Origin of the sequence: Enterococcus sp. C63 (assembly GCF_040887215.1) — a bacterium.
Classification (GTDB): Bacteria; Bacillota; Bacilli; order Lactobacillales; family Enterococcaceae; genus Enterococcus_B; species Enterococcus_B hirae.
In genome coordinates this window covers 57672-115342 of sequence record NZ_JBFOFI010000004.1, presented here as the reverse complement: position 1 = coordinate 115342, position 57671 = coordinate 57672, and the positions used below count along the sequence as shown (strand labels likewise).

At 37.3% G+C, this 57671-nt stretch carries 52 protein-coding genes, 4 pseudogenes and 1 riboswitch (2 of these 57 cut by a window edge); of the genes and pseudogenes, 16 read left to right on the top strand and 40 right to left on the bottom strand.

Annotated elements, in window-relative coordinates:
• Together AB3H90_RS07805 and AB3H90_RS07800 are read right to left on the bottom strand one after the other, a co-directional pair.
• Nucleotides 1-718, bottom strand: partial view of a YhgE/Pip domain-containing protein gene (locus AB3H90_RS07805; protein WP_034866037.1) — the 5' portion only. Its footprint begins 1988 nt before the window's first position; the window shows 718 of its 2706 coding nt (coding positions 1-718); it begins with the start codon at nt 716-718; its stop codon lies beyond the left edge, outside the window.
• Between the two features lie 258 nt (nt 719-976).
• Nucleotides 977-1920 (bottom strand): annotated as a pseudogene (locus AB3H90_RS07800) (NADP-dependent oxidoreductase).
• Nucleotides 1921-2142: 222 nt separating this feature from the next.
• Here AB3H90_RS07800 and rpsN point away from each other — a divergent pair.
• Nucleotides 2143-2412: a 30S ribosomal protein S14 gene (rpsN, locus tag AB3H90_RS07795; protein ID WP_010736862.1), complete on the top strand. Its 270-nt coding sequence runs from the start codon at nt 2143-2145 to the stop codon at nt 2410-2412.
• Between the two features lie 322 nt (nt 2413-2734).
• Here the strand turns inward: rpsN and AB3H90_RS07790 are convergent, their stop codons facing one another.
• The 14 genes from AB3H90_RS07790 to AB3H90_RS07725 form a co-directional block, all read right to left on the bottom strand.
• Nucleotides 2735-3097 carry a type II toxin-antitoxin system PemK/MazF family toxin gene (locus tag AB3H90_RS07790; RefSeq protein ID WP_010720330.1) on the bottom strand — a complete coding sequence of 121 codons (363 nt, stop codon included), beginning with the start codon at nt 3095-3097 and terminating at the stop codon, nt 2735-2737.
• Between the two features lie 10 nt (nt 3098-3107).
• Nucleotides 3108-4229: an alanine racemase gene (alr, locus tag AB3H90_RS07785; protein ID WP_368016504.1), complete on the bottom strand. Its 1122-nt coding sequence runs from the start codon at nt 4227-4229 to the stop codon at nt 3108-3110.
• A gap of 15 nt (nt 4230-4244) precedes the next feature.
• On the bottom strand, nt 4245-4595 hold the full coding sequence (gene acpS, locus AB3H90_RS07780; protein WP_010720332.1) for a holo-ACP synthase: 351 nt from the start codon (nt 4593-4595) through the stop codon (nt 4245-4247).
• Nucleotides 4596-4724: 129 nt separating this feature from the next.
• Nucleotides 4725-6236 carry a DEAD/DEAH box helicase gene (locus AB3H90_RS07775; protein WP_010720333.1) on the bottom strand — a complete coding sequence of 504 codons (1512 nt, stop codon included), beginning with the start codon at nt 6234-6236 and terminating at the stop codon, nt 4725-4727.
• Between the two features lie 322 nt (nt 6237-6558).
• On the bottom strand, nt 6559-7911 hold the full coding sequence (gene murF / locus AB3H90_RS07770; RefSeq protein ID WP_181914763.1) for a UDP-N-acetylmuramoyl-tripeptide--D-alanyl-D-alanine ligase: 1353 nt from the start codon (nt 7909-7911) through the stop codon (nt 6559-6561).
• A gap of 76 nt (nt 7912-7987) precedes the next feature.
• Complete coding sequence (locus AB3H90_RS07765; protein ID WP_010720335.1) at nt 7988-9064, bottom strand: D-alanine--D-alanine ligase; 1077 nt, start codon at nt 9062-9064, stop codon at nt 7988-7990.
• A 169-nt stretch (nt 9065-9233) separates the two neighbouring features.
• Nucleotides 9234-9599 carry a DUF2512 family protein gene (locus AB3H90_RS07760; RefSeq protein WP_081128310.1) on the bottom strand — a complete coding sequence of 122 codons (366 nt, stop codon included), beginning with the start codon at nt 9597-9599 and terminating at the stop codon, nt 9234-9236.
• Nucleotides 9600-9725: 126 nt separating this feature from the next.
• Nucleotides 9726-10190, bottom strand: coding sequence for a YaiI/YqxD family protein (locus AB3H90_RS07755; protein WP_088745039.1), 465 nt, complete (start codon nt 10188-10190; stop codon nt 9726-9728).
• Entirely contained in the window at nt 10174-11550 is a 1377-nt protein-coding gene (locus AB3H90_RS07750; protein ID WP_094940636.1) for a hypothetical protein, read from the bottom strand. The genes AB3H90_RS07755 and AB3H90_RS07750 overlap by 17 nt, the downstream gene beginning before the upstream one ends.
• Before the next feature lie 428 nt (nt 11551-11978).
• Nucleotides 11979-12470, bottom strand: coding sequence for a GNAT family N-acetyltransferase (locus tag AB3H90_RS07745; protein WP_010736856.1), 492 nt, complete (start codon nt 12468-12470; stop codon nt 11979-11981).
• Between the two features lie 23 nt (nt 12471-12493).
• Nucleotides 12494-13093 (bottom strand): TVP38/TMEM64 family protein, encoded by a 600-nt coding sequence (locus AB3H90_RS07740; RefSeq protein ID WP_368016503.1) that lies wholly within the window; start codon nt 13091-13093, stop codon nt 12494-12496.
• Nucleotides 13094-13237: 144 nt separating this feature from the next.
• A complete protein-coding gene (udk, locus tag AB3H90_RS07735; protein WP_010720341.1) occupies nt 13238-13867 on the bottom strand; it encodes a uridine kinase in 630 nt (209 codons plus the stop codon).
• Between the two features lie 83 nt (nt 13868-13950).
• A complete protein-coding gene (locus tag AB3H90_RS07730) occupies nt 13951-14646 on the bottom strand; it encodes a YjjG family noncanonical pyrimidine nucleotidase (protein WP_010720342.1) in 696 nt (231 codons plus the stop codon).
• Between the two features lie 10 nt (nt 14647-14656).
• Nucleotides 14657-15373: a 16S rRNA pseudouridine(516) synthase gene (locus AB3H90_RS07725; protein WP_368016502.1), complete on the bottom strand. Its 717-nt coding sequence runs from the start codon at nt 15371-15373 to the stop codon at nt 14657-14659.
• 327 nt (nt 15374-15700) lie between these two features.
• Here AB3H90_RS07725 and AB3H90_RS07720 point away from each other — a divergent pair, with 327 nt between their 5' ends.
• The 3 genes from AB3H90_RS07720 to AB3H90_RS07710 all read left to right on the top strand — a co-directional run bounded on the left by AB3H90_RS07720 (nt 15701) and on the right by AB3H90_RS07710 (nt 18502).
• Nucleotides 15701-16309 (top strand): 50S ribosomal protein L25/general stress protein Ctc, encoded by a 609-nt coding sequence (locus AB3H90_RS07720; protein WP_010736853.1) that lies wholly within the window; start codon nt 15701-15703, stop codon nt 16307-16309.
• A gap of 215 nt (nt 16310-16524) precedes the next feature.
• Nucleotides 16525-16848, top strand: coding sequence for a DUF960 domain-containing protein (locus tag AB3H90_RS07715; protein WP_010720345.1), 324 nt, complete (start codon nt 16525-16527; stop codon nt 16846-16848).
• Between the two features lie 268 nt (nt 16849-17116).
• Nucleotides 17117-18502, top strand: coding sequence for an MATE family efflux transporter (locus AB3H90_RS07710; protein WP_010736852.1), 1386 nt, complete (start codon nt 17117-17119; stop codon nt 18500-18502).
• Nucleotides 18503-18624: 122 nt separating this feature from the next.
• Here the strand turns inward: AB3H90_RS07710 and AB3H90_RS07705 are convergent, their stop codons facing one another.
• Together AB3H90_RS07705 and AB3H90_RS07700 are read right to left on the bottom strand one after the other, a co-directional pair.
• Entirely contained in the window at nt 18625-19482 is an 858-nt protein-coding gene (locus tag AB3H90_RS07705; protein ID WP_368016501.1) for a DUF2382 domain-containing protein, read from the bottom strand.
• 336 nt (nt 19483-19818) lie between these two features.
• Complete coding sequence (locus tag AB3H90_RS07700; RefSeq protein WP_088775177.1) at nt 19819-21144, bottom strand: hemolysin family protein; 1326 nt, start codon at nt 21142-21144, stop codon at nt 19819-19821.
• Nucleotides 21145-21711: 567 nt separating this feature from the next.
• Here AB3H90_RS07700 and AB3H90_RS07695 point away from each other — a divergent pair.
• Entirely contained in the window at nt 21712-22752 is a 1041-nt protein-coding gene (locus AB3H90_RS07695; RefSeq protein ID WP_128427396.1) for a hypothetical protein, read from the top strand.
• A gap of 70 nt (nt 22753-22822) precedes the next feature.
• On the opposite strand, the gene AB3H90_RS07690 is transcribed toward AB3H90_RS07695, so the two are convergent.
• From AB3H90_RS07690 to rpsO, 4 genes are all read right to left on the bottom strand, one after another.
• Entirely contained in the window at nt 22823-24817 is a 1995-nt protein-coding gene (locus AB3H90_RS07690) for a KUP/HAK/KT family potassium transporter (RefSeq protein ID WP_368016500.1), read from the bottom strand.
• 126 nt (nt 24818-24943) lie between these two features.
• Nucleotides 24944-25201, bottom strand: coding sequence for a GlsB/YeaQ/YmgE family stress response membrane protein (locus tag AB3H90_RS07685; protein ID WP_010720351.1), 258 nt, complete (start codon nt 25199-25201; stop codon nt 24944-24946).
• Nucleotides 25202-25435: 234 nt separating this feature from the next.
• Complete coding sequence (gene pnp / locus AB3H90_RS07680) at nt 25436-27559, bottom strand: polyribonucleotide nucleotidyltransferase (RefSeq protein WP_063626433.1); 2124 nt, start codon at nt 27557-27559, stop codon at nt 25436-25438.
• A gap of 182 nt (nt 27560-27741) precedes the next feature.
• The gene (gene rpsO / locus AB3H90_RS07675; RefSeq protein ID WP_368016499.1) at nt 27742-28011 is read right to left on the bottom strand and encodes a 30S ribosomal protein S15; all 270 of its coding nucleotides are present in this window, start codon (nt 28009-28011) and stop codon (nt 27742-27744) included.
• Between the two features lie 248 nt (nt 28012-28259).
• Between rpsO and def the strand changes: the two genes are divergently transcribed.
• On the top strand, nt 28260-28823 hold the full coding sequence (gene def / locus AB3H90_RS07670) for a peptide deformylase (protein ID WP_010720354.1): 564 nt from the start codon (nt 28260-28262) through the stop codon (nt 28821-28823).
• A 144-nt stretch (nt 28824-28967) separates the two neighbouring features.
• Here def and AB3H90_RS07665 read toward each other — a convergent pair whose 3' ends face one another.
• The 7 genes from AB3H90_RS07665 to AB3H90_RS07635 form a co-directional block, all read right to left on the bottom strand.
• Nucleotides 28968-30119, bottom strand: a complete 1152-nt coding sequence (locus tag AB3H90_RS07665; protein ID WP_368016498.1) for a hypothetical protein — start codon at nt 30117-30119, stop codon at nt 28968-28970.
• On the bottom strand, nt 30112-30402 hold the full coding sequence (locus AB3H90_RS07660; protein WP_256991329.1) for a hypothetical protein: 291 nt from the start codon (nt 30400-30402) through the stop codon (nt 30112-30114). Before AB3H90_RS07660 ends, AB3H90_RS07665 begins: the two co-directional genes overlap by 8 nt.
• Nucleotides 30403-30738: 336 nt before the next feature.
• A complete protein-coding gene (locus tag AB3H90_RS07655; protein WP_368016497.1) occupies nt 30739-31881 on the bottom strand; it encodes a hypothetical protein in 1143 nt (380 codons plus the stop codon).
• Between the two features lie 161 nt (nt 31882-32042).
• Nucleotides 32043-32954 carry a hypothetical protein gene (locus AB3H90_RS07650; protein WP_368016496.1) on the bottom strand — a complete coding sequence of 304 codons (912 nt, stop codon included), beginning with the start codon at nt 32952-32954 and terminating at the stop codon, nt 32043-32045.
• A 257-nt stretch (nt 32955-33211) separates the two neighbouring features.
• On the bottom strand, nt 33212-33733 hold the full coding sequence (locus AB3H90_RS07645) for a transcription repressor NadR (RefSeq protein ID WP_368016495.1): 522 nt from the start codon (nt 33731-33733) through the stop codon (nt 33212-33214).
• Nucleotides 33726-34580 (bottom strand): chorismate mutase, encoded by an 855-nt coding sequence (locus AB3H90_RS07640; RefSeq protein ID WP_368016544.1) that lies wholly within the window; start codon nt 34578-34580, stop codon nt 33726-33728. Before AB3H90_RS07640 ends, AB3H90_RS07645 begins: the two co-directional genes overlap by 8 nt.
• Complete coding sequence (locus AB3H90_RS07635) at nt 34567-35292, bottom strand: NAD-dependent protein deacylase (RefSeq protein ID WP_368016494.1); 726 nt, start codon at nt 35290-35292, stop codon at nt 34567-34569. The genes AB3H90_RS07640 and AB3H90_RS07635 overlap by 14 nt, the downstream gene beginning before the upstream one ends.
• A 221-nt stretch (nt 35293-35513) precedes the next feature.
• Here AB3H90_RS07635 and AB3H90_RS07630 point away from each other — a divergent pair, with 221 nt between their 5' ends.
• The 5 genes from AB3H90_RS07630 to brnQ all read left to right on the top strand — a co-directional run bounded on the left by AB3H90_RS07630 (nt 35514) and on the right by brnQ (nt 42309).
• Nucleotides 35514-35816 carry a hypothetical protein gene (locus tag AB3H90_RS07630; protein ID WP_010736843.1) on the top strand — a complete coding sequence of 101 codons (303 nt, stop codon included), beginning with the start codon at nt 35514-35516 and terminating at the stop codon, nt 35814-35816.
• Nucleotides 35817-36147: 331 nt separating this feature from the next.
• Nucleotides 36148-36322: riboswitch (Lysine riboswitch) on the top strand.
• 249 nt (nt 36323-36571) lie between these two features.
• Entirely contained in the window at nt 36572-38167 is a 1596-nt protein-coding gene (locus AB3H90_RS07625; RefSeq protein ID WP_081128330.1) for an ABC transporter permease subunit, read from the top strand.
• Between the two features lie 12 nt (nt 38168-38179).
• Nucleotides 38180-38920 carry an amino acid ABC transporter ATP-binding protein gene (locus AB3H90_RS07620; RefSeq protein WP_010720365.1) on the top strand — a complete coding sequence of 247 codons (741 nt, stop codon included), beginning with the start codon at nt 38180-38182 and terminating at the stop codon, nt 38918-38920.
• A 271-nt stretch (nt 38921-39191) separates the two neighbouring features.
• Nucleotides 39192-40547: an amino acid permease gene (locus tag AB3H90_RS07615; RefSeq protein WP_034698690.1), complete on the top strand. Its 1356-nt coding sequence runs from the start codon at nt 39192-39194 to the stop codon at nt 40545-40547.
• Between the two features lie 406 nt (nt 40548-40953).
• Nucleotides 40954-42309 (top strand): branched-chain amino acid transport system II carrier protein, encoded by a 1356-nt coding sequence (brnQ, locus tag AB3H90_RS07610; protein ID WP_010736841.1) that lies wholly within the window; start codon nt 40954-40956, stop codon nt 42307-42309.
• Nucleotides 42310-42946: 637 nt separating this feature from the next.
• On the opposite strand, the gene AB3H90_RS07605 is transcribed toward brnQ, so the two are convergent.
• The 8 genes from AB3H90_RS07605 to treR form a co-directional block, all read right to left on the bottom strand.
• Nucleotides 42947-43246 (bottom strand): hypothetical protein, encoded by a 300-nt coding sequence (locus AB3H90_RS07605; protein WP_368016493.1) that lies wholly within the window; start codon nt 43244-43246, stop codon nt 42947-42949.
• Nucleotides 43247-43406: 160 nt separating this feature from the next.
• Entirely contained in the window at nt 43407-43781 is a 375-nt protein-coding gene (locus AB3H90_RS07600) for a hypothetical protein (RefSeq protein WP_010720369.1), read from the bottom strand.
• A 136-nt stretch (nt 43782-43917) separates the two neighbouring features.
• Complete coding sequence (locus AB3H90_RS07595) at nt 43918-44382, bottom strand: low molecular weight protein-tyrosine-phosphatase (RefSeq protein ID WP_010720370.1); 465 nt, start codon at nt 44380-44382, stop codon at nt 43918-43920.
• Between the two features lie 13 nt (nt 44383-44395).
• Nucleotides 44396-44977, bottom strand: a complete 582-nt coding sequence (locus tag AB3H90_RS07590) for a TetR/AcrR family transcriptional regulator (RefSeq protein WP_010720371.1) — start codon at nt 44975-44977, stop codon at nt 44396-44398.
• A 92-nt stretch (nt 44978-45069) separates the two neighbouring features.
• A complete protein-coding gene (gene ruvB, locus AB3H90_RS07585; RefSeq protein ID WP_010720372.1) occupies nt 45070-46071 on the bottom strand; it encodes a Holliday junction branch migration DNA helicase RuvB in 1002 nt (333 codons plus the stop codon).
• Nucleotides 46072-46083: 12 nt separating this feature from the next.
• Entirely contained in the window at nt 46084-46686 is a 603-nt protein-coding gene (gene ruvA / locus AB3H90_RS07580) for a Holliday junction branch migration protein RuvA (protein ID WP_010720373.1), read from the bottom strand.
• Between the two features lie 307 nt (nt 46687-46993).
• Entirely contained in the window at nt 46994-47437 is a 444-nt protein-coding gene (gene msrB / locus AB3H90_RS07575) for a peptide-methionine (R)-S-oxide reductase MsrB (RefSeq protein WP_034698687.1), read from the bottom strand.
• A 77-nt stretch (nt 47438-47514) separates the two neighbouring features.
• Nucleotides 47515-48228: a trehalose operon repressor gene (treR, locus tag AB3H90_RS07570; protein WP_063626425.1), complete on the bottom strand. Its 714-nt coding sequence runs from the start codon at nt 48226-48228 to the stop codon at nt 47515-47517.
• 233 nt (nt 48229-48461) lie between these two features.
• On the opposite strand from treR, the gene treP reads away from it, so the two are divergent.
• The 5 genes and pseudogenes from treP (at nt 48462) to AB3H90_RS07545 (ending at nt 52341) form a co-directional block, all read left to right on the top strand.
• A complete protein-coding gene (gene treP, locus AB3H90_RS07565) occupies nt 48462-50447 on the top strand; it encodes a PTS system trehalose-specific EIIBC component (RefSeq protein ID WP_368016492.1) in 1986 nt (661 codons plus the stop codon).
• A gap of 443 nt (nt 50448-50890) precedes the next feature.
• A pseudogene (gene pepG1, locus AB3H90_RS07560) lies at nt 50891-51035 on the top strand (type I toxin-antitoxin system toxin PepG1).
• A 292-nt stretch (nt 51036-51327) separates the two neighbouring features.
• Nucleotides 51328-51469, top strand: a pseudogene (gene pepG1 / locus AB3H90_RS07555) (type I toxin-antitoxin system toxin PepG1).
• A 312-nt stretch (nt 51470-51781) separates the two neighbouring features.
• Nucleotides 51782-51904 (top strand): putative holin-like toxin, encoded by a 123-nt coding sequence (locus AB3H90_RS07550; RefSeq protein ID WP_161306430.1) that lies wholly within the window; start codon nt 51782-51784, stop codon nt 51902-51904.
• A 295-nt stretch (nt 51905-52199) separates the two neighbouring features.
• Nucleotides 52200-52341 (top strand): annotated as a pseudogene (locus AB3H90_RS07545) (putative holin-like toxin).
• Between the two features lie 224 nt (nt 52342-52565).
• On the opposite strand, the gene AB3H90_RS07540 reads toward AB3H90_RS07545, so the two are convergent.
• The 3 genes from AB3H90_RS07540 to mutS all read right to left on the bottom strand — a co-directional run.
• A complete protein-coding gene (locus AB3H90_RS07540) occupies nt 52566-53123 on the bottom strand; it encodes a nucleoside triphosphate pyrophosphatase (protein WP_034698682.1) in 558 nt (185 codons plus the stop codon).
• Between the two features lie 28 nt (nt 53124-53151).
• On the bottom strand, nt 53152-55251 hold the full coding sequence (gene mutL, locus AB3H90_RS07535; protein WP_095454325.1) for a DNA mismatch repair endonuclease MutL: 2100 nt from the start codon (nt 55249-55251) through the stop codon (nt 53152-53154).
• 63 nt (nt 55252-55314) lie between these two features.
• A protein-coding gene (mutS, locus tag AB3H90_RS07530) for a DNA mismatch repair protein MutS (RefSeq protein ID WP_094940933.1) crosses the window boundary here: on the bottom strand, nt 55315-57671 show its 3' portion. The gene runs 256 nt beyond the window's last position; 2357 of the gene's 2613 nt are visible here — the last part of the coding sequence; its start codon lies beyond the right edge, outside the window; it ends in the stop codon at nt 55315-55317.

Here is a 57671-nt window from a genome sequence, read left to right as displayed (position 1 = left end):
CCACAAATTCATTGGCTTTGTTTAACTTTTCTTTAATAGAAGGTAGTTGTTTTTGTAAATCAAGTACTTGTTGCGTATAGCCATCGATCGTATCAAGGTTCTCATCCGTTGAAAGTATCATTGATTTGACCTTATTGATACTTACTAGATTCGAATCAATGTCATAACCGATCTCGTTAAAGACCTTCAATAACGTTGAACTAGCTGTCTTAATAAATTCATCCGTAATCTGTGTTTGGATCGCAGAAGCTCCTTTATCGGTGATCTTAGGAGCGATCGCATTGATTTTCTCATTCACCGTGTATTCGATTTTTGGCTTTCTGATCTCTCCACTCGTAAAACTTAACAAGTCTTCTGAGAAATCCTTCGGTAAGTAGATTCCTGCATAATATTTCCCAGAACGAACCCCTTGTTCCAGTTCTGCTTTTGAGTCAACGAATTGCCATCCGAGTTGTTTATTGTCATGAAGTGATTTGATCACTTCTTTCCCAATTGCGACTTCTTTCCCTCGAAATTCTGCCGGTTGATCTGCACTGTAAACCGCAATAGGCAATTCACCGGTATTTCCGTAAGGATCCCATAACGCTTTGATGTTGAACCACGCATACAATGAAGGGATAATCATAATTGCAATGATCAAAAGTGTAGCAATTGGATTTTTAAAAATTCTTTTCCAGTCAAGTAGATATAATTTTAATGTGTTTTTGATTGACCGCATAAATATCCCCTTCTTCTTTTTTCAGCTGCATTACTTTACCATGTAAATCATGTAATTTTCAATTCCCTTTTTTCAAAAAGCTCGATAATTTAGACATAATAGTCAAACTGTCCGATTGTCTGACCATAGAATTGAAGAAATAGTTAAATTTTACATGTACCACTTTACCATTAAATAAAGCAGAAAGAAATTTTCATGCTAAAAACCAGAAGAAGAAAACGCATCCAGAAAAAGTTTGTTCCTTTTACCAACCCAGCTCTAATCATAAGTTAATACGATTTTACCTGCAGAGGGGTGTCCTTCAAGTTGATGGTGCGCCCAGATTAAATGATCAAGAGTTGCAGCTAATTCTTCTGCTACAAAAATTTGGTAATTTCCTGTTTTATACGCGGCAATTAAATGAGTCAAAGCTTCTTGATCTGAGTATTCTTTTCTAGGAACAAAAGTCTCATAAAACCCATTTTTTTCTGACGAGATGCAAGGGAAGGCAATTCGTTCAACGCAACATAATGACCTTCTTCTTTCATAATTTTGATAGCCATGTCTCCCGCGATGCTTCCTTTCGTCGCATCGATCACAATATCTGCTTGATTACTGAATACTTCTCCAGGATTTTCTTGATCATAAGAAGAAAAATGAGTAACGCCTAAACTTCGGACTAATTCTTCATTTGTCTTTGATGCACTAGCTAACGTCCGAATCCCTTTTTGATGAAGTAATTGGATCAAACTAGTTCCTACGCCTCCTGAAGCTCCGGTCACCATTACCGTGTCAGTTGGTTGGATCGTTAGCAGATGATTAATCACATTGTAAGCAGTGATCCCCGTCGTTACCATTGCAGCCGCTTCTATCCAACTCATTTCATCTGGTATTTTAGCCACTTTACTTGCTGGTAAGACGATTTCTTCGCCGTAAGCACCTGACACAGGATGAACGACTACACGGTCCCCCACAGCAAATGAATCGACGTCACTTGCTACTTCCGTCACGATTCCAGCACCATCATTCCCTAATACGTAAGGGAATGTTAAGGTTCGGACTTCCTTCATCTTTCCTGAACGCAAAGCGACATCATAAGGATTGATACTAAACGCTTTCAATTCCACACGAAGATGATTTGGCGTGACCTCCCTTGGTGTGTCTACTATTTCTTGAAACACCTTTTCAGCTGGCCCATAACCACTAATAGCAAACCTACGCATCTCTACCCCCTCCTTTTCTTCTAGTTTACGTGTAACACCACTATTTGACAAAAAAACTGTTTTAATCGCATCGGTGGTCTTTCTCTTTCATAGAGAATAAGAGAAGGACTAAACATTTTTAGAAACAAAATAATTGTTTTATTTCTCACACTATGTTAAGGTATCTACACTAAACCGTAATTTTTACGATTTGAAAAATTAAAGAGATTATTGGAGGAAAATATGGCAAAAAAATCAAAAATTGCAAAAGCTAGAAAACAACAAGAAATGATTGCCCGCTATGCTGATTTACGACAAGAGTTAAAAGCGAATAAAGATTATGAAGCCTTACGTCAATTACCTTTAGATGCACGCCCTGAGCGTTTGAAAAACCGTGATTTGATCGATGGACGTCCTCGCGGATATATGCGAAAATTCGGCATGTCTCGTGTGAAATTTCGCGAACTAGCTCATCAAGGACTGATCCCTGGTGTCAAAAAAGCTAGTTGGTAATTAGTATTAGACAGACGAAAGATATTCTGGCAAAATAGCAGTCACTCTCTGAATAAGATAAACTAATCAAACACATATAAAAAAGCCGTAAGGACTAAAGATAGGAAAACTATTTTTGGTCCTTACGGCTTTTTTATAAGTTGAACAATGCTGACTCAACTTTTTTCTTATCATTATCCAGCATTTTTTATTAAGAGTCAGAAACGACCGTATAGCGATTGACATCATTAACGCTCAGATCCAACGATTTCTCTTATAACCTTTGTTGATTGACATTCAAGATAATTAGCTTGTTCCTTTTATATGTAAAGGCATAATGTGCTTATTTAGCGACAGGGGTCAATGCTTCGATACCTACACTGATTTTAAGTGCATGATCGACTTCTGACATAATTCCTCGATCTAAATGACAAACTTTTTCTTTTAATCTTGATTTATCAATTGTTCTGATCTGTTCAAGTAAAATGACAGAGTCACGTTCGATTCCAGTACCAGTTGCTTTTATTCCAATATGCGTAGGCAATTTAGGTTTGGCCATTTTGGCAGTAATGGCCGCCACAATAATCGTTGGACTAAAATGATTCCCTAAATTATTTTGAATAACTAAGACAGGTCGTGTCCCGCCTTGTTCTGAACCCACGACTGGAGAAAGGTCAGCAAAATAAATGTCTCCTCTTTTTACCATAGGATTCTCCTTACTCTTCATATTCTCTAGGAATGCGCGTTCCTAGTACACAGGCTACCTCATAGTGGATCGTACCTAATTGATCCGCTACTGCTTGCATCGATATCTCTTTTTCCTGATTTTTACCAATCAAAGTAACCTTTGTTCCCAGTGGAACTTCCTGAGGTAAACGGATCATAATTTGATCCATACACACACGTCCGACAATTTCACATAAATTTCCATCCACTAGGACGGAAAAGCCTTGCATGTTTCGTAACCAGCCATCCGCATAGCCAATCGGGATCGTCCCGATCCACTCTGGTTGATCGGTAATATAGGTTTCCCCGTAGCCGATGCCTTCACCTTTAGCCAAACGTTTCACTTGGATCAACTCGGAAACTAACTCTAGTGCGGGTTCCAATGGATACGGTTCTGGCAGTGCATGCCCTGAAGGATTTAACCCATACATTGCTACACCAAAACGAATCATGTTACCAATTTTTTCATCATGCCATAAAGCAGTAGCACTATTACTTACATGAACATACTTAGGTAAAGCAGGCAATGCATCGATTGTCTCTATAAAACGTTGATGTTGCTGTTGCCAATACGTTTCATCCGCTTGATCAGCCGTTGAGAAATGGGTGAAAATCCCTTCCCATTCCAATACAGCACTTTCTTGAATAAATAAAACTGCCTCTACGACTTCTTCAGGTGTCAAAAAACCAATCCGTCCCATGCCGGTATCAACTTTCAAATGAAGTGCTAACGCATGTTTCAGCTTTCTTTCTTGCAGATATTCAACAGCCTGTTCTAACCATTCTTTGTTTCCTACAGTGATCGATAAATCATGGACAACCGCTAAAGTCAATGCGTCAATGGGAATCATATTCAACACTAAAATAGGTTGTGTGAATCCCGCTTCCCGCAATTCAATCCCTTCGTCTAGATTAGACACACAAAATCCAGTAGCACCTCCAGCCAGTGCAGCTTCTGCTGTCTGGACTGCTCCGTGCCCGTAACCATTTGCTTTGACTACAGCAAATAGCTCTTTTCCTTTTGGTAATCTAGCTAATTCTTTTTTGACATTTTCAGTAATAGCTTTTGTATGTATAATGACTCTTGTAGGTCGGTGCCAAGCGACAACCATGATTTTTCCTTCTTTCTAATCTTCTAAAATAATTTGTGCAAACGCTAATTCATCCGTATGCGTGATACTAACAAAACAAGTACCTGAATGAGGTGATTTTGTGACTACAGGTTGTCCTGCATCATTTTTTAAAATTTCAATTTCTTGAAACGTCACCTTACCAATACCAGTTCCCCACGCTTTTGAAAAAGCTTCTTTGCAAGCGTAACGCCCTCCGAGAAATTCTACTTGTCGGTGAAAAGGCAGGATTTGAAATTGCTCGATTTCATTTGGCGTCAACACTCGGTCGATAAAATTTTGTTTTTCTTTGATGATCTTTGCAATCCTTGGTAACTCAACTGCATCAATCCCAATTCCTTTAATCATAGACTCTACTCTTTTCAAAAATTTTAGAACACTCTCATTCTACCAAATTCTCGGTATTTTACCACCAATATGTCCATAAATAACTAAAAAGAAAGCTCCTCTTAAAAAAGAGAAGCTTATCATTTATTATTAATCGTTATTTGTACGGATCACAAATCCACGTTTTTTATCGTTTTGACGCTTACCGCCATCTTTTTGATGGTTATTATTTTTACTGTAGCCACCTTTTGATTTGTTGCCACGGTAGTTGTTATTATCGCGTCGATTACGGTTATTTCCGCCGCCACGTTTGCCATTTTTATTATAGCCTTTTTTCTGCATTGGCAATGGACGTTCTGGAGTGATTTTAACTGGTATTGCATCAGAAGGATCCTTCGCAGTCGTTTTTAGTAACAAAGCTACTAAATCTTGTGCAGAATACTCTTCAAGCAATTTATCTGCTGTTTGCAAATACTTGTCTAAGCCGTTTTCTTCAAGCTTAGCTTCAATTTGTTCCACTGCAGCACCTAGTTGTCCCTTGAATGCTTCTTTTTCAGTTGGCGGACGTAGAGTAGCCATCCGTTTTTTCGTTAAGTTCTCAATAACATGTAGGTAGCTCATTTCGTTTGGCGTAACGAATGTCACTGACATCCCGCCTTTACCCGCACGACCTGTACGTCCGATACGGTGAACATAACTTTCTGGATCTTGTGGAATGTCATAGTTGTAGACGTGAGTCACGCCTGAAATATCCAAACCACGTGCAGCTACATCCGTAGCAACTAAAATATCTAAATGACCATTTTTAAATGAACGTAAAACACTCATTCGTTTTTGTTGTGAAAGGTCCCCATGGATTCCTTCTGCACGATAACCGCGAGCTTCTAATCCACGTGCCAATTCATCAACACGTCGTTTTGTACGACCAAAAACAATCGTAAGTTCTGGTGTTTGGACATCGAACAAACGTGTCATGATATCGAATTTTTCATATTCTTTTGCTCGAACATAATATTGATCGATTAAGTCAGCTGTCATTTCTTTCGCTTTGATCTTCACGTGTGTTGGTGATTTCATGAATTTCACGCCGATATTTTTGATTGCAGGTGGCATTGTTGCTGAGAATAATAATGTTTGGCGTTCTTCAGGTACTTTTGAAATAATACTTTCAATATCTTCCAAAAAGCCCATGTTCAACATTTCATCTGCTTCATCTAGAACTAATGTTTCCACTGTTCCTAATTTCAATGTGTGGCGGTTGATGTGATCCAGCATACGTCCAGGTGTTCCTACGACAATATGTGGACGATCTTTCAATCCACGGATTTGGCGACCGATATCAGCGCCTCCGTAAACAGCTTGTACACGTACTCTTTTATCACGACCAAGACGATAAAGCTCTTCTTGTGTTTGGATCGCTAATTCACGTGTCGGTGCAATGACTAACCCTTGCAATTCGTGGCGATTAGTGTCGATTTTTTCTAACATCGGCAAACCAAAAGCAGCCGTCTTACCAGTCCCTGTTTGTGCTTGTCCAATCACATCTTTTCCAGACAATGCTAAAGGGATTGTTTCTGACTGGATCGGTGTTGCTTCTTCAAAACCAGCACGCTCTACTGATTTCAATAATTCTGGTGATAATTCTAATTCTTTAAATTTCAAATGAATCCTCCTATATGGTTGTTAACTGAGGATGTAGCTTAATTTTTGCTACCCCGTCGATTGTTCGGTCAAAGTGTTTGGTTCTTTTTGACAGTGGCCACGTACGTTTTTACTCATTCTTAGCCCCTGTGGCACCACCGAAAAATCACTTTGCGAAGTTTAGGCATTAGAAAAGCCAAACGGGTCGCGTTCAGCTTTATCATTGTTATGACATCTGGCTCTAGCAATTTACATAAACGAAAGAACCAGTCCAATTTCTCTTCATCTTTCGGCAATAGGTTATTCTAGCATAATTTCTTATTTTCTGCAAGTTTGCAGTTTATTATTTCATTCCTTGCAATTGTTTAACGACATCAATCAATCCCATTCCATTGCTTCCTTTTAAAACGATGCTATCTTCCGGACGTATTTCTTCTTTCACCGTTGCAATGAGTTGTTCTTTATCTGTTTCAAAATATTGTACGTATAAATCTGGATACTTTTCGTTCAACTTTTCATATAATGCTTTCATTTGGGGCCCATATAAATAGACTCCCGCAAAATCAGCTGGATCAAGATGTTCAGCCATACTTGCGTGCATCTTCAAAGCATCTGGTCCTAATTCCAGCATGTCCGCAAGTACAGCAAGTCTTCTCCCTTTTGTTGGTAAGTTGGCAAAAGTATCTAAGACCAATCCCATTGCTGTAGGATTCGCATTATAGACATCACTTAGAATCCCCGCACCATTTCCAGCACTCAGCCACTCCGTACGATTTTGCGTCACTGTGACACTTGCTAAACCTAGACGGATGGCTTCCGTTGGCAGACCAAAAAATTGCCCAACAGCATAAGCAATCAACGCATTGGTGACATTATAACTTCCAGGAAGAGGAATCATGAACGATTCATCATTGACGATAAAATGTGTGGCTGTTTTCTCTTCACTCGTTACCTCCGCCTGTAGCTCCCCTGTATTTAATCCAAACGTTTCAATTTTTTGAGTCAAACTTTCAGTCAAAGGTTTCAATAATGGTTCTTCTTCTGGGATAATCAACAGCCCATCTTCTCTCAAACCATCAACAATCTCCATTTTTGCTTGCGCGATTCCTGCTCGTGAGCCAAGGTTTTCAATATGTGCTTCACCAATCATCGTAATAGCCGCTACTTTAGGTCGGGCAATCAAAGAAAGCTCAGTGATCTCTCTGGCATGATCCATCCCCATTTCTAAAACGATTTTTTCGGTATCCATCGGCATGTGCAAAATCGTATAAGGCAAGCCAATATTATTGTTGTAATTTCCTTGTGTTTTATAGGTTTTGTACTTTTGAGCTAAAACTGAAGCAGTCAAATCTTTTGTCGTTGTTTTCCCATTACTTCCCGTAATTGCCACCACTTCAGCCCCAACTTTCGCTAGGTAGTACTTCGCCAGATCTTGCATTGCTTTTAGTGGATCATCCACAAGAATCACTCGAATCCCACTAGGTGCTTTGGTCGGTTCCAAACTCCAAAAAGTAGCAACCGCTCCATTATCCATGGCTTGTTGGATAAATTCGTGTCCATCTCTTGCTCCTTTTAGCGGCACGAACAACCCACCTTTTTCAATCTTGCGACTATCGAACTCCACACCTGTGATTTCCGTTAAATCATTCATTACGCTTCCTACAGCTTGAGCGATTTCTTGTACTGTTAGTTTCATAAAAAACCCGCCTTTTCGCATTTAGAAGCCGGAACAAATGTGAATGACATTCGCTCCAGCTTCTATTTTTAATTGTCTATTCGTTTGCTTCAAAAAAACCTTGTCGTTGATTAAAACGATTGATTCCTAATTGAATCAATTCTTCGATCAAATCGCCATACTTCAAGCCCATGTTTTCCCACAATAATGGATACATGCTAAATTGCGTGAATCCAGGCATTGTATTTAACTCATTTAGGAATAGTTCATTTTTATTCGTCAAGAAGAAATCACAACGGCTCAAGCCACTCCCACCTAGCATTGTATACGCAATTTTTGCATATTCCTGCGCTTTTTGATAGACCTCTTCCGGTACTTCAGCTGGGATTTGCATTTCAATCTTATTGTTGATGTATTTCGCATCATAATCATAGAATGCAACATCTTTGACTACTTCACCAGGTAATGTGGTACGCACGTCTTCATTCCCTAAAACAGCTACTTCAATTTCACGTGCTTCGATCCCTTGCTCAACGATCGCACGAGAATCATATTGATAAGCTAATGCAAGCGCATTTTGCAGTTCTTCACGGTTCTCCGCTTTAGAGATCCCTACACTTGAACCCATATTTGCTGGTTTGACAAACATTGGGTAAAGCAAAGACCCTTCACATTGATCAAAGATTTTTTTAGGATTTTCTTTCCATTGATTTTTCAAAACAGGGACATAAGGAACTTGTGGCACCCCTGCCGCTTGCAAAATGTATTTGGTCATGATCTTATCCATTGCACAAGCACTTGTTAAAACGCCAGCGCCGACATATGGCAAGTTCAATGTTTCCAAAAATCCTTGAATCGTTCCATCTTCACCATTAGGTCCGTGTAAGACAGGGAAAACAATCGTTCCTTCTTCTTTGATTTCTCCAGGATTGATCACTCTTCCCGTAAAGCCATCTGTCACTTTTCCGCTTGGGTCCCATGTCAAATGTAAGTCTTCTTTGCTCGCTGGTTTCTCTGTTAACAAAGGGCCTTTCACCCATTGACCTTCTTTGCTGATAAATATCAGTTGAACTTGATAGTACGTATAATAAATAGCATTTAAGACTGAAAACGCTGAAAGAACTGAAACATCATGTTCTGCACTGCGTCCACCATATAGTAAAGTAATCTTCAAAAGATTGTCCTCCCGTATCCAATATCTTTCACTTTTACTTCATATTTTAGCACAAAATCAAAAGAATCAAACAGCTTATTTTTCAAAAAGTCGATAAACTTATTTGTTAAATCAAGAAAAAAGGCACGGCATCGCTGCCTGCGCCTCTTTTTCGATTGTTGTTTTTCATCTATTCCATCTTTCGTTCATCAGGGACAATCCCTTGATTTAACAACCATTTATGGAAGAACCATTCTCCTATGCCAATTAATAAAGCAGGAATCAAAACTTTCATCCAGATGTTCGTCATATCATTCATAAAATAAAGATATACCCACAAAATGACTGCGGAAGAACCGGCATCTGCGATCGTCGCCGCAATATTCCCCACCTTTCGCAAAATGAGTAAATCACCTAATACATAAATCATCACAACGACAATGACCCCAACAATTGTCGAATCCATGAAGCTAACTCCGTATAATCCTGTTAATACGATCCATAAAATCGCCCAAATCATGATTGCTTTTACAATTAATGCTTTTACATGTTTCATTTTCCACTCTCTCCCCTCAGATTAGAAAAAAATTAGATAATAAAATATCTTTAATTATTTTATCATTTTAAAGACAATACAAGCAAAGATATCGTACTAATTGAGGGGAAAACAAACCTATTGTCGCTACTCATTGTTTGAAGATAACTTGACTTGTTCAAGTGCTTGAATTAATGCCTGTCTAAAGTTTTGATGATCTTGAGTGGTAAAAGGTTTAGGTCCTCTAGTCCGCAGACCTGCTTTGCGCAACCGTCCACTTTGGTAACGTTGTTCTAACAAGGAGTCAATCGTTGTTGCACTAAATTCTTTACCCGTTTGATGAAACACTCGTACCCTCTTTGGTAAAACTAAAGAAGCTAACCCATAATCTTGTGTGATTAGAATATCTCCTTTGCGAATCAATCCTACAATGCGGTAATCTGCGCTATCTGCGCCTTGATCAACGTACACAAAATGAACATACGCTGGATATTCTTTATGGGTGTAATGAGCCACGCTCGTCACGATCATGACTTCCACTTGATACAAACCAGCAATTTCAATTACATCTTCCTTAACCGGCGAACCATCTCCATCAATCAGTATTCGCATGATGCCGCACCTCTCGTTTCCATAATAGATAAACACCCAGCACACCAAGGAGTAACCAGCTGATGTTCCCCCACTTAGCGTATTCCATTAATTGCACACTGATCGTAGGAACTCTTAACTTGTCAGTCAACTGCAACAGCACTGCAACAGGTAGTTCTAGCCAACGGGTAAGAACTAGTAACAGCCCCATCAAGAGAAACTGATGGACCACACTCCCTTTGTTTTGTGTCGTAAATTTAATGATGACTCGTTGATCCATGGGAATATCCGTATCAGTGTCATAACACACACGATTTAACCAACCGCTGATCACAGCATGACAAAAACTTAAGAAAAACAATCCAATCACAAACGCAGTCGGGATCAATAAAATCAATAAAGAGAGCGATAGCCCGATCAACTGGACGATCACTGGAGGATAGGGGAAACTACGTAAGATACGATTACCAATCAGCTTAGCGACGACCATTCCAGCTATATAAGGTAGATACATATAAGTGGCTAAATGATCAAATCCATACAAAACTCCTACATAAAATGTACTAAACAAAAAGAGAAAGTTCCCCACCATTCCACTCAAAAAATTCATGAGATTGAGCCAACTTGGAAACTGCCAATTTTTTTTGCCTCTCCCTAAATAAAAAGCGGCTAAAACAAATAAAAAGAGAAAAACATAAATTGTAAGATCAAACAGTTCTGGCTCAACGAGCAAGCGTGCATTTCGAAGCAAAAACAATAAGACAAAAAACACAATGAACAGCACAAATTCTTTCGTGACAAAAATCGTTGTTTTCATCTCTTTAAAATCCAATTCATACCTAGGATAATGGCTGATGGTGTGATAAGCCATGATATAAAACAATGTATACAGCCCTAACGTCACAACGATTTGGGTCGTACCTGACAACTCGATCGAGCGAAAAAGCAAAACCAATAATAGTAGCGCAAAGATATATTTTTTGCCTGTCATATTCGTAAAACCCTGTCGCTTTTCATGGTAATTAACAGTCACATTTGCTGGAAGTAGCCAAGCTGCACTAAATCCCAATAAAATACTAGACAAATAAAACAAGGGGAAATAGAGCACGCCAAAGATCCCTAATAACGAACCCGCCCCTCCCATCAAAAGAGCAATCATCAGTAATGTATAACTATCTAGACCTAAACGAATACTGCGGATCAAAAACAATCCCGTCATACGGAAAGTATAAAATAAGGTAAACGGTAAAATCGAAGCCCAGTTAGCCCCATCGCTCAAATTCAGAAATAAAAGATAAGGAATAAATATAACCGTATTAGCTAAAATAAAAGGTGTTGATTGCGTAAAATTACGACCAAATTGTTTGATTTTCTCGAACATAAAAAAACTCCTTAGCGAGTAATTACAAAACTTATTTTTCATTCATTCTAGCATTAATCATAAGTAGAAACCAATTTTAGCCAATACTCTCAACTAAGAATTCCGACTTATAACGAGCGATAACCTATTGCGACACGTCTTCTTGTCAGTAATAGTAACACTCAAGCCAAACAAACCACGAAAGATTGCCCATAAAAAATAGGACATTACCCAGAATCTCTTCTGACTAATGTCCTATCTTACTGGTACTTGAGTTTTTGTGAACTCAAGCAGACAAGCCCTTCTCCACAAAAGTCTTGCCCGACACCCTTGCATTCCGGCAAGTGATCACATCATGATCTTGTGTCTCCAAAATCAATTAGGCGCATCTGTAAACCAGAGGCCTTCTCGACCCGTCGCATGTCGTTACTTTAACACATATTCCAAAGTTATGCGAGTCTTTTTTTCATTTGATAATCGACCATTTGAAATCCTTGACCAATATCCGAGATCAGTTCACCAGCCATTTCAAAACCTTGATGAAGGTAAACGGCGATGGCTTGAGCATTGCCTTGATTGACACGTAGAAAAATCTCTTTGATTCCTTGTTCTCTAGCGATAGTTTCGTACCACTGAAAAAGAGCCGACGTCAATCCCTTCCCTCTGAATTGATTCATTAAGTATAACTTACTCAAATATATTTTGGATGCTATTACCTCATAGGCGGTATATCCGACCGTTTGCCCTTGCTCTTTTAAGAGAAAATACTGCACACCTTCCGCCACTTCTTTTTCAATCTGTTGTTTTGATTGATAGGTAGCCAGCATATAGTCCACTTGTGCTTGCCCAATGATCGGAACAAATGCTTCTGGCCAAACTTCCTTGATCACTGATACCAACTCGTCAATTTCAGTTGAGGTTACCTTGACTTTTTCTAACATTCTTTTTCTTTCCTCTCTTACTGCTAAAAATTTCCTTGTGCTTTCTGGAACAGATACAACATAATCAAACTATACGCACCGACAGACCAAGGTTTCAATAATAGGACAATTTGGATATATTCCTTAAAAGATATTTTAGTTAACCCTGCGACCAGACAAACCAAGTCATCAGGCGCAAAAGGAATCAACATGGTCAAACACAGTACTTTTTTGATATCCTTCGTTTTCTGTGTCAGTAATTGGTCGAATCTTTGGTACTTTTTGGGCGATAAAATAAGTTGTACAAAACTAACGCCATAATAACGAACCAATAAAAAACCAATGGCTTCACCGATAATCAATCCAATACAGCTATAAAGTAATCCCCAGCCATTTCCAAACATCAACAAGCCTGCCACTGAAGAAATTCCTCCAGGTAGTATTGGGATGATCACTTGAATGATCTGCAGGAGAATAAAAATCACTACTGCATACTCCCCAAATTGTTGGATGAAGCGTTGCAAAGAAGTGGTTGATCGAAAGATCCCATGTTGATAAGCATAAATGATTAACACCAAAAAGAACAATAAGCCAATAATCGGGATTATTCGGATATATTTATGTAAATGATTGTGATCGTTCATTTTCAGTCTCTCCACCTTTTAGCGCTACTTTTCATTAAGAATCGTTGCAAAAGTAAACGTTTCACTTGATAAATAAGTCGAAGAATCGAAAATAGCTTCTCCTATTTTCATGATTCTTCGACTTATCCTATTGGTTTCTTTGTTTTATTTATGATCCAAAAAACTAGCAACTTTCGTCGTAATCAAATCGATCGCTACGTGATTTTCGCCACCTTCTGGCACGATGATATCGGCGTAACGCTTAGTTGGTTCGATGAATTGATGATACATCGGTTTAACCACAGTCAAATATTGTTCGATCACGGAATCCAACGTTCTGCCACGTTCTTCCATATCTCGTTTGATTCTGCGGATGATACGGATATCATCGTCTGTATCTACATATACTTTGATATCCATCAAGTCACGTAGATTTTCATCTTCTAGAATCAAAATGCCTTCTAATATAATTACTTCTTTAGGCTCTTGGATGATTGTTGCTTGACTTCTTGTATGTGCAACATAATCATAAACTGGTTTTTCAATGGCGTTATAGTTCAGTAGTTCTTTCACGTGCTGAATCAGCAGATCATTATCAAAGGCAAAGGGATGATCATAATTCGTATTCAATCGTTCTTCAAAGCTCAAATGGCTTTGATCTTTATAATAAGAATCTTGTTCAAGCATCATGATGGAATGGTCTGGGAAATTATTGAAAATGGCACGACTTACGCTTGTTTTACCGCTTCCTGATCCACCCGTCACACCAATGATAATTGGCTTGCTTTTTGTCATTGACTAAAACCTCTTTCATATCCGTTTTTACATTCTTATCTATTATAGCGAAAATACACGAAAATGCTATATTTTTCTGAAAATTAATGCTTCTCGATTTCCAAAAGAGGATAAAGTTCTGCTAACGAATCAATCCGATAAGTCGGTACGATTTCTGGAATTTCCGGCAACCGATTTTTGTTAAACCAAATCGTATCAATTCCTGCCAAGTTCCCTCCTTTAATATCTGAGGTCAATGAATCGCCAATAATAACTGTTTTTTCTTTTTCAAATTGAGGAATCTGTGAAAAGACATGATCAAAAAATTCTTTCATTGGTTTTTGGGCGCCCACATCTTCTGAAACAAAAATTTTTTTGAAATAGCCCAACATTTTCGCATCAGTCAAACGTTGATATTGCGTTTTCGATACCCCGTTTGTCACAATATAAAGATCCGCTTGTGAAGATAACGTCTGAAGCAGTTCATGACTTCCCTCAATCAAATCATGCCCCTGATTCAAGTAATGTCTGTATCTTTTCTCCATAGCTAAACTATCAACTGTTTTACCAAATTGTTGAAATAGTAGTCCAAAACGACTCCCGGTAACCTCTTCTCTCGTCATATTCCCTTTTTCAAATTCACGCCATAAGTGATGATTTAATGCCTTATAACTTGTTTTCACTTCTGGTGTCAATTCAATTCCTTGCTCTGCAAATAATTCATTTAATGCTTTTGCTTCTGTCATCTGAAAATCAAGTAACGTATCGTCTACATCGAATAATAAAGTATGATAATTCATTTTTTCTCTCCTATTTAAAATATATTTTCAATTGCTTTAATTCGGTTAATGTCAGTGAACGATAGGCACCTTCAGCAAGTTGGTCATCTAACTGCAAAGGTCCCATCATTAGTCGCTTTAGCTTTGTCACTTTTTTACCACGTGCAAGGAACATCTTTTTTACCTGATGAAATTTTCCTTCTTGTATCGTTACTCGTACTCGACTGCTGTTTTTGGATGTTTCCATGATTGTTAATTGTGCAGGTAAACAACGATAGCCACCCTCAAAAACAATTCCTGCTTGAAAAGCTTCGATATCTGAAGCTGTCACTTGTTCATTGATCTGCGCCTCATAAGTTTTGAAGACTTTTTTATCAGGCAGCAACATTTCATATCCCAACTGACCATTTGATGTCAGTAATAGTAGTCCTGTGGTATCACGATCCAAGCGTCCGACAGGATAGAGCGGCTTCGTTCGATCCGCTGAAGCAATCAAGTCTAACACGGTCATTTTTGTTTGGTCTTTAACTGCAGTCACAGCACCACTCGGTTTATTCAATAAGTAATAGACTTCGTTTGTCGTTAAACGCTTACCTGAGACTTCGATCTCATGAATCAAACTATCCACATTTCGGTTTTGGCAAAATTCGATACAACCATCAATTTTCACTTGTTTTGATGCAAATAAACGCTTCATCTCTTTTCGAGTCGTTTGTAAAGTTTCTTCAATTAATTTATCTAAACGCATGGTGCTTTCCTTTCTTAGCCTAACAAGCATTATAACCCGAAAGAGAGTAGATGCAAATAAGAAAGCCATTGTTATTCCTTGACTTAAATTCAGATTCGCGCTACGGTTAAAGAGTAAAGTGAATTGGATTTCTCATACACAGCGTAATGACCTGGTGGAGAAAAGTTGAATCCTGACTTTCTAAAGGTAGATGCGCGCATCTACCTTTTTGCGTTTTTTAAGCGCCCTAGCCAATAATGTGCACGAGAATAGCCGTCGAAAGTTCACTTAAATAAAATCTGTTGGTCTACGTTGCCGACAGTCACATTTTAAGGAGGAATTTTGGTTATGTCAGTATCATTAGAAGTAAGTAAGAGAGAAGTACGTCCCCGTTCATTGAGAAATAAATTGCGTCATGAAGGTAAAGTTCCAGCTATTGTTTATGGGTACAATGTTGAAAGTACTCCGATTGCTATTGATGGACAAATATTCAGTAAATTATTACGTGAAAATGGCGCAAATACAGTAATCACAATGACGATTGATGGAAAAAAAGTCAACACGTTGGTTCATAAAGTCCAAACGAATACCTTTACCAACCATTTTGAACATGTGGAATTTCTATCTGTGAACATGTCAGAAGAAACTGAAGTCGAAACTGAAATCGTTCTTGTTGGCGAAGCTGCAGGTGTAAAAGCTGGTGGTGTCTTAGCACAAAACCTTTACACTGTGATCGTCTCTGCTACACCAAGCAACTTACCAGAACGTATCGAAGTTGATGTAACAAACCTAAATCTAGGCGATGCAATCACAGTAGCCGATCTACCTGAAAACAACGATTATAAAGTCGTTTCTGATGGTGAAGAACAAATTGCTGCAGTAGCAGCTCCAACTGAGGAAGCTGAAACTACTGATGAAGAAAGCGAACCAGAAGTTATTGGTTCAACGGAAGAATAACAAGTGACTTGTTCGTGTCAAAAGCGTTGGCAACCTTCGCTTTTGGCACGTTTTTTTCTCTCCTTAAAAAAAACTTATACTTTGAAAAAAAGTACACGATTTTTGTTGCATTTTTAAAAAAAGTCTATTAGAATGAACCATCGTTACAGTAAATCGTTTATCCTAAATGAAGAAATAAAACATATCTATTCGATAAAACGAAGGAGGTTAAACAGATGTTTGAAAGTTTTGACAGTAGTCGTAACCGGTATGCCTCTGTAGGTGTTGTATCAAGTTTACCAGATGAACTGATTGATAGTATCTGGTTTATTATTGACCTAGACCTTAAGGGAGTCATCCCCTTAGATAATATGTTAGCCTTTGATTTAATCGACAATAATGGAAAAGTAACTATGCATTTTTCGCAAGCTGGTAGTGATGTTGAGATGGGAATCGATTTACCGTTTCACTATTCATCAAGTTTTCCAAGCCAAGTATATGCTTATGATGATGGTACTAGAGAAACCATTCTTTTACCCAGCGAGATAAGACAGTATTAAGGTTCACAACCATTCGTTGTCCCTTTTGATTTGTACGCCCAGGCCAAGTAGTTGATCCTTTGAATTTATTCTTTGCGTTTCATTCTTTGAATTTATTCAGCGATTCAATTCTTGGCTTGTTTTATGATGCACATCATTGAAAATATCTTTGAAAATGAATCTGCAATACATTGAAAGTTATCAAAATTATTTCATTTTTACCTAGTAATCTCAGGATAAACACTATATACTACTAACTAAATTTTATAGACAATAAGGAGTTTAAAAAATGCGCGATTTAACAAAAGGAAGTCCAGCTAAACTAATCTTAATGTTCACCGTTCCTTTACTTATTGGTAATGTCTTTCAGCAATTTTACAACATGGTCGACATGATCATCGTTGGTCAAACATTAGGGAAAAATGCGCTGGCTGCTGTTGGTGCAACCGGAAGCTTGACCTTTTTAATCCTTGGCTTCGCTCAAGGTCTTACTGCTGGATTAGCGATCATTACAGCTCAGCGTTATGGTGCAAAAGATTATCGTGGTCTTAAGAAAAGTTTTGCTGCAAGTGTTGTTATCAGTTTGGTTGTCACTATTGCATTAACCGTCCTTAGTTTAGTATTTATTCGTCCGATGCTGCAATTGATGCAAACGCCCGTTGAGATTATTGACCAAGCACAAACGTTCATTTCAATCATCTTACTAGGGATTTTCGCATCTATGAGTTTTAACTTGCTTTCAAATGTTATTCGCGCGCTTGGAGATAGCCGGACACCACTTTTCTTTTTGATTATTGCAGTGGTTGTCAACGTTGTGCTTGATTTGATTTTCATCATTTCTTTTGGAATGGGTGTCGAAGGCGCAGCAATTGCAACGGTTATTGCCCAAGTTTGCTCAAGCCTACTATGTTTAGTTTATATCAAGAAAAAAATTCCTTTGTTGCAATTACGTAAAAAAGATTTTCACTTTGATAAAGAAGAGATTCGTGTTCATTTGAACGCTGCTCTTCCAATGGCTTTTCAATCATCCATCATCGCCATTGGCGCCATCGTCCTTCAAGCTGCGTTGAACAGTTTAGGAACAGATGTCGTAGCCGCTCAAGCAGCAGCCAGCAGAATTGACCAATTTGCTAACCAACCAATGATGTCCTTTGGGATTGCTATTGCAACATTTACTGCTCAAAATTATGGTGCAAAAGAATATGGTCGAATTTTAAAAGGTGTTAAGCAAACACTTATGATGAGTATTGGCTTTAGTATTGTTGCAGGTGCGATCGTGATTTTCTTCGGTCATTCACTTATGCAGTTGTTTGTTTCACCGACAGAAACTCGTGTCTTTGAATTAGCTCAAACTTACTTCAACATCAATGGTTCCTTATATTGGATCTTAGCGATTTTATTTATCTTACGTTACACACTACAAGGACTTGGTCAAAGTAAGATTCCGACACTCGCAGGAATGATGGAATTAGTCATGCGTTCATTTGCAGCAATCATTTTAACTGGTTTACTTGGTTATACGGGTGCTGCAGCTGCTTCACCACTTGCTTGGGCAGGATCTGTCGCTGTTCTACTATACTCTTACTTGCGTTCAATGAAACAACTTAAATCTTTCGAGAATGAACAACAATACGCTATGGATGATCCTGAAATCCAATACAATAGTATCCAATAAAAGAAAAAAAGACATTTCTCTCATCGATCAGATAAGCAGAAATGTCTTTTTTATTAGCAATTTACATGATGTTCCGTTCAAAAAACGAAGGAGTCTGGTTAGATGATTTTAGCGATCAATTATTATATATGATCATTTTTACGAGTATTTTCATCCGTATCTTCTACTCGAACGTCTCCTTTTGTATCAATATCCAACTCTTCACGACTTACTTCTTCCGTCACTTGTTTCATATCTTCATGCTCTTTTTTGTGAATACCTACCTCTTCACGTACTACTGTATGTTTATTGACATCAATTTGTTCCTCTTTAAGAGGAATTGTAATCGTTTCGTCTTCCAAAGAATCATCTGAAATATTATCGCTTGCTTCAGCATTTACTGGTTTTCTTTCGATAACGATTTCTTCACGCTTCACAGGGACTTCCACTGTTTTAGTATCATTAACAACGTGTTTATGGATATCAACTTCCCCAGTTGTCACGTCATGGGTATTGACATCTAACTGTTCTTCTTTGAGTTGAATATTTTCATTATTTGTATTTAGTGTATCCGTTGGATCGGGCATATTTTGAGTCCGATCGTTTTCAACAACTGCTTCATTTGGCGCTTTGTAATCTTTAACCGTAATCACTATTTTCCCAGCGGCAATATCCTCTTTGCATGAATACAATGGATCATCGTTAACAGAATCATCCGCTTTTTCTGTATACGAATCTTCCTCATAGGTGTTAGAAGTGAACGTATCTTTGATCCGTTCCCATAGCGAGCGTTCTTCATGCGTGCCTTCAACCTCATCCACATTCGTTTCTACATCAATTCCTGATAAACCAGAAAAACCAAAATTTTGAGCAGCATCTTTTGTCGTATAGATAATGATATCGTCTCGATCGTATCCTTCATCACGCAATTGTTCGATCACTGATAAAGCTTCTTCCCTCGTACTGTAACTACCAATAACTGTTAGATTTCTTTCATTCATGTGAATCCCTCCTGTTAATAGTATGTCTGTATTTAGTGATTCCGCTTACAGATCTATTCTATCGGATATTTTTTTTTAGAACAAATATATGGTTTACAAAGTAAAAAAGATGCCAATCCATTCAGCTAAGTCGAATGGATTGGCATCAGTTCTATCGTTTAAAATCTTATGATCAAGAGATCCGTCCACCAAAATGAGTAGGAAGCTTCCGACTAAGGGACAAAAAGAAAGTGTAAACATCGGTTTATTCGTTTTTGGTAGTGGTTAGAATGTTTTGTCTTACTTCTCTCATTTTTTTTGATCGTGAAATGTAGGATTTTGTTTATCCCAGATTCTTCATTCTGTTTTATTCGAATCGATACTGTTTTCTGCTATTTCTTGTTTTTTGATTTTAAAATAGTCCACATGTGTATGGTTATATTCTAACACCGTAAATTGAAAAGAATCAATTTGGATCACTGTACCTGTCTTGATGTTTTTTTCATGGTTCGACATAAATCCAGATAGTGTGATAAAAGTAGACTCTTCAAATTCAGGGATCGTAACGTGGAAATAACGACCAAAATCATCTAACGTCAATTTTCCTGAAACAATATAGCTCCCATCTGCTTGTTTCGCTATCAATGCTTCATCCAAATCCGTTTCATCCCGAATTTCCCCCACGATTTCTTCTAAAATATCTTCAATCGTCACTAAACCACTCGTTCCTCCGTACTCATCTTTTAAAATAGCAATATGCTTTCCTTTTTTACGCATGATCGTCAACAGTTTTTTGATGGGAATCATTTCCGAAGTAACGATTGGTTCTTCCACCAACTCATCCACTGTTAATTGATCGTCTTTAAACGACTGCTTAATCAAATCTGGTAAAGTAACATAACCAAGGACGTGATCCTTTGACCCAGAAATAACGGGGTAGCGGGTATGACCTCTTTGAATAGAAGCTTGAATCGCATCTTTCACTGTCTCACCAGCTTCAAAAACCTGCATAGAGGTACGATCCACTTGGATATCTTTTGCCAACGTATCATCAAATTCAAAGACATTTTCTAAATAATAGTACTCTTCTTTCGTCAACTCTCCTTTTTCATAAGAATTCATAGCCACTAACGTCAATTCTTCTTGAGATAATGTCTCTTCTCCTTCTGAAACTAATTTCACGCCTAATACTTTTCCTAAAGCCGCAGCAGAATGATTTAACACCCAAATAAAAGGAAACATTGCTTTATAAAAATAATGCAACGGACGTACAACAAATAAGACCACTTGCTCTGTATTCACGATACTATAACTTTTAGGTAAAAGTTCTCCGATCACCACATCGATATATGTCACCAAGATAAACCCTAATGCGACAGAAATCGTTCCGCTCAATGCTGAGCTAAACGGCAATCGACCGATCCAAGGCTCTAGTAACGCCGCCACTGAGCCTTCGCCAACCCAACCAATGATCAACCCAGTCAAGGTAATTCCTAATTGACTAGCCGACAAGTAGTTATCTAAATGATGCGTGACATGTAATGCTAATTTGGCATTCTTTACATTTTCTCTTTCTAATTGTTCTAAGCGTGAACGTCTGATTTTAACTAATGCAAATTCACTAGCTACAAAAAAAGAAGTCACCGCAATCATCAAAAATAATATGGCAAAATTAAGTACCATAACTTCCCACCTCTCTTCTCTCCCCTATTGTACCTCTTTTCGAAAAATAATTTAAATCAACGATCCACGATCACATCGGAGGTTGAGACAAAAGTGTTTAGCATCAAGAAATAAGAAGAAATTTCCGAAAATTGACAAGAAACACAAATACTTGTTTTTGATGTTGATTGTTACCTACTCGGTGCTTCTCAAATTTTTGGTAAATTTCGGCATATTTCCGAAGATGCTGCTTTTGTCTCACCGTGAACAAGAGGTCGTGAAAAGAGTGTTTTGACCTGAGCGTTAAGGATGGAAATCTCGAAACAGCTCCCCATGTTTTGAGATTTTTTGACTTATCGCCGAAGGTCAGCTCTTTGAACACCGTTTATTCGTTTTCAGAGATACTAGAAGAGACTGAGACAAGTTTTGTCCCAGTCTCATCTTGAACAACAAAACTCTTTTAACTTAGCAAGCTTTGTCAAGCTTTTATCCAAAACTAAAATTTCATATAGCCGAAAAAAGAAGACTCTTTGTCTGATCGATTCCTTTACAATAGTTCTAGTAAAAAAATCAAAAGGAGATTATCTTATGCCCCTTAGTCAAGTTCTGAAAGAACACAAATTAATGAAAGTATCAGAAAATAGTATTCACTTGTGGAATCGAATGTTGAAAATTCACGGCTTAAGCCAAACCTTAGCCTATTTAACTACATTTAATTATGAAACTGAAAGTATCAAAAATATTATAAACAACCTTCATTTGCCAGCAGGAACAGATAAAGAACAGATTGAAACCTTGTTAAATGTTCTGGGCAAAACGGTGGTGGAATCAGGTTTTTCATCTGATCAGGAGTTACTAACCACAATTGACCAGTGGAACGCAATGCTTAAACTAAACGGTGCTGATGAAACCTTCGCTTTTCTAGCTACCTGTAACTATAATGATTCAATGATCAAATTTATCATAGCAAATCTTTACTTACCAGAAACGATAAATCCAGTCATTGAATCAGATAAAATCATTACGGCAGAGCGATCAACTATCACTTCAGATTTTCAATCCAACCAAGAACTACTAAATACGATTGACCAGTGGAACACGAGGTGTAAAGAACGTGGCCCAAACGAATGCTTAGCATCTTTGTCTAAATTAAACTATAAAGCCAGAAGTATTAAATTTATTATGGCTAACCTCCAGTTACCAAAAACAATGGACCGATTAGCCAACACACAAAAAATAGTTGAAGCAAACAAAATGAATATAATATCGAATTTCAATCAAAAAATAAAAATAATCGCAAAAAAAAAAAAAACGTTACACAGCCTAAACCACATCATTAATAACCTTGAATTACCAAAGTTGGATGCTGAAATACTAAGAAAAAAAATCATTCTAAAAACTCAAAAAGTAATCGAAATTGGTGTTAAAAAACACCTCGCTAAGATGAATTTCGCATATAAAAAGACGCAAACCCAAGTTTACATAAAGCAAATGCAACAAGAACCAAATGAAATTGGCATCTACCTAGGAAAATCTCACCTAAAAGATTTAAAAAGAAAAGCAATCAATAGTATTTCAAATAAACATCTAAGCGAGCCTAAAAAAGCTAAACTCTCTTTGCAACGCTAAATAGCCCAAAAACAATGGGAGAAACATTCCAAGAAATGTCTCTCCCATTGAATACTTTATTCGCTAAAGTTTAATTTTTCCGTTCTTTTAACCACGTTTTTCTTGTTACACCAATTAGTAACGGTACTGTTTCATGCTTTACTTCACTATACTCTAAACCAAACCAAGTTTCTGGCGTGGTCGCAATTTTTTTAATTGCAAGTTTTGCTTGCATGATTTGTCGTTCCCATTTGCTGAGAGTCGTCACATTTGAGATCACTTCATCAATCAAGATAAATTGGAAATCACCGACTTCTCTTCCCGGAGTTAGCGAGTAAGTCTGCGGTTGTTTTGGTAATCTTCCTTGTTTCATCAAATCATGAATGATTTGACGAACATAGACATTGATTTCTTGTTGTACTCTGAATCCTAAGAAGAGATTCACTTGTACGACAAAATCAGTATCCATCATATCGATTTGGTATTCTTTCGTATAAGGTTCATCCGTCACTTCCACATGTACGAACCAATATACACGTGCTCTTTTTGGTCGTTTGTCCAGAATCGAGTAGACAAATTGTCTACCAACTTTTCCTTCGGCCATATCTGGTACTAAGAACACCACATTAGTTTGATAAAGTGGCAATGAGTGATCATCTCTTAATTCCGCTAATTGTGGAATGTAATCTTTTAATGCCACATCTTCCGCAGCAGACTCACGGATGATATTTCCTTGTTCCCAAATAAACATGACAGCTAAAATAATGATCGCCATCAACACCGCAACAAACCCTCCGTGGAAAAACTTCACGATACTTGAGATGAAAAAGATGATCTCGATCGCACCAAAAAAGAAAGACACAATCCAGGCGAACCATTTGGAATAGTTGCTTTGGATCAAATAGAAATAAAGAAGTACCGTCGTCATCAACATCGTGACAGTAATTGAAAGTCCATAGGCTGCTTCCATATGATGTGATGTTCGGAAAGTAACCACGATCAACGAACAAGCCAACCATAAAATCAAATTAACCGCGGGAATATACATCTGACCGATACTGTTTCCTGGGTACATGATTTTCAAGCGTGGTAAGAGTTTTAACTTAATCGCCTCTGATACCAATGTAAATGATCCAGTAATCAAAGCCTGTGAAGCAATGACCGCAGCGATCGTAGCAAACCCAACGCCAATAATCAACCAACCTTGAGGTAACATTTGGAAAAATGGATTGAGATTATTGATTTGTTGCACCTCTTGATTTTGATAAATATTCAGTAACCAAGCCGCTTGTCCGAAGTAATTCAATACTAAGCAAAGTTTAACGTAAGGCCAACTTAAACGGATATTTAATTTCCCCACATGCCCCAAGTCAGAATACAATGCTTCCGCCCCTGTCGTAGCCAGAAAGATGTTTCCTAAAATAAAGAGACCTAATCGATTGTCTGGACTAAAAAGTAGGCGAATCGCGTAGTAGGGGTTCAACGCTCGGATCACCGTCCAGTCTTGGCTGAAATTTATTAAACCCATCACACCTAAAAAAGTAAACCATAAAAACATGATCGGACCAAACGCTTTTCCTACTATCTCGGTACCGAATCGTTGAACCATAAATAATACGAAAATGATGACTAATGTAATAATAACAATAATATTTTGATTGTTACCGAATCGATCAAAAAATTGTGGGATACCTCTTAACCCCTCGATTGCTGTCGTGACAGTCACCGCTGGGGTCAATACTCCATCAGCAAGTAGAGCAGCTCCACCGATCATTGCTGGTACGATCAAGTATTTACTCCCTTTCCTGACTAGTGTATATAAAGAAAAAATCCCACCCTCACCGTGGTTATCGGCATTTAACGCAATCACCACATACTTGATTGTGGTAAGTAATGTTAGTGTCCAAAAAATCAATGACACCGAACCAAGGACAAATTCAGGATTGATACCTCGTAGTCCTCCGTTATCTTCTACGATGGCCTTCATTACATATAGTGGACTCGTTCCAATATCTCCGTAAACTACACCCATCGCAACTAATAGACCAGCCATTGAAATTTTTTTAGTGTTGTGTTTTGTTGTCAATTGTCCCCCTCTTTTCTACTTTCGTTCACTATCGTATTTTCTTCACAAATCATTGATCTTTTATTTCATGTGATTTACTTAACTAGAGACCCCTACGAAGTGTCAAATCATTATACAAGATTTCATTTAGTAATGTCGACGGATATAGTCTGCTAAAAATGAATACACACCGAGACAAAAAAGAGCTCCTAGCAATGAAGGGATGAGGTAGAATCCTTTGATCGAGGGACCTAATTCACCAAGAACAAATTCTCCTAACCAACTTCCTAAAAAGCCGATCACTACATTTCCAGTGACACCGCCAGGTACATCCTCATTTAAGATCAATCCAGCGAACAGACCTAAAACGCCACCAACGATCAAAGTCAGAAAAAAATAAAGCATCTCGTTCCCTCCTTAAAAAATACACCTTTATTTTACGTTATTTTGAAAATTAGACCAAAGATTATGAATAGCTTTTATCCAAGTAAACTTTCCAGAGGGATTTTAGCTATAAAAAGAAGGAGTAAGACATTGTCTCACTCCTTCTTTTTCAATGTAGCAAAAACAAGTATTTTTCACTGGCGTAGGCATTTCACCCTTCAGATTACTCTTTTTGCTATTTTATCGCTTAAACGATTATTTTGTCTCTTTTTCAGAACCATCTTCTGTTAACATCGCTTTTCTAGAAAGATTTACGCGACCTTGTTTGTCAATCTCAGTTACTTTGACAAGGACTTCATCACCCAATTTGACTACATCTTCTACTTTATTGACACGGTCATTTGAAAGTTGAGAGATGTGAACCAATCCGTCTTTTCCTTTGATCAAGTTAACGAAAGCACCAAATTTTTCAATACGAACTACTTTTCCTAGATAAACCTCACCGACTTTTACTTCTTTGGTTAAGTCTTCAATGATCTTGATTGCTTTTTGGATCATTTCTTTATCAGATGAAGCAATACTTACTTTACCATCTTGATCGATATCGATTTTCACACCAGTTTCTTCAATGATACCATTGATTGTGTCGCCACCTTTACCGATCACATCTTTGATCTTCGCAGGGTCGATTTGGATCATTTCGATTTTCGGTGCATATGGGCTTAATTCTTCACGAGGTGCTGCAATCGTTGAAGTCAATTCTTCTAAGATTTCCATACGTGCTTGTTTTGCTTGGGCTAGCGCTTCTTTTAGGATTTGTTCCGTAATCCCTTGGATCTTAATATCCATTTGTAGAGCAGTTATCCCGTCTTTAGTTCCAGCCACTTTAAAGTCCATATCTCCCAGATGGTCTTCTAATCCTTGGATATCTGTTAAAATCGTATAGTTTTCGCCATCTGAAACAAGTCCCATTGCAATCCCTGCAACTGGTGCTTTGATTGGTACACCGGCATCCATCAATGCTAATGTCCCAGCACAGATACTTGCTTGTGAAGAAGAACCATTCGATTCTAAAACTTCTGCCACTAAACGGATTGTATAAGGGAAATCTTCTTCTGAAGGAATCACTTGTGCTAGCGCACGTTCACCTAAAGCACCATGTCCGATTTCACGACGACCAGGTGATCCCGCACGCCCTGTTGAACCAACAGAAAATTGTGGGAAGTTGTAATGGTGGATGAATCGTTTGCTAACTTCTACTCCCAGTCCATCAATAATTTGGTGTTCACCTAGTGGCGCAAGCGTACAAGCAGATAATGCTTGAGTTTGTCCTCGAGTAAACAAACCTGAACCATGAACCCGTGGCAACAAGCTTACTTCTGAAGCTAGTGGACGGATTTCGTCCAATTTACGCCCATCAGGACGAATCTTGTCGATCGTGATCAATTCACGAACTACATCTTTTTCTAAGTCCTCAGTAATTTGTTTTACTTCTTTTAGTAATTGATCTTCCTCTTCATGCCCGATAAATTTTTCGGCATAAGCTTCACGAATATCGATTTTTACTTGTTCGATATTGTCTTCACGAGCTAGTTTTTCTTCTGTCATAACAGCCGTTTTCATCGTAGCATAAGAAGCATCAAAGATTTCTTTTTTCAAATCTGCATCTACTTGTAACAAAGAAACTTCCATTTTCTCTTTGCCGACAGCTTGGACGATTTCTTCTTGGAAAGCAACTAATTCTTTGATTGCATCAAAACCAAATAGTAATGCTCCAAGCATATCTTCTTCAGAAACTTCTTTCGCACCACTTTCAACCATGTTGATTGCTTGTTTTGTACCTGCAACACTTAGTTCAATATCTGTTTGTTCCGCTTGTTCAACTGTTGGATTCAAGACATATTCGCCATTCACACGGCCGACTTCGACACCAGCAATTGGTCCATCAAATGGAATATCTGAAATTGATAATGCTAAAGAAGAACCTAGCATTGCAGCCATCGCAGGTGAACAATCTGTTTCAACACTCATCACGATGTTGGTTACTTGAACTTCGTTACGGAAGCCATCCGCAAACATTGGGCGGATCGGACGGTCGATCAAGCGAGCCGTTAAAGTTGCTTCTGTACTTGGACGACCTTCACGCTTGATAAATCCTCCAGGAATTTTACCGGCAGCATACATCTTTTCTTCATAGTTGATCGTCAACGGGAAGAAGTCAGTATCTTTTGCTTCTTTTGAAGCAACTGCCGCACTTAAAACTACAGTATCTCCATAGCGAACTAAAACTGCTCCGTTCGCTTGTTTTGCTAATTGACCGACTTCGATTTGTAAGGGACGGCCTCCCCATGTCGTTTTGAATATTTGTTTTTCTGACATAATTACTCCTTTTCTTTCTCGTGAAAGCAAGACGCTACTAAACAAATGAAAACCGCCAAACGTCGCTTATCCAGCTTTCATTTGGTTAGTAGGAGTCTATCATGCTTTTTTCGAGAATGGTTGTATTAGGTATTACAGTAAAAAAAGTGAGATTCATTTGAACCCCACTCTTTTTGTCAAAATTAACGGCGTAGACCTAAGCGTTTGATCAATTCGCGGTAACGTTGTACATCAGTCTTACGTAGGTAAGCTAACAAGTTACGACGGTGACCAACTTTTTTCATTAGGCCACGGTATGAATGATGATCTTTTTTATGCATACGTGCATGTTCATTCAAGTGGTTGATTTCTTCCGTTAATACAGCGATTTGTACTTCTGGAGAACCAGTATCCCCTTCATGGAGTGCATAGTCTTTGATGATTTCATTTTTACGTTCTTTTGAAATTGCCATTTCTTTCACCTCTTTCGATTATTCCCCTGTGACTGAGTAAAACGTTGGTGATTCGCTTAACCAAGTAACAGGCGATATGCCTTACGCATACAGCTATACTTTACCTGAATCTGCGGGAGAAATCAAGTGAAGAATCATTAAGAAAATTTAGTTTTTAAACAAACTTTCTCCTACTTTTTAAATTTTATGTTAAACTATAATGCGAAAATAGACGTATAACTGTCTAAAAAGAAAGGGGTACATATTCCATGATCACAATGGATAATATCATCCGTGAAGGAAATCCTACTTTGCGGGAAGTAGCTGAAGAAGTTGCTCTCCCATTAAGCAAAGAAAATATCGACCTAGGAAAAGAAATGCTCGAATTCCTGAAAAATAGCCAAGATCCAATCAAAGCGGAAGAATTAAACTTACGTGGAGGGGTTGGTTTAGCTGCTCCTCAACTAGATATTTCTAAACGCATCATTGCTGTACACGTGCCAAGCCCTGATCCAGAAGTAACAGAACCCACGCTAAGTACGGTAATGTATAATCCAAAAATCCTTAGTCACTCAGTTCAAGATGCTTGCCTTGGCGAAGGAGAAGGCTGTTTATCTGTTGACCGAGAAGTACCTGGCTACGTAGTCCGCCACGCTAAGATCACGGTTTCTTATACAGATATGAATGGCGAGAAACATAAAATCCGCTTGAAAAATTATGAAGCAATCGTTGTCCAACACGAAATTGATCATATCAACGGCGTGATGTTCTACGACCATATCAACGAAAAGAATCCATTTGCCCTTAAAGAAGGCGTATTGGTGATTGAATAAAAATGATTGAAAGTTGTATTTCAATCTAAATGACTCGTAAGAAATTGAACTAAAAAGCAACATCTTCGGAAATCGCTACTCATTTTTTCGAAGATGTTGCTTTTTGACGTGGGGAGCCCCACTCCTTTTTTATATTACTAAGAATCAGCGATGTGTTCGTTGTCCATTAAACTGGTTTCTGTCTTTACTATGTCTATTTTCTCCCAACTTTTCTTCTTGTCGTTCAAGTTTACCTCCCGCTCTAGTTGTGCCTTCTACTATCTTTTTCTGCCCTAGATTCTCTGGAGATGGGCTTAACGTCAGATTCTTTTCCAACTCCAATAGGTCTATCTTGTTTGTTTTTGCCCAACGTTTTATTTCACCAATCATTTCCATCCATTTGTCTAACTGTTGTTCTCCGTTCTGTTGCGCATAGCATTGATTCTCTCGCTGAGCACGAAGTTGCTGAGTCAAGATTTTTAATTGATCTTTGCGTTCTCCTATTAGCTCATTTTTTTGCATTAATTGATTTTTAGTAATTTCTGTCTCTAATTCAGAATTTGATACTTTTAATTTATTGATCCCAACTTTAATTTTTTCAATTTGACCTTCTATTTTTTTTAATATATGTACTATTTCTGGAGTAGTTTTGCATTTTATATTTTCAATTATTGTTTCTGCTTCAGATCGTAACGCAAGATCTTTCTCGCATCTTTTTCTAGCCATCAAATTAAAGAGCGTGGCATTATTACTCGGCAATTGTTTTATTTTATCCTCAACTGTATTTTTATCATATAGATAAGGTTGTATCAGAACAGCCTGCGACTTGTATATTTCCACCACGAAACTTTTCCACTTCTCTAATTCTTTTTTTGCAGAATCTAGGTCCCGCCAGTCAAATTCAGAAGAGTTTAATTCGATTTCTTGTAGTTTTGTTTGTATTTTAACTATTCGTTCTGCCACTGCTTTTAAAAATGCATTTATTTCTGAAACAGGTCGCTTATTCACCTCATCTTGTAATTTATCTGCTTGTGCTCTAAATTCTAGATCCTCTTGACAAATGGTAAGGTTCTTTTTTAAGAGAGCCTTTGTACGCCCACTTCTATCGAAATCCGATCCCCAGTTTTCATCGAACCAACTGATCGTTTGTTCAACGGTGCTTTGTTCGTATAAAAAGGGGAATTCTATTATATTTCTTTTCCGCTTTTCCAACATTTCAATACTCTTTAATTCAGATAGCAACTTTATTGTACCCCTTCCAAAAACTAGCTTGTTGTTCCAGTACTTTATCTCCAGAATTCTTTGTCTTTCATTCAATGATTCGCCGTTCTGCTATATTTGCATATTCAGCAAGCTTTTCTTTCGATAGATAACTAATATCTTTCTGTGCATAATTTTTCATAGACAAGCGTTGAGATTGTTCTTTTATTAGCTTAGATTGAGCATCCTCCGATTTATTTAGGAGGCTTATTTCAGTCTGATTTTTATTTGAACATGCATTGAATGTTGCTATTCGTAAGTTAGCTTGCTTTAAATTTACGCTAATTTCATCATCCAAAAAGCGAATCACGTTTCCAAACTGATAAATCCATCCTATCATGCGCTTCAACTCCTATATTTTATTTATGTCACGAATACTTCTGTAAAAAAGTAGAATCAAAAAATAAATTCAGCTGCAAAACTTCCTATTGTCCCATTTTACTTAAAAAATGAAACTAGTTTCTTCCTTCTTTTTCCCAAAAATAAAATAACTGGTACGATTCGTAAATGGATAAATCATACCAGTTATTTATTATTTAATGTTCTTATATATTCAGCCCAGGCAACTCTTTTCCTCGCTAAGCCGTTCTTTGTTTCATTAGTTTCAAGTACGTAAACTCTTGTACTACAATATTATTCTCTTAGTGTAACGATCTTACCTTAACCATTTCAGATATCATGACCGACTTTGATCCGGTTGGCCTACTTGTTGCATTATCTTGGGCTTCTTTGGATCTGGTTCTGCTTTTTGTGGTGAAGAGTTTGCCCTTTTAGATAAAGGATTTTGTCTTGTGTTTTTTACCTTTTGTATTTCTTTCATGCTTCTTAATGTCTGTTTTGATTGTTCTTTTGTTAATTTGTTGAATTCTTCGCTAACTTCCTTAATTAATTGATCCATAAGCTTATCCTTCGAATTATCTAAGTTTTCAATCATTGATTCCTTTGACTTCCTATCTATTTCTGTGGTGTCCTGTATTTCCAGAATACGCTTGTTCAATAGGAAAGTTTCTTCTAACTTTTGATTGATGAAAGTCGGAATTGGATTGACTATTTCACTTGTTTTGTTTAACTCGTTGAATTTGTTACTAATTTCCTCAATATTCTGATCCTTCTGGTTTTTAAAGTATGTAACGAGGTCAAATCTTGATTTATTTAATACTTTTTCTCCTTTTCGTCCTATTGCTTGAATTCCCCATTGATAATTGAAAATTTTTTCTATTTTTTGCTGGATAAAAGGCATATTTGTATTTACTGTTCCACTTGTTTTCAGTAGATTATTTGGTGAATTTACTTCTTTTTGGTCTTTCACTTCTGCGTTTTCTTGGATGTTTGCTGTGACTTCAGCCTTTTCATCATTTCCTTGAACTGTTTCGCTAATTGATTTATCCATTCTTAGTTCGTTGAATTCTTCACTAACTTTCTTAATTAATTGATCCATAAGCTTATCCTTCGAATTTTCTAAGTTCTCAATCATTGATTTCTTTGACTTCCTATCTATTTTTGTTGTGTCCTGTATTTCCAGAATACGCTTGTTCAATAGGAAAGTTTCTTCTAACTTTTGATTGATGAAAGTCGGAATTGGATTGACTATTCCACTTGTTTTGTTTAACTCGTTGAATTTGTTACTAATTTCCTCAATATTCTGATCCTGAATTTTTTTACAGGAGCTAATGAAGCCTTGTTTTGCTACTAATTCTTGTACAAATCTTTGTTCTAATTTTTGTCCTACTTCTTGAATTCCCCATTGATAATTGAAAATTTCTTCTATTTTTTGCTGGATAAAAGGCATATTGGAATTTAATTCTTTTTGGTCTTTCACTTCTGCGTTTTCTTGGATGTTTGCTGTGACTTTAGTCTTCTCACTATCTCCTTGAACTGTTTCGCTAGTTGATTTATCCATTTGTTTTAGCTCCTTTACTTTAGTATGTAGAAAAATAGTACCTGAATAATTCATATTCAATGTTATTGCAACTTATATTACTATCTTGACTTCTTTTGATCTGGTTCTGCTTGTCGTGGAAAATGGTTTGCTCTTTTAGATAAAGGATTTTGACTTGTATTTTTTACCTGTTGTACCTCTTCCATGCTTTTTAATGTCTGTTGTGGTTGTTTTTTTAATTCGTTGATTTTTTCAATAGTTTCCTCAATAGCATACTCCTTATTTTTTAATAACTTAATCGATAGTACCATTACGGAAGTATGTGTGCTTACATCTTTTTCGTATTTTTGAACGAATTGATTCGCCTCCAAATTTTCTTCTAATTTTTGATTGATTAAAGACGGAATGGGGTTTTCAATTCCACTTGTCTTGTTTGATTCATTGAATTCTTTGCTCATTTCCTCAATAAGCTGATTCTTCTGATTTTTTACGTACTCACTCACTTTTTTCACTGATTCTGTCAGTTCCTTTCCTTGAGTTTCTCGAATCACTTCGTCAAATATGAAAATTTCTCCTATCTTTTGTTTGAGTAAAGACGTATTTTCAATTCCACTTGGTTCTATTGGATTATTTGGTGAATTTACTTCTTTTTTGTCCTTATTTTTTGACCTTCTCATTAGTTTATTGAACATTACCTTTAGCAATGAAGACTTTTTATTTGTATTTCTTACCTTTTTCATCTCTTTCATGTTACTTGATGCCTGTTGTGTTTGTTCTTTTTTTGATTCGTTGAGGTTTCTGCTATTTTCCTTAATATACTGTTCCTTTCGATTTATTAAGATCGCAATCAGTGATTCTCCTGATCTTATCAGTTCCTTTGTTCTTACCATTTCTTGAGTTTCTCGAATCACTTCGTCAAATATAAAAATTCCTTCTATGTTTTCTTGGATATTTGCTGTGACTTTAGCCTTTTCACCATTTCCTTGTACTGTTTTGCTAGTGAATTTATCCATTTGGTTTAACTCCTTTACTTTAATATGTATTAAAAATATCTATTGCTAAACTTGGTTCCCACTATTTTTTTATTATGTAGAAGAATAGTGCTTGAATTATTCATATTCCGTATTATTGTAATTTATAAATAAAATAGTCGAACACTTATTTTTTCAAAAAAATAAAATAACTGGTACGATTCATAAATGGACAAATCATACCAGTTATTCACTATTTAATGTTCTTATATATTCATCCCAGACTACTCTGCTCTTCATTAGCCTTCGTAGAGAATTCCTGCTTTTTTCAACTGTTGCTTAATCGTTCTCAACACATTAGTATCTGGATAACGGATGGTATGCAGATGAATCCCATCGGTCAGCTCAGATAACAACGTAGCATTACTTTTTTTATAGCGTTTCATAAACAATTCAATTTCTTGAGTTGTTTGGATATGAAGCATGCCTGTCAACTCACCATATAAGGGATGTTCTACAATGACATCTAAAACTTCGCCACCAGCTTCAACGATCAAGCGCAACTCTTCTTCTGTTTGCTCACGACCATGTTGGACAGCAATCTTGCTCACTAAGCCGTTCTGTGTTTCATTGGTTTCAAGAACGTAACCTCTTGCCGTTGCAATAATAGTCGCACCTGATGCTCTCAACAACGCAATATCTCCGACAATAATTTGACGGCTCACTTGAAACCGTGAAGCGAATTTGCTGGCACTGACCGGCTTTTCTTCATTTGCCAGGGTATGCAGGATTTCTTTACGCCGTGCTTCTCCATCAATCATCCACTTTCTCCCCATTTAATTCATTTTGATAGTCACGAGAATGTTTCATAAGATCGATATATGTCGCTGTGATCGTTTCTTTATATTTCGTATTTTCTAACCGACTAGCGATTTTTTCTAATACTTCTTGCTCCCTTTTTTCGTCATAGACTGCTTTTTTCGATGCTTGTTTGGTTTCGCCAATTTTCGTTACCGTGTCCATACGTTTTTCTAGTAATTTGACGATTTGTTGATCAATCTGATCGATTGTTTGACGTAAGTCTTCAAGTTTTTCTGGTTGTTGATCTTCTAATATTTTTTTGATTACTCGAGCAGGATTACCTGCAATCACTACATTATCAGGAAAAGATTTAGTTACAACAGAACCCGCTCCAACTACGACATTGTTTCCTAACGTAACACCTGGCGTAACGATCACACCACCACCAAGCCAGACATTATGACCAATTTTGATTGGTTTCGCATATTCTAAGCCACTATTTCTTTTCACTGGATGAAGTGGATGAGTGGCTGTATAAAGTTGAACATTTGGCGCAAACATGCAATTGTCGCCGATTTCGATCGTACTTACATCTAAAAATGTACAGTTGTAGTTCGCATAGAAGTTTTCACCTACAAGAATATTGTAACCATAATCAAAATTGATCGTTGGCTCCATGTAGATTTTTTCTCCCGTTTTTCCAAAGGTTTCTTTTAGTAATTGAGAACGTAGCTCTGCTGTTTCTGCTTGGTTGATGATCGTACTTTGGCTTCTTGCGTATTGACGATCCGCTACTAATTCCGGATCATTAGCAAAATATAATTCGCCAGCAATCATTTTTTCTTTTTCTGTTCTAATGGTCATAATTTGCTCCTTTTGATAATTTTTCAAATACTATAGCACCGTCCGTTTGCAGAAAATCATATTCTTGGCCTAACTGGATTGGCTCTTGGTTGATTACTAAGATTTGAGACTTCGTATTACGAAATTGGATTAAGTCACAAAACGGGTGTACTTGAAAACTCGTTCCGACGATGACAATCAACTCTGCTTGTTGAACAGCCGATGTTGCTCGCTCTATGACTTCATCATTAAATCCCTCCCCATACAACACGATATCTGGTCGAATTTGTCCCCCACATGTTGCATGTTGATCTGTTTGTAAATAGGTTTCCCAAGAAACGGTGTTCCCACATTTCCTACAATAGCAATGATAAAGATTTCCGTGAAAATTCACAAGTTTTGGACTTCCCGCTTTTTCATGTAATCCATCGATATTTTGGGAAACTACCCAAACTTGCTTTTTTGAGGCTAACTTTGCCATTTCTAAGTGAATAATATTTGGTCTTGCTGTTGGATGATAGATTTTTTTCACAAATGAATAAAATTTTTGTGGCTCATTGTTCATTGCTTCATGACTTAGAAGGTATTCGGGTTGTTCCAATCCATGATAGATTCCTTTTAACGATCGATAGTCGGGAATACCAGAAGGCGTTGATACCCCAGCGCCAGTTAGGAAAGTGATTTTTGAACTAGTGGCTATTGTTGCTACCGCTTCTTCAACGGTTACTTTTTTCATTTCCTTTCACCTCTCTCTTATTATACATCTATCTTTCGTTTATTGATTGATCGTACTTTTTATTCAAACGATTTCATTTTTTGAGAAACATCTCACAATATAGACTGACAAACCAATGAAAACGTGCTACAATACTGCTAGATTCTTCGGTATGATCATCACTATTGCTATCTAATAGTACGATAAACCAAGCATATAGAACAAAAGTGAGGTGAGTTGGTATGGTACCATCCATTATTTACTGGGGCGTGATTTTAGCTTGTATCGCCTGGTTAGCATTAAGTATTTATTTTTCAATTTTTTACCTTGCTCGTAAAGAAAATGGAAATCTTTGGGCATTTGCATTTTTCAATGTACTTGCTGCGATCGTTTTAGCGATTACCTTAGTTATTTTCCGAACATGGGGTTGGGGAATCACTCAATATTCAAGTCTGATTTATCTAATATTGGCTATTTATGGCGTAACGATTATTCTTCAAGCAATCTTAGGTCGTGAAAAAAAAGTAGTTAGTAAAACAGCATAATAAACAGAAAGCCAGGATCGAAAATGATTGATCGGGTCAGCTATTGCTAAGCAGCCCATCTTTTCGACTGCTTTACTTTATATTTATATAATAAGGAGGAATTAGGACACTTAAATAGATTCGTGTCCTAATTTTTATTTATTTAATGAATAATTATTCTTTTACAACTCTCGCTCTTTTTGAATATCATTTTTCTTATTTTTTGTATAATTATAGAAATTTTCTATAGCTATCAATACTTCACAAGAAAACTTCTGTTATAGATTGACAAAGTGCTTTGTCTATCGTAAACTATTTTTTGTATAAATAACTGAATACGAGATACCTCAATCAATGAGGTAGAGGTCGCGAGAATCATTAACCCTGTGGAGTGAAGCAAACACCGTGAAGCAGGACTAGGGAAGATCGCCGAAATGTACTCTTCTTTGCTTGAAGTTTACGTTGGGACACAAGTTAAGAGCTTGTGGACTGTCTTAGCAGTGATGCTAAGTTGCGCTATGTTTTGTGAGAGGTTTATCACTTTTGTGAAATGTTAGCGACCCTTTTATATTCTTGAAGCGGTCGTTTTTTATTTCTCCTGATAAGCTACTGCAACGCATTTGTTTAACCGCTCGTAAAAAAATTATGCGTAAACAGTTAATTTGATAAGTACGTCTATCTGACAGTAAAATTAAGTTAGCTGAAGCGGAACTTCGCCCGTTTCATTCCTGATGAAATCGTCGAGCCGTATGTGTAAAAAGAAAAGGAGAAAGATTATGAAAAAAAGTTCAGTTACACTTACCCTATTGATGGCATTTATTTTTTCATTCTTCCCTGTAGGAAGTTTCGTGAATGCCGATGAGAAAACACCAACAGATGAGTTCCGTGTAGGTATGGAAGCGGGGTATGCCCCTTTCAACTGGTCACAGCAAACAGATGCCAACAACGCTGTACCGATCCAAGGTCAAAAAAGCTATGCTGGTGGTTATGACGTCCAAATTGCCAAAAAAGTTGCGGATGGATTAGGGAAAAAATTAGTCATCATGCAAACCAAATGGGATGGATTAGCCCCTGCGTTACAATCTGGCAAAATCGATGCGATCATTGCTGGGATGAGCCCCACAGCAGAACGTAAAAAAGAAATTGATTTTACCGATCCTTATTATGAATCACAACTTGTTGTAGTCGTCAAAAAAGATAGTAAATATGCCAATGCAAAAAGTTTGGCGGATCTATCAAATGCTAAGATTACTGCTCAATTGAATACTTTCCATTATAATGTCATCGATCAAATTCCTGATGTGCAAAAGCAACAAGCAATGGATAACTTCTCTGCGATGCGTACCGCTCTTGCTTCAGGTATGATTGATGGTTATGTCAGCGAACGACCTGAAGGGGTAACAGCAACTAGCGTCAATAAAGATTTAAAAATGTTAGAATTTACTGGTCAGAATGGTTTTCAAACAAATCCTGAAGATGTCCAAATCGCTATTGGAATGCGTAAAGGTGACCCAGATATCCAAAAAGTTAACCAAATTCTTAGCGGTATCTCTCAAAAAGAACGTACAGAAATTATGGATCAAGCAATCAAAGATCAACCCGCTTCAACAAATACAGAGGGAGAAAAAGCTGGTTTGTTCACTGATTTCAAAACGATTTGGGATCAATATGGGAATATGTTCCTTCGTGGTGCAGGACTTACGTTATTTATTGCATTGATTGGGACAGTTATTGGAACTACCTTAGGCTTGTTGATCGGTGTTTTCCGTTCTATTCCTGAGTCTGACAATGCCGTGACACGTTTCTTCCAAAAGTTAGCAAATTTACTACTATCGATTTATATTGAAATATTCCGTGGAACACCAATGATGGTTCAAGCTATGGTCGTTTTTTACGGATTAGCATTAGCCTTTGGAATCTCCCTTGATCGTACGATTGCTGCCTTATTCATTGTATCGATCAATACTGGTGCTTATATGACTGAAATCGTCCGTGGTGGTATTTTCGCTGTCGATGAAGGACAATTTGAAGCAGCGCAAGCAATTGGTATGACACATGGACAAACAATGCGAAAAGTAGTTGTTCCTCAGGTCTTACGTAACATCTTACCTGCGACCGGGAATGAATTTGTTATCAATATCAAAGATACAGCAGTCTTAAGTGTTATTGGTGTAGCTGATCTATTCTTCCAAGGGAACTCTGCTGCAGGAGCAAACTTCCAATTCTTCCAAACATTTACAATCGTAGGTATCATCTACTTGGTTATGACCTTTACGATTACCAGAATCTTGCGTGTAGTGGAGAAAAAAATCGATGGTCCTTCAGCCTATACAAAAATTGAAGAAGTTGACAACGCCAACTTGCAGGAATAAGGAGGAAGAATCATGAGTGAAGAAATCATTAAAATCAATCATTTAAGAAAAAGCTTTGGTGAAAATGAAGTATTAAAAGACATCAGCATGGATATCCATAAAGGTGAAGTTGTAACCATCATTGGTTCTTCTGGCTCTGGTAAATCAACTTTCTTACGCTGCATCAACCTTTTAGAAAAACCTACTGGTGGCGAAATTATGTATAATGGCGAAAATATTCTTGCGCCAAAATATAACTTGCCTAAATATCGAACAAATGTCGGAATGGTATTCCAATCGTTCAATCTTTTCAATAACATGAATGTCTTAGAAAACTGTATGTCTGGTCAGACGACTGTCTTAAAAAGAAACAAAGACGAAGCTCGTAAAGTCGCTCTTGAAAATCTAGAAAAAGTTGGAATGGAACGTTATATTGAAGCCAAACCTTCTCAATTATCAGGTGGTCAAAAACAACGTGTGGCAATCGCTAGAGCCCTCTCAATGGACCCAGATGTAATGTTATTTGATGAACCAACATCAGCACTTGATCCTGAGATGGTCGGAGAAGTCTTGAATACCATTCAAGACCTAGCTCACACTGGTTTAACGATGATTATCGTGACACATGAAATGGAATTTGCAAAAGATGTTTCTGATCGTGTCATCTTCATGGATAAAGGTGTTGTTGCTGAAGAAGGAACCTCTGATGATATTTTTGTTCATCCAAAAGAAGAACGCACCAAAGAGTTTTTATCACGTATCTTAAAAAAATAGAAGAAAGCCTTTATCCGAAACGACAGGTTCGTTTTGATAAAGGCTTTTCCTTTTTTGGGAAATGATTCACTATTTTCTCATGTTTATCTGCAATTTATTTGAACACCATTCATTAATTCATCAGTCGATCAGTCCTCTCTTCTTAGATTGATTGGTCTGATTGCATTTATTTGAAAATGAATTTTTGAATATTTTCTGAATTAAGTTGTAATTTTTAGAAAATTCTATTAATATAGAAATTATCAAATTTTTTAGTTAGGATGATTAAACAATGGTTGAAGAGCAACAAGAACTACAGCGTGGACTTAAGAATAGACACGTTCAATTGATTTCGATTGGTGGTGCGATCGGAACAGGTCTTTTCTTAGGAGCAGGAAAAACGATTCAATTAGCTGGTCCCTCTATTTTACTGGCTTATCTTATTACCGGGTGCGTTTGTTTCTTTATTATGCGTGCCTTAGGTGAACTTTTATTATCTAATACAAATAATCATTCATTTCTTGATTTTGTTGCAGAATATCTTGGAAAAAAAGTTGCTTTCGTAACAGGTTGGACTTATTGGTTTTGTTGGGTTGCGATCGCCATGGCGGATTTGACAGCGATCGGGATGTATGTCCGTTACTGGGTTCCAGGAGTCCCACAATGGCTTCCTGAATTGATCGCTCTGATTTTACTGCTTGGTTTAAACATGGTGGCTGTTTCATTATTTGGTGAATTAGAATTTTGGTTTGCTTTGATCAAAGTCGTTTCCATTATTGCATTTATTATCGTTGGTATTTACATGATTCTTACCCATTACAAAACAAGTGCTGGACCTGCTAGTATCACCAATCTCTGGTCACATGGCGGCTTTTTCCCAACTGGTACGAAAGGATTCATTCTTTCCTTTCAGATGGTCACATTTGCCTTTACAGGAATCGAATTAGTCGGTTTGGTTGCTGGTGAGACCAAAAACCCTGAGAAAGTCTTACCCGAAGCTATCAATAATATTCCTATTCGAATCATTCTTTTTTACCTTGGTTCTTTGTTCGTTATCATGTCTATCTATCCTTGGAATAGCTTAGATGCGAACAACAGCCCATTTGTCGAAGTGTTTTCAGAAATTGGGATCACCATAGCCGCATCTTTGATTAATTTAGTCGTATTGAGTGCTGCGGCTTCTGCTTGTAACAGCGCGATCTACAGTACAGGACGTATGTTACGCTCTCTTTCACAAGAAGGTAGCGCGCCTAAAAAATTCCGTCAGTTGACTTCTCACCGTGTACCAGGAAATGCGTTAGTTTTTTCAACTATTGTGATTTTTATTTCCGTTATCCTAAATTATGTGATGCCTAGTGAAGTATTTACACTCGTCAGCAGTATTGCGACTACTTGCTTTTTATTTATCTGGGGAATACTCGTTTACACTCACTTAAAATATCGTAAAAGTATGTTAGGTAAAAAAGAGCATACGTTCAAAATGCCTTTTTATCCTTATAGTAATTTTCTTGTTTTTGCCTACATGATTTTCATTTGTCTAGTTTTATTTCTTGGCAAAGACACACGTATTGCCTTACTCTTAACTCCTGTTTGGTTTATTGGGTTATTGATCATTTATCGAATGAAATACGAGAAACAATCACTTTGAAATACAGACAACAATCCATACTAAAAAAATAGATTGATAAAAGTATGTTAGGACTCTCTTTTTTATAAGCCGCAAAAAATCTTTAGAATATGAGATTGAGACAAAAGTGTTTCGCATCAAGAATAAGAAGGAATTTCCGAAGATGCCACTTTTGTCTCACCATTTATTCGGTTTTAGAGCTTCTAGAAGCGACTGAGGCAAGTTTTGGCTCAGCCTCCAGATTTTTTGGTCAATTACTTATAGAACATCTCCCCTTCAATTACTCTCTCACAGAACCACTCAGGATATAATGATTATTTCAACTCAAGATCAATACTTTATACTCATTATTTGATTAGAAAAACATTGCTAAACTACGTTATTTTTGTTACTTTAAAAAAAGTATAAATAAGTAAAGGAGAAATCTATGACAAAAAAATTGACGTTCAAAGAAAGTATGTTTATCGGTTCAATGTTATTCGGTTTATTTTTTGGTGCTGGTAATTTGATTTTTCCCGTTCACATGGGACAAGAATCTGGCTCTGCCGTTTTCTGGGCCAATCTTGGCTTCTTAGTAACTGGGATCGGACTACCTTTTTTAGGTGTAATTGCCATCGGTGTTTCAAAAACATCAGGGGTTTATGAATTAGCAGAACGGATCGGCAAAAAATATGCTTTGGTTTTTACTGTTTTGCTTTACCTCGTCATCGGACCGTTTTTCGCCTTACCAAGATTAGCAACTACCTCTTTTGAAATTGGTTTAGCTCCATTTATCCAAGCCAAGCAACAACATGTATTTTTAGTTATTTTTAGTATTTTATTTTTCTTCACTGCTTGGTGGTTATCCAGACGGCCTACTAAAATCCTTGACTATGTAGGAAAATTCCTTAATCCTGCCTTTTTGATTTTACTAGGAATCTTGTTGGTACTTGCTTTTATTCATCCATTGGGTGCAATCGATCAAGCTACTGTCCAACCTAGTTATCAAGAACATGCTTTCTTTACTGGTTTTACTCAAGGATATAATACGTTAGATGCACTAGCTGCCTTAGCATTTGGTATCCTTATCGTTACTACGATTCGCAATATGGGCGTAACAAAGCCTTCTGAGATTGCTAAGGATACGATCAAATCTGGTGCAATCAGTATCGTTTTGATGGGAATCATCTACACATTACTTGCTTATGTGGGAACAATGAGTCTCGGTGGATTTGCTTTAAGTTCAAATGGCGGGATCGCACTAGCGCAAATCGCAGATCATTATTTAGGAACTTATGGCAGTATCTTGCTCGCTCTTATTGTGATCCTTGCTTGCTTAAAAACAGGGATTGGACTAATCACTGCTTTTGCAGAAACCTTTACCGATCTGTTTCCTAAAAGAAATTACATTGTATTTGTGACACTAGCTAGTGCACTTGCTTGTTTGGTCGCTACTGTGGGATTGACAAATATCATCCAAATTTCATTACCTGTCTTGATGTTTATTTATCCTTTAGCAATGACCTTGATCTTACTCGTTCTTGTGGGTCCATTGTTTAAACAACGTCCTGCTGTTTACCGCATGACCACTTATTTTACACTAATTGCTTCAATTTTAGACGGTTTAAATGCTTGCCCAGACGGAATCAAGCAAACCAGCTTTGTCAAAACGTTATTAGACTTCGCAACGAATTATCTGCCATTCTTTAAATTAGGAATGGGTTGGATCGTCCCAGCATTGATTGGTTTAGTAATTGGCTTGATTTGGAGTATGGTTAAAAAAGAAACACCTGTTGTAGAGTAACGGCATCTAGGACGATCATTCTTCTAAAAGAAGGCACGGTGTGCTATCATCACTTCTGTGAAATGAACAGAGCATATTTGAAGTAACTTTCCATTATTAGATTGCATCTAACAGTGGAAAAGTGCTTCAAATATGCTCTATTTATATATACAAGAAGGAACCTGTGTATTTTACTTCTATTTTCGGCTCTGAATTTTTTACTAAGTCATTAGAATCAACAGATAACTGACAAAATTACTTTTTGAATGAATCCATTGGATGTATTTAACTATTTAGTCAAATGGCTAGCAGAAATATATTTTCCTAAAAAAATTACCAACTTCCAAAAACTTTCGTCACAAAAAATTCACAACTCCTGAGTAATATATAAGCATACCAACAAACAACCCTAACAACACTTTTTCATTTTTAACTCCTTATCCTGCTAGCTCCCCGGCTAGCAGGACTTTTTTATTGAACTAGAAATGGCTGAGACAAACCTGAAAAATAGTTTTGTCTCAACCATTTTGTGTTTTAGTTTATCTATCACCAACCAGCCAGCTTTTGTCATTCCTAGTAGTCTTGCCAAATTTTCAAAGTATCATTCTTGTTTTTCGTTTTATCTTATCAAAAAAACTGCCAATTCATCCAAGTAGGATTATGAAAACCTGTAAAGTAATAGAGGCAGAAATAAATTACCACTGCCAATTAAGACATCGATTCGTTTTCCAACTTTAGATTTTACTGATTCTCCCAAGCCAACAAACACCATCATCAGACCAATCAAAAATAAATTTAATGCGTTTGTATAATAGTTATCCAAATCTGGAAATAGGACGAACACTATATTTAAAGAAACAACGATTGCAGCTGCAGAAAGGAATAAAGAATCAAATATATTCCATCCGGCTATCTTCCAATTTTTGGTCATATAATTAATCAAACGATTCTTTGGCACCCATAACACCTCTCTATTGATTGATAAAATCCATCTATCCTCATGACTTAATTATGTACTGCTCTAGTATTGATTTTAAGTTTTCTCTTCGCCAACATCATATGAAAAAAAGCAAAAAGCGACGGAAAATGAAGAATCTATTCCATCGCTTTTTTTGCTTCTATTTAGATAACCGCTCTTGATCTCCTGCTGGAGAAAGACTGGTGATTTTTTCGATTTGATCAATTGGAACCATTCGTATTTGTTGTTCCTTGTTTTGTAGGCGAATCATGACTACTTCTTTTTCAACATTTTTTGTAGCTACCCAGCCTGAAATCGTTTCGTACTTATTACTTTTTCGATTGGCTCTTACTTGTAAAATCACTAAACTATGTTGAGTAGCTGCTTTTTGCAGCTCTAAAACAAACTTTCCTTGCAAACGTACATTCTCTGCTATTTTTTCAGTGTCATTTACAAAAGAATCAAAAAGCTGATACGACGTATGCGTGACTAACTTGGTCAATTTCTTCATTGGTGATACTGTTTCTTCGTTCATTGAATGCACTCCTCCTTTAGCTAAGAAAGTGTTACTTAATTAACTATATTCTACCTAAGATTTAACGAAATAACAAGAATATTATCTATACTGAGCAACAAAAAGAAAGCGTTACCTATATAGATATATCGTTATTTTATTTATCTTTTTTCCATTCTTGCATCCAATACTTGAGCCCTTCAGTCAATAATTGGTAAGTTTCATCAAAGTTATCGGTATAGTATGGATCAGGAACATTTTGTGTTTCTTTTCCAGGAACCCGACTTAAAAATAAATGGATCTTATGTTGTGCGTCGGTCGGTGCCATCCGTTGTAAATCCTCTACGTTAGATTGATCCATGCCAATGATCCAATCAAATCGTTGAAAATCTTCTTCTGTGATTTGGCGTGCAATCATTTGACTCGTATCCACGTTCTCATTTTCTAAAATTTTCTTTGTTCCTTTATGAGGTGAACGCCCCACTTCATAAGTGCTTGTCGCTGCAGAATCAATCAAAAATCGATCAGATTGTCCGTCTTCAGCTACCATTTTCTTCAACAAACCTTCTGCCATTGGTGAACGGCAAATATTTCCTAGACATACAAATAAAACTTTCGTCATGTTTGCTCTCCTTCTAATCATTTGTTTCCAGCTCTTCTTTTGCATACAACCGATAGGAATATAATTCTGTATCTTTGGCTAAGCGGAACAATTGGACGGCGATTTCTAGAGGCGTCTCTTCGTAATCATGTGTAATCCAATTGATTAGAACCCCACTACATCCATAAGAAAAAAAACGAGCATAAAACAATTTGTCCGCTTTTGATAACTGCTTTTCTTCATCCATTTGATCAAAAATCTTAATAAATGATTGCTGGATAACAGCAGTAAACTCTTTTTGTAGTATTTCTTGGTCAGATGTAACAGTGTTCGCATAAAATTCTTTTTGTGCAGCAATTGCCTTCAACATTTTTAATGCTTGCTCTTCCCAGTTGTCTAAAGAAAGAGAATGAGGATCTAAATAGCATAAACAATCTTCGTAATACACCCATCGCAACAAATCGTATTTATCTGTAAAATGGTAGTAAAATGTTTGGCGATTGATGCCTGCCTCATGGGCGATTTTCTGTACACTGATCTTTTGAAAAGACTGCTTTTGACATAAATCAATCAATACGTTTTTAATCAATTGCTTAGTATGCGGTGTATCGCCCATCTCATCATCTCCTATCTTCTTTACAAAAACTTCTCATTCTACGATTTTCTTGAAAAAGTATTTATATGGACAGTCGATTCAAGTATCCTTTTTTATACTTGATAATCGTATCCAAAATGTTCATAGGCATATGGTGTGGCGATCCTTCCACGAGGTGTCCGTTTCAAGAAACCTTTTTGGATCAAAAAAGGTTCATACATATCTTCAACAGTTTCTCTTTCTTCACCAATATTGACAGATAACGTACTCAATCCAACCGGTCCGCCACCATATAATTCAATCATCGTACGTAATAGTTTCTGATCGACATAATCCAAACCTGCCTGATCGACTTGTAACAACGTTAATGCTTGATCGGCAATGGTTTGATTGATCTTGCCATCTCCCTGTACTTGTGCAAAATCACGTACCCTTTTTAATAAGCGGTTAGCGATCCGTGGTGTTCCTCTTGAACGTCTAGCAATTTCCAGTGCACCTTCTTCAATGATTTCTGTTTGAAAAATATCAGCAGAACGAATCACGATTTCTCTTAAATCAGCTTCTTCATAATATTCCATATGAGAAATGATCCCAAATCGATCACGAAGTGGCGCTGAAAGCATACCTGCACGAGTTGTTGCGCCAATTAATGTAAAAGGTGGTAAAGGAAAATGAACAGGATGAGCAGTTGGTCCTTGTCCAACCATTATATCAACGTAAAAATCTTCCATGGCAGAATAAAGCATCTCTTCTGCTACACGAGGTAATCGATGAATTTCGTCAATAAATAAAACATCGCCAGCTTCTAACTCATTTAAAATAGCAACCAGATCTCCTGGTCGCTCGATTGCGGGACCACTAGTTGTTCGTATATTGACTGCCATTTCATTCGCAATCACCATTGCCATTGTCGTTTTCCCTAATCCCGGCGGACCATATAACAAAACGTGATCCAACGGCTCTTCCCTGTGACGGGCAGCTTCAATATATATTTTGAGTTCCTGTTTCACTTTCTTTTGACCAATATATTGGGAAAGTAACCGTGGGCGGAGGGTCTTCTCTAAACTTAATTCATTCTCGCCCGTTTCAGGGGATAATAACTGTTCATCGGTCATCATTTTCCCTCCTTATTTTTTCATCATTAATTTTAAAGCTTGGCGTAAGTATTCATCTGTTGTGAGATTTTCTACTTCTTTTAGTTGTTTCTCGACCCGCTTGACCTCTTTATCACTATATCCAAGTGCTGATAAAGCTTCCATTGCTTCTGATAATGCCGTCGCATCTTGTGCTGTACTTTCATCAAATAAATTGAAGGGCGTATCGATACTTAATTCGCCAAATTTTCCTTTTAAATCTAAAATCATTTGTTGAGCTGTTTTTTTACCCACACCAGGGAATTTGGTCAGATAAGTCACATCCCCTGTTTCAACCGCTTGAATCAATCCTGAATGATCATCACTAGCCATAATCGCTAAGGCACTTTTTGGTCCAATTCCTGAAACACTAACTAACCTTAAAAATAATTGTTTTTCTTCTAAAGAATCAAATCCGTACAGAAGATGTGCATCTTCTCGAATGACCTGATGGACGTAAAGTTTGATTTCTTTGTTTAGCTTACTACTATAACGATAGGGATTGCCTAATGCAATTTGATAACCGATTCCATTTGTTTCGATTACTAAATAATAAGGATTGATAAAGGTTACTACACCTGTAAGATATTCATACATCTGTTATCCTCTTTCTTTCACACACATATGTTCGCATATTTTCTTCCATTGTAGCATACTTTTTCTTTTGAAAAAAGAGAACAGAAGATCGAGCTACGCTTCTCCTTTTTAACGTAAGTTTATCAAGGTTTTTAGGATAAACATTTTTTGCAAGAGATTTTAATTTGAACGATCAGAGTTTCAGCACTTTCCTCAAAACAAAGGATCAATATTCAGGAAACAACGCTTCAATAAAGATAAATAAGAAAAAACCTTGAAACAATCAAAAATTGTCTCAAGATTTTTTACCCAAAAATAAAGCTCTTCCTTATTCAACTTGTGATAGATATTCTCCATATCCTTGTTCTTCCATTTCTTCATATGGAATAAACTTTAAAGCCGCAGAATTGATGCAATAACGTAGTCCGCCTTTTTCAGCAGGACCATCATTGAATACATGCCCTAAATGAGAATCTGCTTGACTGCTTCGCACTTCCACTCGGTGCATACCATGAGAAAAGTCGGCCTTTTCTTTAATATCTTTTCTAGTGATTGGTTTACTGAACGCCGGCCAGCCACATCCCGCATCGTATTTTTCGGCTGAGCTAAACAATGGCTCCCCACTGACAATATCGACATAGATCCCTTTTTCATAGAAATCATCATATTTCCCACTAAATGGTCTTTCTGTTGCGTTTTCTTGCGTCACAGCATATGAAATTGGAGATAATTCCTCTTTTAAATCACGCTCATTTTTCTTGAAATCGCCCAATAAAAACGCCTCCTTTTTCTTTTAATCATAACGACAAAAGTATCAGAAGCAAACATTCTGCTCATAGTAATAATTGCTTAGACTTTACGACGTCTAGCAAACTCGACGAAACGAAATTTATCTAAACGGTGAATTGATTCTGTATACTCGAAACACCTTGTATCTTCGAGGTGAACCAGTCCTCTTACTACCACGACATAGCGATCTCCATGTAGATCCATCATCTCTTCGATTTCAGGAGTTACTTCTTCAACGGTAATTTCTTTCTGGGCGTAAGCAATCGTTAGTTGCAATTCATTTTCAAAGTATTCGTAGATCGAGCCAGCAGCTTGTGTTGCTGTTAAAGTTGGTACCACATTTTTTAATAAATAATCACGATCTAATATAACCACTTCTCCATTGATTTTCCTTTGACGAACCAAATGCCAAACCGGCGTTTTTTTCTTCCAGCCTGTTATTTCACTCAATGATTGGTCCACTTCTGTTTCTTCGATTAATTGAACGATGGTTTCACTTGGGATTCGTTGTGTTTCCTGTAATTCTTTGTAGCTTGTTAATCCTGCAATTGGAAAATCAAATCGATTGCGGTCTAAAACAATCGAACCCTTTCCTTGTTTCTTTTGGATATAACCTTCAGTCGTTAACAGGTTAAGCGCTTTTCGAATTGTTTCTCGTGAAACACCATAAATTTGAATCAGCTGATTTTCACTAGGGAGCAAAGTATGCGGAGGGTATTGTTGATCCAAAATTTTTTGCTCTAAATCTAAAAAAATTTCATTAAATTTATTCATTACATTTCCTCCACTTAATATTCAATTTCTTTTATTCGCATATAAACTATACTACAGCTTTTTTGTTATTTCAATCGCCCCCTCTTTTCACATATCCCTACACTAAGCCAAGTGTAACGATTACATTTTTTTATTTTTCGCTTGTAAAACGCTTGCAATAGTAGGAAGAAACAAGTATAGTATGGATAAGATAACTTGTGTATACAAGTTTAAAAAGAAAGGGGTTTATTCCTATGGCAAAGTACCAAGCAGATGCTGAGAAACTGTTAAAGGAAATTGGTGGAAAGGAAAATATTGCTGCAGTTAGTCATTGTGCCACTCGGATGCGCTTTGTCTTAAATGATCCAAAAAAAGCCAATGAAGAAGCAATCGAAGATATTCCTAGTGTGAAAGGGATGTTTACCAATGCTGGGCAATTCCAAGTCATTATTGGTAACGATGTTTCAACCTTTTACAACGACTTCGTTGCTGTATCAGGTGTTGAAGGCGTATCCAAGGAGCAAAGTAAAGTTGCTGCTAAACAAAATCTCCACCCTGTCCAACGAGCAATCGCTGTTTTGGCAGAAATTTTTACACCATTGATTCCAGCCATTATCGTTGGGGGACTGATTTTAGGTTTCCGGAACGTATTAGAAGGAATCCAATTTGAAAGTCTTGGTGGAACAATTGTTGAACACTCTCAATTTTGGAACGGCGTAAACGGCTTTTTATGGCTACCTGGCGAAGCAATTTTCCATTTCTTACCAGTTGGTATCACTTGGAGTATCGCGAAAAAAATGGGCACTACACAGATATTAGGAATTGTTTTAGGGATTACGTTAGTTTCACCGCAATTATTAAATGCCTATAGTGTCGCATCAACAGCTGCGGCTGATATTCCATTTTGGGATTTTGGTTTTGCTCAAGTTGATATGATTGGTTATCAGGCACAAGTCATTCCAGCGATGCTTGCTGGATTTATGTTAGCTTATCTTGAAATTTTCTTCCGTAAATATATTCCACAGTCGATTTCTATGATATTTGTTCCATTGTTCTCTCTACTCCCAACAGTCTTAGCTGCCCATGTCATCTTAGGGCCTGTGGGTTGGACAATCGGTAGTTGGATCTCAAATATTGTTAATACTGGCTTGACTTCTTCAATCAGTTGGTTATTTAGTGCCGTCTTTGGTTTCTTATATGCACCTTTAGTAATCACCGGCTTACACCATATGACGAATGCAATTGATATGCAATTGATTGCCGATTTCGGCTCTACGAATCTTTGGCCAATGATTGCTTTATCAAATATCGCACAAGGTTCGGCAGTTCTTGCGATCATCTTCTTACATCGCGGAAATAAAAAAGAAGAACAAATCTCGATTCCAGCAATGATTTCTTGTTATTTAGGGGTAACTGAACCTGCAATGTTTGGGATTAATCTAAAATATGTTTACCCATTTGTTGCCGCAATGGTTGGTTCAGGTTTAGCTGGAATGTTTGCCAACTTGATGAATGTACGTGCTAATGCAATTGGTGTTGGTGGACTACCTGGTATTCTAGCCATCCAAGCAGAAACTTGGGTTCCGTTCATCATTTCTATGATCATTGCAGTTATTGTTCCATTTGGTTTAACCGTAATCTTCAGACGTCAAGGGATCTTAAATAAAATCGATCCTGCTGTACCCGTAGAAGACACAACTGGCTTACAACTACAAACAGCTGATGGAAACAACGTTTCACCACAAAAATTTGAAGCTGCCAATGCAACAGCAGTTTCTACTCCGACAGAAGAGTTATTCGCTGTAGCAGATGGACAAATCAAGGAAATCACCGAAGTAGCAGATCCTGTTTTTGCTCAAAAAATGATGGGTGAAGGTTATGCTGTACTACCTTCCAACGAAAAAGTTTATGCTCCAGTCGCTGGTAAAGTAACAAATATTTTTGATACACAACATGCGATTGGTCTTTTAACTAATGAAGGTCTGGAAGTTCTCGTTCATATGGGTCTAGATACTGTCGAATTGAATGGGCTACCTTTTACGATCCATGTAAAAGAAGGCGATTCAGTCACGCCAAAAACACAACTAGCCGACATGGACCTCACAGCAATTGAGCAGGCTGGGAAGAAAACGGACATCTTAGTTGTATTAACAAATAATGAAAAAGTTGCTGCCTTAACATTAGATCAAACAGGTCTCGTTCGTCATAGCGAACAAATTGGAAAAGCGCAACTAAAATAAAAAATACTACTGTATAAAAATAACCTGAAAAAATTCTTCTAGTGAATTTTTTCAGGTTATTTTTCACTCTTTAAGCGTTGGTACTTTCATCAACACTTTAGTCAGTTTGATCGTCACTATGCTTAAAAACGACAAAAAGAAATAGCCGTCACTTTAACCGAAGTCTGGCTATTTCTCTTTGAAATATCTGATTAAAGGGTCACCGTCTTTCGCGGTGCTGTCCAGGGGAGTTGTTGGTCGCAACTCCTCTTTCGTTTTTATTATACCAGTTACTTTAGGTATTTACAACGTTCTTAAAGATAGAATTCCTCTTAAAAAACCCTAAATAAAAATAACATTTTTATATTTTAAAAAACACATTTCTCGTGGCGATAATATGCTACAATAAACTCGACAGTAAAGTGGATCGACGGTGGCAACTTCTCACAAAGGTGGTGGTGCTTATGGGAATAAGTACTAAAATCTATGAAAGGAGTTCGCTTTTTGTCCGCATATGAGATCGTTCAAACCATACTTGGCTTTGGTACTTTCACCATTGCTTTAGTCAGTTTGATCGTCACTATGCTTAAAAACGACAAAAAGAAATAGCCGTCACTTTAGCAGAGTATGGCTATTTCTAAACCAAAATAAAACTTTGCCACCGTCTTTCGCGGTGCTGTCTAGAGGAGTTGTTAGCGCAACTCCTCTTTCATTTTCATTATACCAATTACTTCAGGTATTTACAACGTTCTTAAAGATAGAATTCCTCTTAAAAAACCCTAAATAAAAATAACGTTTTTATGTTTTAAAAAACACATTTCTCGTGGCGATAATATGCTACAATAAACTCGACAGTAAAGTGGATCGACGGTGGTAACTTCTCACAAAGGTGGTGGTGCTTATGGGAATAAGTACTAAAATCTATGAAAGGAGTTCGCTTTTTGTCCGCATATGAGATCGTTCAAACCATGCTTGGCTTTGGTACTTTCACCATCGCTTTAGTCAGTTTGATCGTTACTATGCTTAAAAACGACAAAAAATAGCCGTCACTTTAGCAGGAGACTGGCTATTTTTTGTAAAATAAAAATTCGCCACCGCCTTTTGCGGTGCTGTCCAGGGGAGTTGTTGGACGCAACTCCTCTTTCGTTTTTATTATACCAATTACTTCAGGTATTTACAACTTTCGTAAAGATAGAATCCCTCTTAAAAACCCTAAATAAAAATAACGTTTTTATGTTTTAAAAAGTACGTTTTTCGTGGCGACAATGTGCTACAATAAACTCGACAGTAAAGTGGATCGACGGTGGCAACTTCTCACAAAGGTGGTGGTGCTTATGGGAATAAGTACTAAATCTATGAAAGGAGTTTGCTTTTTGTCCGCATACGAGATCGTTCAAACCATGCTTGGCTTTGGTACTTTCACCATCGCTTTAGTCAGTTTGATCGTTACTATGCTTAAAAACGACAAAAAGAAATAGCCGTCACTTTAGCGAGTATAGCTATTTCTTTTTGAACTATTAAACTAATTCGCCACCGTCTTTCGCGGTGCTGTCTAGAGGAGTTGTTGGACGCAACTCCTCTTTCGTTTTCATTATACCAATTCCTTCAGGTATTTACAACTTTCGTAAAGATAGAATTCCTCTAAAAAAACCTAAATAAAAATAACGTTTTTATGTTTTATAAAACACGTTTCTCGTGGCGATAATATGCTACAATAAACTCGACAGTAAAGTGGATCGACGGTGGCAACTTCTCACAAAGGTAGTGGTGCTTATGGGAATAAGTACTAAAATCTATGAAAGGAGTTCGCTTTTTGTCCGCATATGAGATCGTTCAAACCATACTTGGCTTTGGTACGTTCACCATCGCTTTAGTCAGTTTGATCGTCACTATGCTTAAAAACGACAAAGAATAGCCGTCACTTTAGCGGGAGACTGGCTATTCTTATTCTTTGTCGAATATTTAAATTCAACCGCCACCGTCTTTCGCGGTGCTGTCTAGAGGAGTTGTTGGTCGCAACTCCTCTTTCGTTTTGATTATACCAATCACTCATACACTTTGCAATTCTAAATATGACTGAAAGTAGTGGACACAAACTTGAACGTTCCTATCTCAATTTCTGATTTCCGTCAACTGCAGCTACATAAAATTTTTCAAACCTTGATAAACTGCACCGATTGGAAATCCAACGATACTGTAATAGTCGCCTTGAATTTCTTTAACAAATGCACCTGCAAAACTTTGAATACCATACGCACCAGCTTTATCCATATAATCACCGGTTACTAAATAGGCTTCGATATCCTTAGTTGTCAAAGGATAAAAGGTCACCTTAGCTTGTGCTAAGATTTTTTCTTCTTGATCACCTTTCGTCAGCACCACGGCTGTATATACTTCATGCGTTTTCCCACTAAGTTTTTGAAGGATAGCTTTTGCCTCTTGTTCATCCGCTGGTTTACCGATGATCTCATCATTGAAAACAACTGTCGTGTCACTTGCAATCACCAATACATCATTATCGTATTGATGTTTGACTACTTTTGCCTTTTCAGTTGCCATTCGCTCAACATAATTTTTAGGTTTTTCTTGAACAAAAGGTGTTTCATCGATATCAGCCGGATGAACATCAAATGCACTAACCAGTCGCCCTAATAATTCTTTTCTTCTAGGGGACTGCGAAGCTAACACAATTTTCATCTGTTTCTTCTCCTTTTCATGAGACTCATTAATGTGGATCTTGGATGCGTTTAAACATTCTTTCCATATCTGAATTAGTAAAATGGATCAACACAGGGCGTCCATGGGGACAATTAAAAGGATTTTCACATTGGGCTAAGTCCTTCAATAAAACCCTCGCCTGAGCTTCATTCAAATAATGATTTGCCTTGATTGAACGTTTACAGCTCATCATGATTGCTGTGGCTTCTCTAAATTTCTTCACGCTAACACTACCCGTTGTTAATAACATATCGATCATTTCTCGAATAATCGCTTCTTCCTCTCCAGATGGATACCAAGTAGGATGTGCTCTGACGATAAAACTATTTTGACCGAATTCTTCTAGATAAATACCTGCTTCTTCAAGCAATTGTTTTTTCTCTTTCAGTTTCAAAGCATCACTATTGGGATAATCTAATACAAACGGCACAAGTAGTTCTTGTAGATCGTTAGAAACTTCGCCAATTTTTTCTCGAAAATATTCATACTTGATTCGTTCTTGCGCTGCATGTTGATCAATAATGTATAAGCCATCCTGACTTTGAGCAAACAAGTACGTTCCATGCATTTGTCCAAAATATTCTAATTGTGGAAAGCGTTGTGTTACCTGCTCATTTTCTAATTTCTGAATTGCTTGATCTAATGAGCGCCCATTTTGACTTAAATCAAACTCTGGATGTAGCGCTAAATCCTCACGATAAACTGTTTCTGAAGAAGTTTCTTCTTCAGCTGTTGTTTCATGCTCGTTGGAAAAGTTTTCAACAGTGGATAACTCATTTTCACTCTTATCCACTGGTTTTTCTACATAGTTATCAACAATATCACCAGAGTTATCCACTGTTTTTCTTTTGCTTTCTGGATAACTAGTAGTTTCTTCAGAAAATACAGGAGAGTTTTCAACATTATCCACAGACTTATCAACAGATTCATGCACAAACTCGCTTTGTTCTTCCGCTACAAAAAATGTTCCGGTTGTTTGATCAAAATTCAAGCTTTGCGGTTTCTTAGGTTTCGCTTCTTCAAAAGCGTAAGATAAATCAATTTCGATTTGTTCCGCTTTTGGTTGATCAGCAACCTTTTTCTTGAATCGCAAATTGTCAGCTGCACTGGGAATTAAGTTCTCCTGTACCAATGCTTTTTGAATCGCTTGAGTAATTAGCTCAGTTAATTCCTGTTCCTTCGATAAACGAACTTCTTGCTTTGTTGGATGGACGTTCACATCCACTAACAATGGATCCATTTTGATTTCAAGTACAGCGATTGGGAATCGCCCTACCATTAGTTTTGAACCATAGCCGGCTACAATTGCTTTATTCAAGGAAAAATTTTTAATAAAACGTCCATTAATGATTGTTGAAAGATAATTACGACTAGCACGAGTCACTTCAGGTAAAGAAATATAACCGAAGATTTCAAAATCTAAATCTTTCGCTTCAATCTTCAACATTTTCTTTGCTGTATTCAACCCATAGATTCCGGCAATCGTTTGTTTCAATTCGCCTTTTCCTGAAGTTGCTAACATCTTATTCCCATCATGGACTAATCGAAAAGCAATTGCCGGGTGACTTAAGGCTAAGCGATTCACAATATCACCGATATTCGCTAATTCAGTATGCAACGTTTTAACATATTTTAAGCGTGCTGGTGTATTAAAGAAAAGATTGCTGACTGTGATTTTCGTTCCTTGCCTTAAAGGAGCTGGGCGGTGTTCCATTACCGCACCTCCCTTAAGCTCTAAATAGGTTCCTTGCGTTTCTTCTTGATTGGCTGTTTCTACCGTCATCTCTGAAACAGAAGCAATACTAGGCAATGCTTCTCCTCGAAACCCAAGCGTACGAATTCGGAAAAGGTCGTCACGATTGTGGATTTTACTTGTTGCATGACGTTTAAAGGCGTTCTCAACATCTTCTGTCAAAATACCTTCTCCATTATCAATCACTTGGATCGTTTTTAATCCTGCTTCTTCAACTAAAATATCGATTTGACTACTTCCTGCATCTATGGCATTTTCCACAAGTTCTTTGACTACCGAGGCTGGACGTTCGACAACTTCACCGGCTGCGATTTGATTGGCTAAGCGTTCTGATAATTCTTGGATTTTCGCCATCATTCTACGCCTTCTTCCTATATAGTATTTATAGTTAGCTTACTCTTCTTATTTATCGTTGATTTACAGCTGTTTTTTCAATTCATAGAGTTGATTCAATGCATCCATTGGTGTCATTTCTAACAGATTCATTTGTTTCAATTTAGAAATAACTGCTGTTTCGGCATCGCTTAATTCACTGAACAAGGACAGTTGTTGCGTTTCTTCTTGTTCTATCGATACAGTATCAGTTACTGGTTGTGCTATTGCTTCAAGCGGTTCACTTGGAACAGCCACGGAATGATGGCTCACTTCTCCTGATTCTAATGTATGCAAAATATCTGCAGCTCTTGCTAATAAATTAGAAGGTAGCCCTGCAATTTTCGCTACATGGATTCCATAGCTTTTATCAGCTGGGCCATCCATCATCTTATGCAAAAATACTACTTCGCCGTCTTTTTCAACAGCTCCTACATGTACATTTTTTAATTGAGGTAATTCTTCCTCTAGTACTGTTAACTCATGGTAATGTGTAGAAAAGAGCGTTTTTGCTTGTACATGTTGATGGATATATTCAATGATCGCTTGAGCTAATGCCATTCCATCATAAGTCGCAGTTCCTCTACCTAATTCATCAAAAAGAATTAAGCTGTTTGGTGTCGCATGCCGCAACGCTTGATTGGCTTCCATCATTTCCACCATGAACGTACTTTGTCCAGCAATCAAGTCATCACTTGCACCAATCCGGGTAAAAATCCGATCAAAAATTGGTAAGATCGCTTTTTGCGCAGGGACGAAGCACCCCATTTGAGCCATTAAAACAGTTAATGCTAACTGACGCATATACGTACTTTTCCCTGACATGTTTGGTCCAGTTATCAATAAGATCATTTCATCTTCAGCCATATCCACACTATTGGGAATATATTCTTGATGTCCTAATACTTTTTCAACGACTGGGTGCCGACCTTCTTGAATCAGTAATTGGTGTCGATCCGAGACCATCTCAGGACGAACATATTGGTATCGCTCACTGATCGTAGCAAAACTTTGCAGAACATCGGCTGTACTGATTGATTTTGCTAAAATTTGTAATGGTTTGATCGCTTTTTTGACTTCTTCTCTCACTGCTAAAAACAGCTGATATTCCAAATCAACAGACTTTTCTTCTGCTTCTAAAATTTGCGTCTCTAACTCTTTTAATTCTGGTGTGATAAAACGCTCTGCATTGGCCAATGTTTGTTTACGTTCATATTTTTCCAGTTCAACATTTGCCAGATTCGCTTTAGTGATTTCGATATAATAACCAAATACACGATTAAAGCCAACTTTTAAATTTTTGATCCCAGTCTGCTGACGTTCTCTTGCTTCTAACTCTGCTAGCCACTGCTTCCCATTAGTCATCGCAGAACGGTACGTATCTAACTGATCATTAAAACCATCTTTAATGATATTCCCCTCAGTAATTTGTAGGGGCGGGTCTTCTTGAATTGCTTGATCAATCAAATGAACCAGACCATCCATTGGTTGCATTTCCTTCAATAAGTCAGTCCACTGACCTTGATCGATCCCTTCGATCAGTTGACGAATCAGCGGTACTTGTTCTAAAGAAGTCTTTAATTGAATCAAGTCACGCCCATTGACATTTCCAAAAGCCACTCTTCCTGCTAGGCGTTCTAAATCATAAACCTTCGTCAATGCACTTTGTAGATCAAGTCGTTCAAAATAGCTATTCAAAAGAGAAGCTACCATTTCTTGTCGTGCCTTGATTTGATTGAGTTGAATCAGCGGACGGTCAAGCCATTGTTTCAGTAAACGCCCGCCCATAGCTGTTTTCGTTTCATCTAGCAACCATAAAAGCGTGCCGTGTTTTTTTCCTGTACGTATGGACTGGCTTAGTTCGAGGTTAAACTTAGAATAGTAATCCATTTTCAAATAGTGATCCGGTTGATACTCGATCGCTTTTTGGATATGCGCAAGACTTCTTTTTTGTGTCACTGCTAAATAAGTAAGTAATTTTCCTGTCACTTCTTTTTCAAGTGGATCGGATAGCTCACTGGTTAAGAAATTAAACTCTGCATTTTCTTCACTTGTTTCTTGTTTTGAGAAAACTAATCCTAATCGATTCTTTAATTGCTCAGCAAGTTTTTCACTAATTTCATTTCCTAAAACAAGTTCTTTTGTTTGCAAAGCCGTCGTTTCGTTCAGTACAGCTTCTTCATCAAACAAATGAGCAGTTTTTAACTCCCCTGTGCTTAAATCAGCATAGGCAAATCCAAATTCGTTGCCTTGGCTAACAATTGCTGTCAAAAAATTATTGTCTTTAGCAGATAGTCCCTTACTATCCATGACTGTTCCAGGTGTTACTAATTGAATCACTTCACGTTTAACCATCCCTTTGGTGGTCTTAGGATCTTCTACTTGTTCACAAATAGCCACTT

Excerpts from the sequence above, each read along its gene's own strand:
- treP (WP_368016492.1), top strand. The coding sequence starts at position 48,462 with ATGGCAAAGTACCAAGCAGATGCTGAGAAACTGTTAAAGGAAATTGGT.
- AB3H90_RS07725 (WP_368016502.1), bottom strand. The coding sequence starts at position 15,373 with ATGCGTTTAGATAAATTAATTGAAGAAACTTTACAAACGACTCGAAAA.
- AB3H90_RS07715 (WP_010720345.1), top strand. The coding sequence starts at position 16,525 with ATGTTTGAAAGTTTTGACAGTAGTCGTAACCGGTATGCCTCTGTAGGT.
- AB3H90_RS07760 (WP_081128310.1), bottom strand. The coding sequence starts at position 9,599 with ATGAAACATGTAAAAGCATTAATTGTAAAAGCAATCATGATTTGGGCG.
- AB3H90_RS07695 (WP_128427396.1), top strand. The coding sequence starts at position 21,712 with ATGCCCCTTAGTCAAGTTCTGAAAGAACACAAATTAATGAAAGTATCA.
- alr (WP_368016504.1), bottom strand. The coding sequence starts at position 4,229 with ATGGTTGTCGCTTGGCACCGACCTACAAGAGTCATTATACATACAAAA.
- AB3H90_RS07600 (WP_010720369.1), bottom strand. The coding sequence starts at position 43,781 with ATGAACGAAGAAACAGTATCACCAATGAAGAAATTGACCAAGTTAGTC.
- acpS (WP_010720332.1), bottom strand. The coding sequence starts at position 4,595 with ATGATTAAAGGAATTGGGATTGATGCAGTTGAGTTACCAAGGATTGCA.
- treR (WP_063626425.1), bottom strand. The coding sequence starts at position 48,228 with ATGAATAAATTTAATGAAATTTTTTTAGATTTAGAGCAAAAAATTTTG.
- AB3H90_RS07540 (WP_034698682.1), bottom strand. The coding sequence starts at position 53,123 with ATGAAAATTGTGTTAGCTTCGCAGTCCCCTAGAAGAAAAGAATTATTA.
- AB3H90_RS07730 (WP_010720342.1), bottom strand. The coding sequence starts at position 14,646 with ATGAATTATCATACTTTATTATTCGATGTAGACGATACGTTACTTGAT.
- AB3H90_RS07625 (WP_081128330.1), top strand. The coding sequence starts at position 36,572 with ATGAAAAAAAGTTCAGTTACACTTACCCTATTGATGGCATTTATTTTT.
- AB3H90_RS07720 (WP_010736853.1), top strand. The coding sequence starts at position 15,701 with ATGTCAGTATCATTAGAAGTAAGTAAGAGAGAAGTACGTCCCCGTTCA.
- murF (WP_181914763.1), bottom strand. The coding sequence starts at position 7,911 with ATGAAACTAACAGTACAAGAAATCGCTCAAGCTGTAGGAAGCGTAATG.
- AB3H90_RS07700 (WP_088775177.1), bottom strand. The coding sequence starts at position 21,144 with ATGGTACTTAATTTTGCCATATTATTTTTGATGATTGCGGTGACTTCT.
- AB3H90_RS07790 (WP_010720330.1), bottom strand. The coding sequence starts at position 3,097 with ATGGTAAAAAGAGGAGACATTTATTTTGCTGACCTTTCTCCAGTCGTG.
- pnp (WP_063626433.1), bottom strand. The coding sequence starts at position 27,559 with ATGTCAGAAAAACAAATATTCAAAACGACATGGGGAGGCCGTCCCTTA.
- AB3H90_RS07705 (WP_368016501.1), bottom strand. The coding sequence starts at position 19,482 with ATGAATGAAAGAAATCTAACAGTTATTGGTAGTTACAGTACGAGGGAA.
- mutL (WP_095454325.1), bottom strand. The coding sequence starts at position 55,251 with ATGGCGAAAATCCAAGAATTATCAGAACGCTTAGCCAATCAAATCGCA.
- AB3H90_RS07645 (WP_368016495.1), bottom strand. The coding sequence starts at position 33,733 with ATGATTGATGGAGAAGCACGGCGTAAAGAAATCCTGCATACCCTGGCA.
- AB3H90_RS07620 (WP_010720365.1), top strand. The coding sequence starts at position 38,180 with ATGAGTGAAGAAATCATTAAAATCAATCATTTAAGAAAAAGCTTTGGT.
- AB3H90_RS07590 (WP_010720371.1), bottom strand. The coding sequence starts at position 44,977 with ATGGGCGATACACCGCATACTAAGCAATTGATTAAAAACGTATTGATT.
- AB3H90_RS07650 (WP_368016496.1), bottom strand. The coding sequence starts at position 32,954 with ATGGATAAATTCACTAGCAAAACAGTACAAGGAAATGGTGAAAAGGCT.
- ruvB (WP_010720372.1), bottom strand. The coding sequence starts at position 46,071 with ATGACCGATGAACAGTTATTATCCCCTGAAACGGGCGAGAATGAATTA.
- AB3H90_RS07710 (WP_010736852.1), top strand. The coding sequence starts at position 17,117 with ATGCGCGATTTAACAAAAGGAAGTCCAGCTAAACTAATCTTAATGTTC.
- AB3H90_RS07750 (WP_094940636.1), bottom strand. The coding sequence starts at position 11,550 with ATGTTCGAGAAAATCAAACAATTTGGTCGTAATTTTACGCAATCAACA.
- AB3H90_RS07635 (WP_368016494.1), bottom strand. The coding sequence starts at position 35,292 with ATGAAAAAAGTAACCGTTGAAGAAGCGGTAGCAACAATAGCCACTAGT.
- AB3H90_RS07550 (WP_161306430.1), top strand. The coding sequence starts at position 51,782 with ATGAAAGGAGTTTGCTTTTTGTCCGCATACGAGATCGTTCAAACCATG.
- brnQ (WP_010736841.1), top strand. The coding sequence starts at position 40,954 with ATGACAAAAAAATTGACGTTCAAAGAAAGTATGTTTATCGGTTCAATG.
- udk (WP_010720341.1), bottom strand. The coding sequence starts at position 13,867 with ATGACAAAAAGCAAGCCAATTATCATTGGTGTGACGGGTGGATCAGGA.
- AB3H90_RS07745 (WP_010736856.1), bottom strand. The coding sequence starts at position 12,470 with ATGTTAGAAAAAGTCAAGGTAACCTCAACTGAAATTGACGAGTTGGTA.
- AB3H90_RS07660 (WP_256991329.1), bottom strand. The coding sequence starts at position 30,402 with ATGATAGGATGGATTTATCAGTTTGGAAACGTGATTCGCTTTTTGGAT.
- AB3H90_RS07755 (WP_088745039.1), bottom strand. The coding sequence starts at position 10,190 with ATGCGAATACTGATTGATGGAGATGGTTCGCCGGTTAAGGAAGATGTA.
- def (WP_010720354.1), top strand. The coding sequence starts at position 28,260 with ATGATCACAATGGATAATATCATCCGTGAAGGAAATCCTACTTTGCGG.
- ruvA (WP_010720373.1), bottom strand. The coding sequence starts at position 46,686 with ATGTATGAATATCTTACAGGTGTAGTAACCTTTATCAATCCTTATTAT.
- AB3H90_RS07615 (WP_034698690.1), top strand. The coding sequence starts at position 39,192 with ATGGTTGAAGAGCAACAAGAACTACAGCGTGGACTTAAGAATAGACAC.
- AB3H90_RS07740 (WP_368016503.1), bottom strand. The coding sequence starts at position 13,093 with ATGAACGATCACAATCATTTACATAAATATATCCGAATAATCCCGATT.
- AB3H90_RS07685 (WP_010720351.1), bottom strand. The coding sequence starts at position 25,201 with ATGCTTTATTTTTTTCTGACTTTGATCGTTGGTGGCGTTTTAGGTCTG.
- rpsO (WP_368016499.1), bottom strand. The coding sequence starts at position 28,011 with ATGGCAATTTCAAAAGAACGTAAAAATGAAATCATCAAAGACTATGCA.
- AB3H90_RS07595 (WP_010720370.1), bottom strand. The coding sequence starts at position 44,382 with ATGACGAAAGTTTTATTTGTATGTCTAGGAAATATTTGCCGTTCACCA.
- AB3H90_RS07630 (WP_010736843.1), top strand. The coding sequence starts at position 35,514 with ATGGTACCATCCATTATTTACTGGGGCGTGATTTTAGCTTGTATCGCC.
- rpsN (WP_010736862.1), top strand. The coding sequence starts at position 2,143 with ATGGCAAAAAAATCAAAAATTGCAAAAGCTAGAAAACAACAAGAAATG.